General features: G+C 64.6%; 57 protein-coding genes (2 of these 57 running past the window's edge). 26 read left to right on the forward strand and 31 right to left on the reverse strand.

Annotated elements, in window-relative coordinates; all coding sequences use genetic code 11:
* The 3 genes from AC4K8G_RS08375 to AC4K8G_RS08385 form a co-directional block, all read right to left on the reverse strand.
* A protein-coding gene (locus AC4K8G_RS08375; RefSeq protein WP_491733694.1) for a hypothetical protein crosses the window boundary here: on the reverse strand, positions 1–456 show its 5' portion. Its footprint begins 84 nt before the window's first position; 456 of the gene's 540 nt are visible here — the first part of the coding sequence; the start codon lies at positions 454–456; its stop codon lies beyond the left edge, outside the window.
* Between the two features lie 87 nt (positions 457–543).
* On the reverse strand, positions 544–1785 hold the full coding sequence (locus tag AC4K8G_RS08380; protein WP_491733695.1) for an ammonium transporter: 1242 nt from the start codon (positions 1783–1785) through the stop codon (positions 544–546).
* 63 nt (positions 1786–1848) lie between these two features.
* Positions 1849–3018, reverse strand: coding sequence for a M48 family metallopeptidase (locus tag AC4K8G_RS08385; protein ID WP_491733696.1), 1170 nt, complete (start codon positions 3016–3018; stop codon positions 1849–1851).
* Positions 3019–3112: 94 nt separating this feature from the next.
* Here AC4K8G_RS08385 and AC4K8G_RS08390 point away from each other — a divergent pair, with 94 nt between their 5' ends.
* Genes AC4K8G_RS08390 through AC4K8G_RS08400 form a run of 3 tightly spaced genes read left to right on the forward strand, consistent with a single transcriptional unit; the run spans position 3113 to position 5078 of the window.
* Entirely contained in the window at positions 3113–4138 is a 1026-nt protein-coding gene (locus tag AC4K8G_RS08390; protein WP_491733697.1) for an ATP-dependent DNA ligase, read from the forward strand.
* Positions 4135–4728, forward strand: a complete 594-nt coding sequence (locus AC4K8G_RS08395; protein ID WP_491733698.1) for an alpha-ketoglutarate-dependent dioxygenase AlkB — start codon at positions 4135–4137, stop codon at positions 4726–4728. The genes AC4K8G_RS08390 and AC4K8G_RS08395 overlap by 4 nt, the downstream gene beginning before the upstream one ends.
* 14 nt (positions 4729–4742) lie before the next feature.
* Positions 4743–5078, forward strand: a complete 336-nt coding sequence (locus AC4K8G_RS08400) for a hypothetical protein (RefSeq protein WP_491733699.1) — start codon at positions 4743–4745, stop codon at positions 5076–5078.
* Here AC4K8G_RS08400 and AC4K8G_RS08405 read toward each other — a convergent pair.
* Complete coding sequence (locus AC4K8G_RS08405) at positions 5075–5956, reverse strand: arginase family protein (RefSeq protein ID WP_491733700.1); 882 nt, start codon at positions 5954–5956, stop codon at positions 5075–5077. The two genes, AC4K8G_RS08400 and AC4K8G_RS08405, sit on opposite strands and share 4 nt — an antisense overlap.
* Before the next feature lie 40 nt (positions 5957–5996).
* Here AC4K8G_RS08405 and hutI point away from each other — a divergent pair, with 40 nt between their 5' ends.
* The 3 genes from hutI to hutH are packed head-to-tail and all read left to right on the forward strand — an operon-like array spanning position 5997 to position 10376.
* Positions 5997–7211, forward strand: a complete 1215-nt coding sequence (gene hutI / locus AC4K8G_RS08410) for an imidazolonepropionase (protein ID WP_491733701.1) — start codon at positions 5997–5999, stop codon at positions 7209–7211.
* A complete protein-coding gene (gene hutU / locus AC4K8G_RS08415) occupies positions 7192–8868 on the forward strand; it encodes a urocanate hydratase (RefSeq protein WP_491733702.1) in 1677 nt (558 codons plus the stop codon). The genes hutI and hutU overlap by 20 nt, the downstream gene beginning before the upstream one ends.
* Complete coding sequence (gene hutH, locus AC4K8G_RS08420; RefSeq protein WP_491733703.1) at positions 8865–10376, forward strand: histidine ammonia-lyase; 1512 nt, start codon at positions 8865–8867, stop codon at positions 10374–10376. The genes hutU and hutH overlap by 4 nt, the downstream gene beginning before the upstream one ends.
* Here hutH and AC4K8G_RS08425 read toward each other — a convergent pair.
* From AC4K8G_RS08425 to serS, 7 genes are all read right to left on the reverse strand, one after another.
* Entirely contained in the window at positions 10369–10776 is a 408-nt protein-coding gene (locus AC4K8G_RS08425) for a DUF2147 domain-containing protein (protein WP_491733704.1), read from the reverse strand. The two genes, hutH and AC4K8G_RS08425, sit on opposite strands and share 8 nt — an antisense overlap.
* A 70-nt stretch (positions 10777–10846) precedes the next feature.
* Entirely contained in the window at positions 10847–11248 is a 402-nt protein-coding gene (locus tag AC4K8G_RS08430) for a DUF2147 domain-containing protein (protein ID WP_491733705.1), read from the reverse strand.
* Positions 11249–11257: 9 nt separating this feature from the next.
* On the reverse strand, positions 11258–14551 hold the full coding sequence (locus AC4K8G_RS08435) for an error-prone DNA polymerase (protein ID WP_491733706.1): 3294 nt from the start codon (positions 14549–14551) through the stop codon (positions 11258–11260).
* A complete protein-coding gene (locus AC4K8G_RS08440; protein WP_491733707.1) occupies positions 14551–16071 on the reverse strand; it encodes a Y-family DNA polymerase in 1521 nt (506 codons plus the stop codon). The genes AC4K8G_RS08435 and AC4K8G_RS08440 overlap by 1 nt, the downstream gene beginning before the upstream one ends.
* Entirely contained in the window at positions 15986–16690 is a 705-nt protein-coding gene (locus AC4K8G_RS08445; RefSeq protein WP_491733708.1) for an ImuA family protein, read from the reverse strand. Before AC4K8G_RS08445 ends, AC4K8G_RS08440 begins: the two co-directional genes overlap by 86 nt.
* Before the next feature lie 70 nt (positions 16691–16760).
* Positions 16761–17399, reverse strand: a complete 639-nt coding sequence (locus AC4K8G_RS08450) for an alpha/beta fold hydrolase (RefSeq protein ID WP_491733709.1) — start codon at positions 17397–17399, stop codon at positions 16761–16763.
* Between the two features lie 76 nt (positions 17400–17475).
* On the reverse strand, positions 17476–18768 hold the full coding sequence (serS, locus tag AC4K8G_RS08455) for a serine--tRNA ligase (RefSeq protein WP_491733710.1): 1293 nt from the start codon (positions 18766–18768) through the stop codon (positions 17476–17478).
* 65 nt (positions 18769–18833) lie between these two features.
* Between serS and AC4K8G_RS08460 the strand changes: the two genes are divergently transcribed.
* Positions 18834–19790 (forward strand): DUF808 domain-containing protein, encoded by a 957-nt coding sequence (locus AC4K8G_RS08460; protein WP_491733711.1) that lies wholly within the window; start codon positions 18834–18836, stop codon positions 19788–19790.
* Here the strand turns inward: AC4K8G_RS08460 and AC4K8G_RS08465 are convergent.
* The 4 genes from AC4K8G_RS08465 to AC4K8G_RS08480 all read right to left on the reverse strand — a co-directional run bounded on the left by AC4K8G_RS08465 (position 19787) and on the right by AC4K8G_RS08480 (position 21773).
* Entirely contained in the window at positions 19787–20299 is a 513-nt protein-coding gene (locus AC4K8G_RS08465; RefSeq protein ID WP_491733712.1) for a flavin reductase family protein, read from the reverse strand. The two genes, AC4K8G_RS08460 and AC4K8G_RS08465, sit on opposite strands and share 4 nt — an antisense overlap.
* Positions 20300–20306: 7 nt before the next feature.
* Entirely contained in the window at positions 20307–21077 is a 771-nt protein-coding gene (locus tag AC4K8G_RS08470; protein WP_491733713.1) for a phenylalanine 4-monooxygenase, read from the reverse strand.
* A 193-nt stretch (positions 21078–21270) separates the two neighbouring features.
* Positions 21271–21429, reverse strand: a complete 159-nt coding sequence (locus AC4K8G_RS08475) for a Flp family type IVb pilin (RefSeq protein ID WP_491733714.1) — start codon at positions 21427–21429, stop codon at positions 21271–21273.
* A gap of 92 nt (positions 21430–21521) precedes the next feature.
* On the reverse strand, positions 21522–21773 hold the full coding sequence (locus AC4K8G_RS08480; RefSeq protein ID WP_491733715.1) for a 4a-hydroxytetrahydrobiopterin dehydratase: 252 nt from the start codon (positions 21771–21773) through the stop codon (positions 21522–21524).
* Positions 21774–21831: 58 nt separating this feature from the next.
* On the opposite strand from AC4K8G_RS08480, the gene hppD reads away from it, so the two are divergent.
* From hppD to AC4K8G_RS08500, 4 genes are read left to right on the forward strand one after another with little or no spacing between them, the layout of a single operon-like run.
* Positions 21832–22935: a 4-hydroxyphenylpyruvate dioxygenase gene (hppD, locus tag AC4K8G_RS08485; RefSeq protein ID WP_491733716.1), complete on the forward strand. Its 1104-nt coding sequence runs from the start codon at positions 21832–21834 to the stop codon at positions 22933–22935.
* 6 nt (positions 22936–22941) lie between these two features.
* Entirely contained in the window at positions 22942–24144 is a 1203-nt protein-coding gene (gene pcaF, locus AC4K8G_RS08490) for a 3-oxoadipyl-CoA thiolase (protein ID WP_491733717.1), read from the forward strand.
* A 9-nt stretch (positions 24145–24153) separates the two neighbouring features.
* On the forward strand, positions 24154–24618 hold the full coding sequence (gene paaD / locus AC4K8G_RS08495) for a 1,2-phenylacetyl-CoA epoxidase subunit PaaD (protein ID WP_491733718.1): 465 nt from the start codon (positions 24154–24156) through the stop codon (positions 24616–24618).
* A gap of 12 nt (positions 24619–24630) precedes the next feature.
* Positions 24631–24942 (forward strand): DUF1272 domain-containing protein, encoded by a 312-nt coding sequence (locus tag AC4K8G_RS08500; protein WP_491733719.1) that lies wholly within the window; start codon positions 24631–24633, stop codon positions 24940–24942.
* 1 nt (position 24943) lies between these two features.
* Here AC4K8G_RS08500 and dgoD read toward each other — a convergent pair whose 3' ends face one another.
* The 3 genes from dgoD to AC4K8G_RS08515 are packed head-to-tail and all read right to left on the reverse strand — an operon-like array spanning position 24944 to position 28338.
* The gene (gene dgoD, locus AC4K8G_RS08505) at positions 24944–26095 is read right to left on the reverse strand and encodes a galactonate dehydratase (protein ID WP_491733720.1); all 1152 of its coding nucleotides are present in this window, start codon (positions 26093–26095) and stop codon (positions 24944–24946) included.
* Entirely contained in the window at positions 26092–27423 is a 1332-nt protein-coding gene (locus AC4K8G_RS08510) for a family 1 glycosylhydrolase (RefSeq protein ID WP_491733721.1), read from the reverse strand. The genes dgoD and AC4K8G_RS08510 overlap by 4 nt, the downstream gene beginning before the upstream one ends.
* A gap of 42 nt (positions 27424–27465) precedes the next feature.
* A complete protein-coding gene (locus AC4K8G_RS08515) occupies positions 27466–28338 on the reverse strand; it encodes an SMP-30/gluconolactonase/LRE family protein (RefSeq protein ID WP_491733722.1) in 873 nt (290 codons plus the stop codon).
* A gap of 62 nt (positions 28339–28400) precedes the next feature.
* Here AC4K8G_RS08515 and AC4K8G_RS08520 point away from each other — a divergent pair, with 62 nt between their 5' ends.
* The 4 genes from AC4K8G_RS08520 (at position 28401) to AC4K8G_RS08535 (ending at position 31687) form a co-directional block, all read left to right on the forward strand.
* Positions 28401–29297 carry a 2-dehydro-3-deoxygalactonokinase gene (locus tag AC4K8G_RS08520; RefSeq protein WP_491733723.1) on the forward strand — a complete coding sequence of 299 codons (897 nt, stop codon included), beginning with the start codon at positions 28401–28403 and terminating at the stop codon, positions 29295–29297.
* Positions 29294–29923 (forward strand): 2-dehydro-3-deoxy-6-phosphogalactonate aldolase, encoded by a 630-nt coding sequence (locus AC4K8G_RS08525; RefSeq protein ID WP_491733724.1) that lies wholly within the window; start codon positions 29294–29296, stop codon positions 29921–29923. Before AC4K8G_RS08520 ends, AC4K8G_RS08525 begins: the two co-directional genes overlap by 4 nt.
* Positions 29920–30849: a Gfo/Idh/MocA family protein gene (locus AC4K8G_RS08530; protein WP_491733725.1), complete on the forward strand. Its 930-nt coding sequence runs from the start codon at positions 29920–29922 to the stop codon at positions 30847–30849. Before AC4K8G_RS08525 ends, AC4K8G_RS08530 begins: the two co-directional genes overlap by 4 nt.
* 85 nt (positions 30850–30934) lie before the next feature.
* Entirely contained in the window at positions 30935–31687 is a 753-nt protein-coding gene (locus tag AC4K8G_RS08535) for a Crp/Fnr family transcriptional regulator (RefSeq protein ID WP_491733726.1), read from the forward strand.
* Here AC4K8G_RS08535 and pyrC read toward each other — a convergent pair.
* Positions 31684–32706, reverse strand: coding sequence for a dihydroorotase (pyrC, locus tag AC4K8G_RS08540; protein ID WP_491733727.1), 1023 nt, complete (start codon positions 32704–32706; stop codon positions 31684–31686). The genes AC4K8G_RS08535 and pyrC overlap by 4 nt on opposite strands.
* 22 nt (positions 32707–32728) lie before the next feature.
* Between pyrC and ygfZ the strand changes: the two genes are divergently transcribed.
* Positions 32729–33433: a CAF17-like 4Fe-4S cluster assembly/insertion protein YgfZ gene (gene ygfZ, locus AC4K8G_RS08545; protein ID WP_491733728.1), complete on the forward strand. Its 705-nt coding sequence runs from the start codon at positions 32729–32731 to the stop codon at positions 33431–33433.
* Here the strand turns inward: ygfZ and AC4K8G_RS08550 are convergent.
* From AC4K8G_RS08550 to corA, 4 genes are all read right to left on the reverse strand, one after another.
* Positions 33415–34089: a cyclase family protein gene (locus tag AC4K8G_RS08550; protein ID WP_491733729.1), complete on the reverse strand. Its 675-nt coding sequence runs from the start codon at positions 34087–34089 to the stop codon at positions 33415–33417. The genes ygfZ and AC4K8G_RS08550 overlap by 19 nt on opposite strands.
* Positions 34053–34316, reverse strand: a complete 264-nt coding sequence (locus AC4K8G_RS08555; protein WP_491733730.1) for a CBU_0592 family membrane protein — start codon at positions 34314–34316, stop codon at positions 34053–34055. Before AC4K8G_RS08555 ends, AC4K8G_RS08550 begins: the two co-directional genes overlap by 37 nt.
* A complete protein-coding gene (gene acnA / locus AC4K8G_RS08560; protein ID WP_491733731.1) occupies positions 34313–36994 on the reverse strand; it encodes an aconitate hydratase AcnA in 2682 nt (893 codons plus the stop codon). Before acnA ends, AC4K8G_RS08555 begins: the two co-directional genes overlap by 4 nt.
* Positions 36995–37092: 98 nt before the next feature.
* Positions 37093–38070 carry a magnesium/cobalt transporter CorA gene (gene corA / locus AC4K8G_RS08565; RefSeq protein ID WP_491733732.1) on the reverse strand — a complete coding sequence of 326 codons (978 nt, stop codon included), beginning with the start codon at positions 38068–38070 and terminating at the stop codon, positions 37093–37095.
* 64 nt (positions 38071–38134) lie between these two features.
* Between corA and AC4K8G_RS08570 the strand changes: the two genes are divergently transcribed.
* Both AC4K8G_RS08570 and AC4K8G_RS08575 read left to right on the forward strand, forming a co-directional pair.
* Positions 38135–38698, forward strand: a complete 564-nt coding sequence (locus tag AC4K8G_RS08570) for a DUF2585 family protein (protein WP_491733733.1) — start codon at positions 38135–38137, stop codon at positions 38696–38698.
* Positions 38699–38724: 26 nt separating this feature from the next.
* Positions 38725–39234, forward strand: a complete 510-nt coding sequence (locus AC4K8G_RS08575) for an acyloxyacyl hydrolase (protein WP_491733734.1) — start codon at positions 38725–38727, stop codon at positions 39232–39234.
* On the opposite strand, the gene fumC is transcribed toward AC4K8G_RS08575, so the two are convergent.
* From fumC to AC4K8G_RS08590, 3 genes are read right to left on the reverse strand one after another with little or no spacing between them, the layout of a single operon-like run.
* A complete protein-coding gene (gene fumC, locus AC4K8G_RS08580) occupies positions 39231–40625 on the reverse strand; it encodes a class II fumarate hydratase (protein WP_491733735.1) in 1395 nt (464 codons plus the stop codon). The genes AC4K8G_RS08575 and fumC overlap by 4 nt on opposite strands.
* Positions 40626–40658: 33 nt before the next feature.
* Positions 40659–41150 carry an SspB family protein gene (locus tag AC4K8G_RS08585; protein WP_491733736.1) on the reverse strand — a complete coding sequence of 164 codons (492 nt, stop codon included), beginning with the start codon at positions 41148–41150 and terminating at the stop codon, positions 40659–40661.
* Between the two features lie 55 nt (positions 41151–41205).
* Positions 41206–41928 carry a LytTR family DNA-binding domain-containing protein gene (locus AC4K8G_RS08590; RefSeq protein ID WP_491733737.1) on the reverse strand — a complete coding sequence of 241 codons (723 nt, stop codon included), beginning with the start codon at positions 41926–41928 and terminating at the stop codon, positions 41206–41208.
* Between the two features lie 76 nt (positions 41929–42004).
* Between AC4K8G_RS08590 and AC4K8G_RS08595 the strand changes: the two genes are divergently transcribed.
* Entirely contained in the window at positions 42005–42382 is a 378-nt protein-coding gene (locus AC4K8G_RS08595; RefSeq protein ID WP_491733738.1) for a histidine triad nucleotide-binding protein, read from the forward strand.
* Between the two features lie 77 nt (positions 42383–42459).
* Positions 42460–44052 (forward strand): amino acid permease, encoded by a 1593-nt coding sequence (locus tag AC4K8G_RS08600; RefSeq protein ID WP_491733739.1) that lies wholly within the window; start codon positions 42460–42462, stop codon positions 44050–44052.
* On the opposite strand, the gene AC4K8G_RS08605 is transcribed toward AC4K8G_RS08600, so the two are convergent.
* Positions 44049–45044 (reverse strand): adenosine kinase, encoded by a 996-nt coding sequence (locus AC4K8G_RS08605; RefSeq protein WP_491733740.1) that lies wholly within the window; start codon positions 45042–45044, stop codon positions 44049–44051. The two genes, AC4K8G_RS08600 and AC4K8G_RS08605, sit on opposite strands and share 4 nt — an antisense overlap.
* Before the next feature lie 99 nt (positions 45045–45143).
* On the opposite strand from AC4K8G_RS08605, the gene AC4K8G_RS08610 reads away from it, so the two are divergent.
* Complete coding sequence (locus tag AC4K8G_RS08610) at positions 45144–45482, forward strand: hypothetical protein (RefSeq protein ID WP_491733741.1); 339 nt, start codon at positions 45144–45146, stop codon at positions 45480–45482.
* Here the strand turns inward: AC4K8G_RS08610 and queG are convergent.
* Positions 45452–46525 (reverse strand): tRNA epoxyqueuosine(34) reductase QueG, encoded by a 1074-nt coding sequence (queG, locus tag AC4K8G_RS08615; RefSeq protein WP_491733742.1) that lies wholly within the window; start codon positions 46523–46525, stop codon positions 45452–45454. The two genes, AC4K8G_RS08610 and queG, sit on opposite strands and share 31 nt — an antisense overlap.
* A gap of 44 nt (positions 46526–46569) precedes the next feature.
* Between queG and AC4K8G_RS08620 the strand changes: the two genes are divergently transcribed.
* On the forward strand, positions 46570–47529 hold the full coding sequence (locus AC4K8G_RS08620; RefSeq protein WP_491733743.1) for an ABC transporter ATP-binding protein: 960 nt from the start codon (positions 46570–46572) through the stop codon (positions 47527–47529).
* A complete protein-coding gene (locus AC4K8G_RS08625) occupies positions 47526–48725 on the forward strand; it encodes an ABC transporter permease (RefSeq protein WP_491733744.1) in 1200 nt (399 codons plus the stop codon). Before AC4K8G_RS08620 ends, AC4K8G_RS08625 begins: the two co-directional genes overlap by 4 nt.
* Here AC4K8G_RS08625 and AC4K8G_RS08630 read toward each other — a convergent pair.
* The 3 genes from AC4K8G_RS08630 to AC4K8G_RS08640 all read right to left on the reverse strand — a co-directional run bounded on the left by AC4K8G_RS08630 (position 48722) and on the right by AC4K8G_RS08640 (position 51947).
* Positions 48722–49474: an isocitrate lyase/PEP mutase family protein gene (locus tag AC4K8G_RS08630; protein ID WP_491733745.1), complete on the reverse strand. Its 753-nt coding sequence runs from the start codon at positions 49472–49474 to the stop codon at positions 48722–48724. The genes AC4K8G_RS08625 and AC4K8G_RS08630 overlap by 4 nt on opposite strands.
* A gap of 80 nt (positions 49475–49554) precedes the next feature.
* Positions 49555–50298 carry an isocitrate lyase/PEP mutase family protein gene (locus tag AC4K8G_RS08635; RefSeq protein WP_491733746.1) on the reverse strand — a complete coding sequence of 248 codons (744 nt, stop codon included), beginning with the start codon at positions 50296–50298 and terminating at the stop codon, positions 49555–49557.
* Complete coding sequence (locus tag AC4K8G_RS08640; RefSeq protein ID WP_491733747.1) at positions 50298–51947, reverse strand: DUF8614 domain-containing protein; 1650 nt, start codon at positions 51945–51947, stop codon at positions 50298–50300. Before AC4K8G_RS08640 ends, AC4K8G_RS08635 begins: the two co-directional genes overlap by 1 nt.
* Positions 51948–52104: 157 nt before the next feature.
* On the opposite strand from AC4K8G_RS08640, the gene AC4K8G_RS08645 reads away from it, so the two are divergent.
* The 3 genes in view from AC4K8G_RS08645 to pstA are tightly spaced (at most 18 nt apart) and all read left to right on the forward strand, a layout consistent with a single transcriptional unit that may run on beyond the window.
* The gene (locus AC4K8G_RS08645) at positions 52105–53136 is read left to right on the forward strand and encodes a substrate-binding domain-containing protein (RefSeq protein WP_491734440.1); all 1032 of its coding nucleotides are present in this window, start codon (positions 52105–52107) and stop codon (positions 53134–53136) included.
* 18 nt (positions 53137–53154) lie between these two features.
* Positions 53155–54534 (forward strand): phosphate ABC transporter permease subunit PstC, encoded by a 1380-nt coding sequence (gene pstC, locus AC4K8G_RS08650; protein ID WP_491733748.1) that lies wholly within the window; start codon positions 53155–53157, stop codon positions 54532–54534.
* Positions 54527–54910: the beginning of a phosphate ABC transporter permease PstA gene (pstA, locus tag AC4K8G_RS08655; RefSeq protein WP_491733749.1), read on the forward strand. 891 nt of this gene lie beyond the right edge of the window; the window shows 384 of its 1275 coding nt (coding positions 1–384); its start codon is at positions 54527–54529; its stop codon lies off the right edge, out of view. Before pstC ends, pstA begins: the two co-directional genes overlap by 8 nt.

Raw genomic sequence — 54910 nt, forward strand, 5'->3', positions numbered from 1 at the left:
GTCGGTCGACTGTTCGCCGAACTGGCGGACAGAACCGTCGGCGTTGGGGGTGTAGGTAATCCGCACCAGCGGCCCAGCCCACTCGCCCTGGATCACCATCTCCTTGCCCTTGAGGCCGCCGACAAAGGTTGCGCGGGTACCGCCGGAATCGATCCAGAATTGCTCCCAATGCTTGGCGCTCGGCACGTAGATGTTGAGGCTCCCACCGCCGCCCCCCTGGAACGGCATCCAGTTCTCGCGGATCCCGCAGCCGTAGACCTTCTCGATCAGGCTGTTCGCGACTTGCTTGCCCTTGGGGCCGTAGACGTCCCACTGGCCGGCCCAGAAATCGAACTGATGGAACTCGGCGCCGGCGCAGGGGTCGGCGGGAGCCTGCGCGGGCGTGGCCGTCTGGGCGAGCGCAGGCCCGGCGGAGAGCAGCCAGAGCGCTGCGACAGTTGAGCGAAAGCTAAGCATTGGCGGGTCTCCCATTGGTTGGCCCCACCATCCCCAAGCCGCGCCCCGATGGAATGGCCAGTTTGGCCTTCGCCAATGGGGCCAGTTTCAGTAATTATAGGCTCGCTCGCCATGGTCGCTGATGTCGAGCCCTTCGCGCTCGGCGTCGCGCGCGTGGCGCAGCGGAAGCAACCGTTTCACCACGCCGAAGCACAGGGCCGAGCCCGCCGCTGACCAAGCGATTGCCACTGCGACCGCGGCAAGCTGCGCGAGCAATTGGTGGCCGAGCGCATAGGTTTCGCCGCCATGCCCGCCGAGCGCAGGCAGCGCGACGAACGCGGTCCCGATTGAGCCGGCAATCCCGCCGAGACCATGAATCCCGAAGACGTCGAGGCTGTCATCGAGCCGCAAGCGGTTCTTCAATGAGCCAACGAAGCCGTAGCAGACCAGGCTCGCCAGAACGCCGAGGATCATGGCACCAACCGGGCCGCTGGCGCCCGCCGCCGGCGTGACCGCAACCAGGCCCGCGACCGCGCCCGAGGCGCCGCCGAGCATCGACGGCTTGCCCGAGACCAGCCGCTCCAGCGCCATCCATCCGAGAAGGCCGGCGGACGGCGCGATCATCGTGTTGACCATTGCGACCCCGGCGAGGCCGTTCGCCTCGAGCGCTGAGCCGGCATTGAAGCCAAACCAGCCGACCCACAACAGGCCCGCGCCGACCATCGTCAGCGCCAGTGAATGCGGCGGCATCGCCTCCTTCAGGTGGCCGATGCGCGGCCCGGCGAAAGCCAGCCCGACGAGCCCGGCTACGCCGGCATTGATGTGCACCACGGTGCCGCCGGCGAAGTCGATTGCACCAAGCTTGAACAGCAACCCTTCCGGCGACCAGACCATGTGCGCGATCGGCGCGTAGACGATCGTTAGCCAAAGCGCTGCGAAGGCCATGATCGCGGAGAAGCGAACGCGCTCGACGAGTGCGCCGATGACGAGTGCGCCGGTGATCGCCGAGAAGCTCATCTGGAACGCGGCGAAGACCAGCTCGGGGATCGCGGCACCCGCTGCACCGACCGGCCATAGGGTTTCTGCCTCGATGCCGGCGAAGCCTGCCTTCCCGAGGCCGCCCAGAAAGGCGCTCCCTGTTCCAAACGCCAGGCTGTAGTTCCACAGCACCCAGGTCAGGATCGCGATCGCACTTATGCCTAGCACCTGGCTCATGACCGAGAGCAGGTTCTTCGCCCGGACCAGCCCACCGTAGAAGAGCGCGAGGCCGGGCAGGATCATCAGCATCACCAAGGTGGTCGCGACCAGCATCCACGCCGTGTCGCCGGTATCGATGGTTAACTGCTGCACATCCGCCCCCTCTGCCTCATCAAGCTAGTGCGAGAGGAAGAGGGGGCTATGTGAAAGCTTCACCTAGGTCGTCGGCGGCTCCGGATGCGCGGCCTTCCACTCCATTGCGACGCGCACGCGCCGCTCGACCGATGGATGATCGTAGAACAGGAATTCCTCGATCGCCCCTGGTCGTGGGTAACGATACTCCGCGGTTTTCACGAGCGCGGTTGATAGCGCGTCGGGCCGGTTCTCGGTCTTGAGCGAGTACATGTCCGCCTGGCTTTCGAGCGTCCGCCCAAAAGTGTTGGCGATTGGCAGCACCAAGAGGCTGAGCAAGGCGACAATGAATCCCAGCACGGGAATGCCGCGCGGCTCGGCAATCGCCGCACTCGAGCCGAACAGCCGGGCGAACCGGGGGAAGAGAAGGTCGGCGAGCCAGAACCAGACCACCGCTGCCACGGCCGCGAACAGGATACCCCACCAGGTGTGTTTCAGCACATAATGACCGATCTCATGGCCGGTCACTGCACGCACTTCGTCGAGCGAGGCGCCCTTTAGCGCGACATCGGAGATCGCGACCCGCGCGGTGCTTCCGATTCCGCCCGCATTGGCGGTGAAATTGTTCGATTGGCGCGAGCCATTGTACATGAAGACGCGTTCGGGCGGCACGCCGGCTCGGCCCGCCATCTCAACCACCGCATCGCGAACCTTGCCCGCGGGTACAGGCTCATATTTGTTGAATAGGGGCTCGATCAGGATCGGCGACAGTAGGATGAGGAGGGAGGTCACTGCGGCGACCAGCCCGCCGGACCACAGCCACCAGCTTTTGCCGGTGCGCCGAATGAGCCAGTAGACCCCCACAAGCAGGAGAGCCGTAATCAGGGTGCTGATGGCGTTCGCCAAGAGTGTCTGGCCGATCCAGTCGCCGAACGGCTGGCTCGTGCGGCCGTAGCTCTTCTCGCGCCACCAGCTGGCGTAGATCGTCCAAGGCAGGGTGAGGACGAAAGATATGATCAGGAAGACGAGGCCGACCACGAACGCGCTCAAATTCTTTCGCCGGTCCGCGAGGCGCGCCTGAAGCTTGTCGAGCACGCCGGAGCGGACGATCAGCCAGGTCACGAGCGCAGTAACCAGGAAGCCCCACAGCAGCATCCATTCCTTGCCGACCGTATAATCGTGCGCCTTCTGCAGCGCGGCCGGGCCAAGGCTGTCGATGTAGCGCGCCGTCGCCGCGTTCGGGTCGAATGCCATGTTCAAATCCCCTCAAGATCAATGGGAGCGAGCCTAACGGTGGTTCGGCATTGCGCAACGGGAACGACTGCGAGCGGCCGGCGATTGTCTGCGAGTGGCGAAACGCGCAACCGAACTTGCCCCGATGGAGGCCTTGCTTGCGGCCGAGCTGCCCGACGGTGACGGCTGGCAGTATGAGCCCAAGTGGGATGGCTTCCGCTGCCTTGCGCGGCGCAACGGCGATGAAGTGACCCTCACGTCCAAGTCCGGGAAGCCGCTCGCCCGCTACTTCCCGGAGGTCGTGGCCATGATGGGCAGTCTCAAGGAGAAACAGTTCCTGCTCGACGGCGAACTCATCATCTCGGTCGATGACGTGCTGTCATTCGACGCACTGCAGCTTCGGCTGCACCCCGCCGAGAGCCGCGTCCGCAAGCTGTCGCTCGAGACGCCGGCCGAGCTGGTGCTGTTCGACCTGCTCGAGCTCGGCGGCAAATCCCTGGCCGGGCGGCCGCTTCGCGAGCGTCGCACGGCGCTTGAGAAATTCTTCGCGAGGAACGCCGTCGCGGCGCTTCAGCTGTCGCCAGTGACGCTCGATCGCAAAACTGCCCTCGGATGGCTCCAGCGCAGCGGCGGGGCGCTCGACGGCGTGATCGCCAAGCGCGCCGACCTTGAATATCGCTCGGGCGAGCGGGCCATGATCAAGGTCAAACAGCAGCGCACCGCCGACTGCGTTGTCGGCGGCTTTCGCTACGCCGAGAAAAAGAAGGAAGTCGGTTCGCTATTGCTCGGCCTCTACAATGACGAAGGCCTGCTCGATCATGTCGGATTTACGTCCGCGATTCCCGCCAGGGATCGTCCGGCGCTGACCGAAAAGCTCGAGGAGCTGATCAAGCCACCGGGCTTCACCGGCAACGCGCCCGGCGGGCCTAGCCGCTGGAACACAGAGCGGACCACGCAGTGGCAGCCGCTCAAGCCGGTGCTGGTCGTCGAGGTGCGCTACGACCAGGTCACCTCGCGCCGCTTCCGGCACGGGACGGGGTTCCTTCGCTGGCGCCCGGACAAGGCGCCGAAGCAATGCACGTTCGAGCAACTGGCCCCCGAGCTCAGGCCATCAGAGCTGGCAGAGCTGTTCGAGATATGAGCAGCCTTTTCGATGCGCCGCTCATCGCCGGGCTAGACTATCGCGATGACATCATCGGCGTCGCCGAAGAGGCGCAGTTGATCGAGCGGCTCAGCGCGCTCGATCTCGCGCCATTCCGGTTCCAGGGATGGCTCGGCAACCGCAAGACCCAAAGCTTCGGCTGGCGCTACGATTTCGACGACGCCAGCTTTACCCGCACCGAGCCCATTCCTGATTGGCTGGAGCCAGTACGCCAGAAAGCCGCCGCCTTCGCGGGTCTCGAACCGTCCGAGTTCGTCCATGTCCTGCTCGCCCGCTACGATCCCGGCGCCGGCATTGGCTGGCACCGCGACCGCGATGTGTTCGAGCAGGTTGTCGGCCTCTCGCTTGGCACGCCCGAAGTCCTTCGCTTCCGCCAGCGCGCCGCAAAGGGCTTCAGGCGCGCGAGCCTCGAGGTCGCGCCGCGCTCGGCTTATTTGCTGTCCGGCGAATCCCGCTGGGATTGGGAGCATCGCATCACGCCCGGCGACCGCCTGCGCTTTTCGATCACCTTTCGGACCCTGTCAGCCAAGGGCCGAAGCATCGCCGAACGGAACGAGCCGACCCCCTGAAGGGTTTTCGGCCTATGCGCCGTCTGCTCATCTTGTTCGTTGCCCTTGCCGGATGTTCGCAGGGTCCCGCGGACCTCGCCTATATCTCCCAGGCCCGTTCGCTGGCCGCCGAATGGGCGCTCATCAACGAGCAGGCTTCGGCCGGCCGCCTCGCGGGCCCCTATGCCAACGTTATGCGCCAAAGCATCCGCAAGCAGTTGAAGGCCACCAGCAAGTCCCTGGTCGTGCCGGGCAGCCGTTACGCGCAGGAGATTGATGCGTTGCTCGCCCAGCCTGCCGACAGCGACCCGAACGACCTTCGCGCCTACGCCGACCGGCTCGCGGACATGCAGGACAAGCTTCGCGCCTAGCGCGTCTCAAACCCCGCCAGGCACTCGGCGACCCAGCGTGCCGCCGTCAAGGCGCTAAGGTCGGTCGTATCGAGCGACGGATCCCATTCGGTAAGATCGATCACCCGCACCTTCGGCTCGGTTGCCAGTCGCCGCACCGCGCGGAAGAAATCCTGAACCGCCATGCCGCCGGGTCGGGCACCTGGCGCCGCCGGGAATTGCGAGCGGTCGATCACGTCGATGTCGCAATCGACGACGACCGCGTCGCAGTGGGCGACATGGTCGAGCGCGCCCTTGATCGCCTGGTCGATGCCGTTCGAGCGGACCTCGCCGATCGTGACGACGAGATTGCCGGCCGCGGTCGCATCGTCATGCATCGCCTTCGAATTGGCGAACGAGGCGAGGCCGACCTGCGCAATATTGTTGCCGGGCATTCCGTCGTCGATCAGCGCCCGGACGGGATTGCCGTTGCTCAGGCCCTGGTCGAGGTCGCGCATGTCGAAGTGCGCGTCGAGGGTGATCAGGCCGACCTTGTCGAGCGGCAGTCCGAGCCCGAGGACACCCGGCCGAGTCACCGCATTGTTTCCGCCGACCAGCAGGGTGAGCTGATGGGAACGCGCGCTTTCCGCGACTGCTTCGCGAATGACTGGTGTCGCCTGCGCGATGCCGAGGCCATCGATCGCCGCGTCGCCGTGATCGAGTACCCGCGTGGCGATCTCGCGGCAGGTCTCGACATCGTAGCGCCCAATGCGCCGCAGGGTTTTGCGCAATAGCCCGGGCGCGAGATCGCACCGGCCGGGTGTGACCGATCCGGCGCCGAGCGGCGCGCCGACCAGCCCGACGGGCGCCCCGTCGTTCGCGCTCGAAACCAGCTCTGCAATGTTGGGCCACCCCGCCATGCTTTGACCGTAGCAACTCCCCTCGCCTAAGGCGACGGACATGTGGGACCGGCTGCTTGTCGACTGCAATATCGCGACGTTCGAGGAGCGTCCGGGCAATCCGCTCGGCCTTATTGAGAACGGCGCGATCGCAATCGAGGACGGGCGCATCCTGCGCGTGGGCAAGCGCACCGAGCTGGCGGGTTTCCGCGCGAAGGACGTCACGGCGCTCGGCGGCGCATTTGTCACCCCGGGCCTGATCGACTGCCACACACACTTGGTCTTTGGCGGTACGCGCGCGGACGAGCATGCGATGCGCCGCGCCGGCGCCAGCTATGAGGAAATCGCCAAGGCCGGCGGGGGCATCGCCTCGACGGTCAAGCGAACCGCGGCGGCGAGCGACGACGAGCTGCTCGCCCAGAGCCGTTACCGCCTCCACGCGCTGATGGCCGGCGGTTGCACGACGGTCGAGATCAAGACCGGCTATGGCCTGAGCCCCGCCGCCGAGATGCGCCTGCTGAAGCTCGCCAAGCAGCTGGGCGAAGGCGAGGCGGTGCGCATCGTCGCGACTCTGCTCGCGCTTCATGCGATCCCAGCCGACCAGAAGGACCGGCGCGCGCATTTCGTCGGCGAAATCGTCGACAAGCTGATTCCCGAAGCCGCCAAGTCCAAACTCGCGACCAGCGTCGATGCATTCTGCGATACTATCGCGTTCACGCCCGACGAGGTCGAGCGGCTGTTCAAGGCAGCCGCGCACCACGGTCTGCGCGTGCGCCTCCACGCCGAGCAATTATCCAACCAGAAGGGCGCGGCGCTTGCCGCCCAGTATCGGGCTTTGTCGGCCGATCATCTCGAGCACCTCGATGAGGCCGGGGCGAAGGCCATGGCCTCGGCCGGAACCGTTGCGGTGCTTCTGCCCGGCGCGTTCTACGCGCTTCAGGAAACCCGCAAGCCGCCGGTCGCTATGCTGCGCAAGCACAAGGTACCGATGGCGGTTGCGACGGACTGCAACCCCGGCACGTCGCCGATGCTGTCGCCAACCCTGGCGATCAACATGGCCTGCACCCTGTTCGGCCTGACGCCCGAAGAAGCGGTGGCGGGGATGACCATCAACGCCGCACGCGCGCTCGGCCTTGCGCACGAGACCGGCAGCATTGCCACCGGGAAAGCCGCCGACCTTTGCGTCTGGCGGATCGAATCCTTGGCCGAGCTCGGCTATTGGGTCGGCCTTCCGGGCCCGGAGCGGCGCATCTTCCATGGAGCGGACACTGAATAACGAGAGACGCGATAACAGCCGGCATATCCGCGCCCGCCGGGGCAGCGAGATCAAGGCCAGGAGCTGGACCACCGAAGCCGCGGTCCGGATGCTGATGAACAATCTCGACGACGAGGTTGCCGAGGATCCGCAGAGCCTGGTCGTTTACGGCGGGATCGGCCGCGCCGCGCGCAACTGGGCATCTTACGACAAGATCGTCGAGACGCTCGAACGGCTCGAGGAAGACCAGACCCTGCTTGTCCAGTCGGGCAAGCCGGTCGGCGTGTTCCGCACCCACAAGGATGCACCGCGCGTGCTCATCGCCAACTCCAACATCGTGCCCAAATGGGCCAATTGGGAAGTGTTCAACGAGCTCGATCGCAAGGGGCTCATGATGTACGGTCAGATGACCGCCGGCAGTTGGATCTACATCGGCAGCCAAGGCATCGTCCAAGGCACCTACGAAACCTTCGTCGAGATGGGCCGCCAGCATTATGGCGGCGACCTCAAGGACAAGTGGATCCTGACCGCGGGGCTTGGCGGAATGGGCGGTGCCCAGCCCCTCGCGGCGGTGATGGCCGGCGCTCACTGCATCGCCATCGAGGTCCAGGAAAGCCGCATCGAGAAGCGCATCGAGACCCGCTACGTCGATAAGCGCGCGACCAGCATAGATCAGGCGCTGGAGATCATCCGCAACGCGACCGAGCCGACCAGCGTCGGCCTGCTTGGCAATGCGGCCGAGATCCTCCCCGAGATGCTGAAGCGCGGGATCAAACCCGATGCGCTGACCGACCAGACCTCGGCCCACGACCCCGCCAACGGCTATTGCCCGGCCGGCTGGAGCGTCGCCAAGTGGCAGGAGATGCGCGAGCGCGATCCCGGCGCTGTGGCCGAGGCTGCCCGGCACTCGATGGCGCGCCACGTCGAGGCCATGCTCGCGTTCAAGGACATGGGCGTTCCGACCTTCGATTACGGCAACAACATCCGCCAGGAGGCCTTTGACGACGGCGTTACCCACGCCTTCGACTTCCCCGGCTTCGTCCCGGCCTATGTCCGCCCGCTCTTTTGCCGGGGCATTGGGCCTTTCCGTTGGGCAGCGCTCAGCGGCGATCCGGAGGATATCTACCGCACCGACCAGAGGGTGAAGGAGCTCATTCCCAACGATCCGCACCTCCATCGCTGGCTCGACATGGCGCGCGAGCGCATCGCCTTCCAGGGCTTGCCGGCGCGCATCTGCTGGGTCGGCCTCGGTCAACGCCACCGCCTCGGCCTCGCGTTCAACGAGATGGTGCGGAACGGCGAAGTCTCCGCGCCGATCGTGATCGGCCGCGACCATCTCGACAGCGGTAGCGTCTCCTCGCCCAACCGCGAGACCGAAAGCATGAAGGACGGCAGCGACGTCGTCAGCGACTGGCCCTTGCTCAACGCCCTGCTCAACACCGCGAGCGGCGCGACCTGGGTCTCGCTCCACCATGGCGGCGGGGTCGGCATGGGCTATTCGCAGCATGCCGGCATGGTGATCGTCGCCGACGGCACCGACGATGCCGCGCGCCGGCTCGAGCGCGTGCTGTGGAACGATCCCGGTACGGGGGTCATGCGCCACGCCGACGCGGGCTACGACATCGCCATCGACTGCGCGCGTGAACAGGGCCTCGACCTGCCGATGGTGGGCGCATGAAGCTCGATCCGACCAAGGTCGACCTCTCCACGCTGCGCAAGCTGTGGCAGGGCGAAGCCGCGTCGCTCGACGACGCGTCCATGGAGCGGGTTGCCGCTGCCGCCGCTTCGGTCGATCGCATCGTCGCCGGCGGGGAGACCGTCTATGGGGTCAACACCGGCTTCGGCCTGCTGGCCAACACGCGCATCCCCGACGATCGCCTCGCCGAGCTCCAGACCAATTTGATCCTTTCGCACAGCGCCGGTCTCGGCGACCCGCTGCCGCGCCATGTGACCCGGCTGATGATCGTCCTCAAGCTGCTCGGCCTCGGCCGCGGCTATTCGGGCGTCCGGCCGCTGGTCATCGAAGCGCTGCAGACGCTGCTCGACAAGGACGCAATGCCGCTCATTCCGGCGCAGGGCAGCGTCGGCGCGTCCGGCGACCTCGCACCCTTGGCGCATTTGATCGCCGCACTGATGGGCCATGGCGAGATTGATGTTGCCGGCGAGGTCATGCCGGCAGACGCCGCGCTTCAGAAGCTCGGCATGGAGCCGCTAGCCCTCGGTCCCAAAGAAGGCCTTGCGCTGATCAACGGCACCCAGGCATCGACCGCGATCGCGCTCGATGCGCTGTTTGCCGGCGAGCGGGTGTTCGGCGCGGCCATTGCGGCTGGCGCTCTCTCGGTCGAGGCGCTCAAGGGCTCGGCCAAGCCGTTCGACCCCCGCATCTCAGACGTGCGCGGCCAGCCAGGGCAGATCCGCGTCGCCGCCGCGATCCGAGGCTTGCTCGAGGGGAGCGAGATTCTCGCCAGCCATGCCGGCGCATGCGGCAAGGTGCAGGACCCCTACAGCTTCCGCTGCCAGCCGCAGGTGATGGGCGCTGCGCTCGACCTCCTCACCAACGCGGCACGGACCCTGACGATCGAGGCCGGCGCCGTGACCGACAACCCAATCGTGTTCCCGGATGAGGATATCGCCATCTCCGGCGGCAACTTCCACGCGCAGCCGGTCGCCTTTGCCGCCGACATGATCTCGATGGCGCTGTGCGAGGTGGGGTCGCTGAGCGAGCGGCGCGTGGCGGTGCTGATCGATCCCAAGATGAGCGGCCTTCCGCCGTTCCTGACCGAGGATTCGGGCGCCAATTCGGGCCTCATGATCCCGCAGGTGACCGCGGCCGCCCTGGTCAGCGAGAACAAGAGCCTCGCCTTTCCTGCCAGCGTCGATTCGATTCCGACGTCGGCGGGACAGGAAGATCATGTGTCGATGGCCCCGATCGCCGCGCGCAAGGCGTGCCAGATCGCGCGAAATGCCGCCGGCGTGGTCGCGGTCGAGTTGATCGCGGCGGCTCAGGCGGTGGATTATCATGCACCGCTGAAGACCAGCGCCAGGCTGCAATCAGTACATGCGGCGGTGCGGGAGATCAGTCCGCACTTCACCACCGATCATTATTGGGCGCCCGATATGGCCGCGCTTCAGGCGGCGGTGTTGGAAGGCGTGATCCCCGCGGGGGACGAGGTCGCTTTTAGCTGACGCGCGTCCAGCGCTGCTCCTTGCAGATAATCCCGCTGATCAAGCAACCGCGAATGACCAGGGTCGACCCGCCGAGCAGGCGGATGGTCGCGGGCGCACGGATGTTGCGCTTGGGATCGAACGCCTGGCCCTTGAAGGTGCCGTCGCCGGCCGGCTTCATGCCCGAAAGGATGCGCGTGCCGACCAGGTTGGGGGTGCCGCCCTTCTTGGAAGTCGCCTTGGCCTTGTCAGACGCCTGGACCACGGTCCCGCAATAAGCATCGCCGCACGCCGCGACGCGCACGACGACGCTGCCCTTGGGGTTCTTCCAATGGCCCTCGAGACTGGTCTGGGCGGATGCCGCGGCGGGCATCGCCGCAGCGGCGGCAATCAACGCGAACTTGGCGAGAATCTGCTTCATGGCGGCTGCTATACTTTTGATTTGCGGCAAGAATCGAGCGCTCAGCTTGCTTGCCGATGAACGGCATAGGCTAGTCGGATGCGGGCAAAGGCTCGGTCGACCGGGTCCATAATGTGGATTTGCACAGCGCACGTCCGGCGGCGCAGCCCGAGACCTTCAGCTGTTGGTCGCCGACCAGCTGAAGCTTGGCGGTCACCCGCATATTCTTGTCGGGAACGAACAATTTGCCGTGCCAGCGCCCCTTGTTGTCCTGAGTGAGGCCAGTGAGCAATTGGGTGCCGACCAGCTGATCGGTCGCCTTGCGCGAATCCTGCTTGGCCTTGGCGCTGGCCCAGGCGACCGTTCCGCACCGGCTTGGGCCGCAGGGCGCGATCTCGATGATGCTATTGCCGCCAGGACTTTTCCAGAGTCCGTCGATCGAGGGGGGCGCGGCGGCTTGGGCTGCCAGCGCTAGGATGAGTGCGATCGGCATTCCGCCTTCTTAATGGAAATCGCGGCTTTTGGGGATGATTTCGACGTCGCGTGGGTGGCGGCCGGGTGGCGGGCGCCCAAGGGATCCTTGCGCCCCTGCACCGTCGCCCTGGTTTAGGGTGGAGGGCATCATCTCTTCGCTGAGGTGGCGCAGCATGTGCGTGTGATCCTCCAGCCGCCGAGCGACAACGTGGATCACATTGCTGTCCGGGTCGCGCTGGATGAGGCCGTGGACCGCAATCAGCCGCGCGCCCATCACGATCTTTCGCTGCTTCTTGAACACGTCGGGCCAGACGACGAGGTTGGCGACGCCGGTTTCATCTTCCAGCGTGATGAACACCACGCCCTTAGCGCTTCCCGGCCGCTGGCGGATCAGGACCAGCCCGGCAATCGACAGCCGTCGACCTTCCTTGACCTGATTCAACCGTTCGGCAGTGACAAACTTTTGCGCAGCGTAACGATCGCGCAGGAAGCCCATCGGGTGCGCTTTCAGGCTGAGGCGGATGGTCTGGTAGTCGTTCACGACATGCTCGGCGAGCGGCATCGCCGGCAGCCTGGCGGGTTCGGCGTCGCTACCTTCGTCTTGAGCTTCCGCATGAAGGAACAGGGGCAGGTCGGGAGCCTGCTTGAGCGCGCGCGAATCCCATAAGGCGGCCCGCCGGTCGAGACCGATCGACCGGAATGCATCGGCCGCGGCGAGCCGCTGGATGGCGTGGACCGGCACCCGCCCCCTGCTGCGCAATTCCTCGACCGATCCATAGGGTCGTCGCGCTACCAATTGATCCGCCGCCTCGCGGTGCAATCCGTCGACCTGGCGCAGGCCGAGGCGCATCGCGCCATCCTCCAGGGTGCAATTCCAGTCGCTGTGGTTCACGTCGACCTCGCGCACCGCGACGCCATGCTCGCGCGCATCGCGGACGATCTGCGCCGGCGCGTAAAAACCCATCGGCTGCGAGTTCAAAAGCGCGGCCGCGAACGCCGCCGGATATTTCCATTTGAGCCAGCTCGACACGTAAACGAGGTGCGCGAAGCTCGCCGCGTGGCTCTCAGGGAAGCCATATTCGCCGAAGCCCTTGATCTGGTCGAAGCAGCGCTGCGCGAATTCGGGGTCGTAGCCGCGTTCCACCATCCGCCCGACCATTTTCTCCTGCAAAAGCTCGATGTTCCCGCGGCTGCGGAAGGTCGCCATTGCCTTCCGCAGCTGGTTCGCTTCGGCCGCGGTGAAGCGTGCCGCCTCGATCGCGATCTTCATCGCCTGTTCCTGGAAGATCGGCACGCCGAGGGTGCGGCCGAGAATTTTTTCGAGCTCGTCGGGCGGTCCGTGCACCGGGTCGGGGCAGGGGAAGAGGACGCTTTCCTTGCCGCCCCGACGCTTCAAATAGGGGTGAACCATGTCGCCCTGGATCGGGCCAGGGCGAACGATCGCGACTTCGATGACGAGGTCGTAGAAGCAGCGCGGCCTCAGGCGCGGCAGCATGTTCATCTGCGCCCGGCTTTCGACCTGAAACACGCCGAGCGAATCCCCTTCGCACAGCATGTCGTAGACTTCCGGTACCTCCTGCGGGACGGTCGCCAGCTGCCACCGCTCGCCATGGTGCCGCGCGATCAAGTCGAAGCATTTGCGGATGCAGGTCAGCATGCCGAGCGCGAGCACGTCGATCTTCAAAATGCCAAGCTCGTCGATGTCGTCCTTGTCCCATTCGATGAAGGTGCGGTCTTCCATCGCGCCATTGCCGATCGGCACCGTCTCGGTCAGCGGACGCTCGGTCAGGATGAAGCCGCCGACATGCTGGCTGAGGTGGCGCGGCATGCCGATCAACTGCTCGGCGAGTTTCATCGTGCGCCTGAGATGCGGGTCGCTAAGGTCGAGCCCGGCGTCGTTGGCGCGATCTTCTTCGAGTTCGGGGTCCATACTGCCCCACACGGTCGAGGCGAGCGCGGCAGTGACGTCTTCGGATAGCCCCATCACCTTGCCAACCTCGCGGATCGCCGAGCGCGGCCGGTAATGGATCACGGTCGCGGCGATCCCGGCACGCTCGCGCCCATATTTCTCGTAAATGTGTTGGATCACTTCCTCGCGCCGCTCATGCTCGAAATCGACATCGATGTCGGGTGGCTCGCGCCGCTCTTCGGAAATGAAGCGTTCGAACAGCAGGTCGCTGGTCGACGGGTCGACCGCGGTGATGCCGAGGCAGAAGCAGACCGCACTGTTCGCCGCGCTGCCGCGCCCCTGGCACAGGATCGGGGGCGAGAGGCTTCGAGCAAACGCGACGATGTCGTGGACGGTCAGGAAATAACGGGCGAAGTCGAGCCGTTCGATCAGCGCCAGCTCATGATTGAGCTGCGTCAGCACCTTGTACGGGATCTTCTCGCTCCAGCGCTCGCGCGCACCTTCCCAGGTCAGATGTTCGAGATGCTGCTGCGGCGTCCGTCCCTCGGGCACCGTCTCGCGCGGATATTCATAGCGCAGCTCGTCGAGGCTGAAGTGGAGTGAGTCGGCGAACGCCCGCGTCGCCGAAATCGCGTGCGGCCAGCGCGCGAACAGCTGCACCATCTCGTCCGGTGTCTTCAAATGCCGTTCGGCATTGGGATTGAGCAGATAGCCTGCAGCGGTGATCGTCACTTTTTCGCGGATGCAGGTGACCACGTCCTGTAGCGGGCGGCGCGCGGGCGCGTGATAATGGACGTCGTTGGTCGCGAGGATCGAGCAGTCGTGCGTCCGCGCAATCCGGTCGAGCCGCTCGATCCGCTGGCTGTCGTCGCCGCGATAGAGCCAGCTCGCCGCGACATGGCGAAGTGACGTCAAAGCGTCACGCAACCGCTTGAGCTCGGCCTCAAAGGCGTCGAGATCGTCTTGAGGCCAGGCGATGAAGGCAATGCCGTCACCATGCGCTGCGACGTCGGCCAGGGTCAGCAGGCATTCGCCCTTGTCGGCCCGCATCTTGCCCAGGCTCAACAGCCGCGACAGCCGACCATAGCCGTCGCGGTGGACGGGGTAGGCGAGCAGCGACGGCGCATCGGTCAAGTCGAGGCGGCAACCGATCAGCGGCTTCAGCCCCGCGCCGGTGCAGGCGCTGTGCATCCGGACCACGCCGGCCAGCGTGTTGCGATCGGCGATGCCGATGGCGTCATAGCCTTGGCCGAGCGCGGTCAGCGCCAGCTCGATCGCGTCCGACGCGCCGCGCAGGAAAGAGAAAGGCGAGGCGACGCCAAGCTCGACATAGGGCGACGGCGTCGTCGGCGGTGGCGGCGTATCTTCCGTCCGCACCAGCCGCACCCGCGAAAAGCCTTCCTTTGCCGGCATCAGCCGAAAAGTCCGTGGATGAACCAGCCGGGTGCACCGCCGCGGCCGTCGCCAAACAGGCCTTCACGGAAGATCCAGTAACGGCGGCCGGACACGTCCTCGACCTGGTAATAATCGCGCAGGCGTGCCGATGATGGCTGGCGCCACCACTCGGGCGCGATCCGCTCGGGCCCGGCCACGCGCGCGATGTCATGGACCGCACGCCGCCACACGAACCGGCGCGGCATGCCTTCAGGCGTGGCATAAATGACGTCGATCGCCTCGGGGCGGTCGAGCAGGCGCTGCGGGCGGTTGGCAACGCTTTCGACTGGCTCGGCCTTGGCCAGGGCGCTGACCCAGCCGCTCGCCCGCTCGGGAAGATGACTTTCCCGTGCCTGCGGGCGTCGCACGCGCCTGGGGCCGAGCTTGACGGCCAGCCGGTCGATCAGCCGGGCAACGTCCCGCTTGCCCGACGGCTCTTCGACCAAACTTTCCTGCGCCGCCCCCAGTGACTCGGCCCAATCGGCGGTCAGCGCGAAAGCGTCGAAACCGAACTCCGGGTCGAGCGTCCCCGCCCCAGACTCGATGACTCCCGCAAGCAGCCGCGCGAGATGCTTCGGGTCGCGGCTCGCGATCGATGTCGCGACGCTCGCCTGGCCGACGCTGCCGTCGACGCGATAGCCGATGAGGCTCAACCGTCGCGCGCCAAGGTGACGCTGCTGCAGCCGGCGGACAAGATCGGGGATCAGCCGCTCTAATGCCTGCGCTGCCGCTTCCGGAAGGGTCGCCGGCTCTTCGAGGCGCAGCATCGCGCGTGGCGGTGGATCGGCCGGCGCTGCAGTCAGCGGTTCGGGCCGCCGGCCAAGTGCGCGGTCCAACGCATCGACCGGATTGTCGGTTTCGCGGAAACGCCGCGCCAGCGCACGCCGCTCGATCCCGGCCAGCGCTTCGATCGTCTTCAAGCCAAGCCGCTCCAATGTCCGTACCGCATCCGGCGGAAGGCGAAGCGCCGCGACCGGCAGCGGCGCGAGGCGCGATCCGGTTTCCCCTCCCTTGCAAATGCACGGGTCGTAGCGGGCCAGCGCCCATGCCGCAGCCGCGGTCGGCGCGATCGATACCCGGCTGGTCAGCCCCGCCGCATCGAAGCGCGCGGCGATATCCGCGATCATTCGCCGCTCGCCGCCGAACAGATGCGCGACTCCACTGACGTCGAGCCGCAGGCCATCGCCGCCATCGACTTCGACCAGAGGCGACCAGCGTCCGGCCCAGCGGGAAAGCCGGGTGAGCAGCGCGGCATCGCCGTCGGGATCGGCGGGCAGCGGGACCAGCGCCGGGTCGAGCGCGCGCGCATCGGTCAGCCGCGCGCCGGCCCTTGCGCCACGTTCGGCCGCCGCCGCGGTCACCGCGTGGATGATCGGCCCGTGCGTGCCCTCGACGGTGAGGACGACCGGCGCGTCAGGCGGTAAGTCGCTGCCCTTCGCCCAGCGCTCGATCGGAAGCGCCGGCAACCAGATGGAAAGCACCCGCTTCGGCTGGGTCATGGGCGATGCTCCACCGGCCGGGCGGCATGGCCCGCGCCCGGAACAGCTCGGCATCCCACGCCGCGACGCCAGGCGCCCGCAAGTCGAGCGGGTTGTCGAACGACGGCGCCGACCCGATCCGCCAGCGCATCCGCGCCCCGCTCAGGTTCGCGCTGCCGCCAAGCCGCGCCAGCCAGCAGGGCACCAGGCTCCGTTCCGCCGCAATCGCGAGCCGCCGCGTCGCGGTGAAATCGAGCACCGCCGGATCGCCCCAGATCTCGCCGATCACACAGGACAGGCCGGCGCATCTTAGGCCCTCCTCCATCGCCCACAGCGCGTCACGCGCGTCGCGCGCCTCGACATGGATGAGCTCGGGGATGCGGAGCCCGGGCGGATGGATTCGCCCGCTTTCGAGGATCGCCATCCGCTCCTGGACCCACAGCACCGGCTTTGCCGGATCGAGCTGAGCCAACAGGAACCCCGACCAACCCGCGTCGCGCGGATGGGTCGCGAATAGTTCGCTAAGAGTCGGCGAAGACGGCTTGGGCAGCAGCCATCGCTCGCCCGCTCCGCTCGGGAGCGCAGGCGGTCGGGCCGGGCCGGAGCGCGCAAAGACGGCTCCGCCGGCGACCAGGGACAAGCCTCCTGCCACACGACTCACAACGTTTTTGTTCTAGTTTTGTTCTTATCTCTTGAGTCGGCTCAAGGAGTCAATCGCGCGACTCGCCTTGTTCGATTTCATCAAGGAAAAGAACGATTTGCGCGACCACATCGAGCGCCGCCCGTCTCGAAATACCGAACGCCATGTGCGTGCAGCTAAGCTCCACGGCCTTGTCGCGCTCATCATCGAGGCCGCGCGCCGAGCGGGGCGCGATCAGCCCGTCTTTTCGCGACCACAGGGCAAGGCTCGGCACCGGCGGCTTCGCCGTGATTCGCGGGATCGGCGGGTCGTCCACCTTATGGCGAGCAACCTGCTCATAGATTCGCCAGACATTGTTCTGCTTCGGGTCGCCGGAAAAGGGTGAGCCTAGGGTCACCACCGCCCGGACGCGCTCCGGACAGGCACGGGCAAGTTCTCGAGCGAACAGGCCGCCGAGGCTCCAACCGACGACCAGCACCTTGTCGTCTTTCGAAATCGCCTCGAGCCGCCGCTTGAGCCGTTCGACCGTGTCGGCGCGGGCGCCCCAGTTGATGCCCATTTCCCAGCCGTGGACACGCCATCCCTCGGCGGCCAGCGTCCGGCGGAGCGCCAGGGTTGCGCGGTCGTGGGCAACAAAGCCGGGAATAACCAGCACGGGCGGGCCTTCCATCGGGCCAATCGGCCGGGTCGACCCGAACAGTCGCCACATGCGAGGCAGGATCCAGGCCGCTTCGCCGAGCCGCAGCCGAAGCCGCGGCGGCCGGTCATCGCCTTCCCACCGTGGCTTAGAGATATTCGCTTCCCATCAGTTCCTGAAGCGCCTTGGGCAGCCTCACCCGCCCGTCCGCCGTCTGATGGTTCTCGAGCAGCGGCACGAGGATGCGGGGAGAAGCGAGGGCGGTGTTGTTGAGCGTGTGCGCGAACCGCACCTTCCCGTCGCTGCCGCGGTAACGAATGTTGGCGCGCCGTGCCTGCCAGTCGTGCAGGGTCGAGCAGCTGTGCGTCTCGCGATACTTGTTGAGGCTCGGGACCCAGCTTTCAATGTCGTTCATGCGATATTTGCCGAGGCCCATGTCGCCGGTCGACGTTTCGATCACCTGGTAGGGGATCTCCATCGCCTGGAGCAGCTCTTCGGCCAGGCGTAGCAGGGTCGCGTGCCATTCGGCCGACTGGCCGTCGTCGGCCTCGCACACGACATATTGCTCGACCTTCACGAATTGGTGGACGCGGAGCAGCCCGCGCACGTCCTTGCCCGCGCTCCCGGCCTCGCGGCGGAAGCAGGGCGAGAAGCCGGCATAGAGGATCGGCAGCTTGTCCGCTTCGATGATCTCGCCCGCGTGGAGCGACGTAAGCACGACCTCGGCGGTCCCGGCCAGCCACAAATCGTCGTTGGGCAGCTGGTAGGTCTCTTCCTTGTGACCGGGGAACTGGCCCTGGTTGAGGAAGGCCTGCTCGCGCGCGATCGCGGGCACCGTAATCGGCGTGAAGTTCGCGTTCGCGATCCGCTCCAGCGCCCAGCCCATCAGCTTGGTCTCGAGCAGGGCGAGGCGCCCCTTCAGGCAATAGGTGCGGCTGCCCGAAACCTGCGTGACCCGGCTTAAATCCGCCCAGTCGTTTTTCTCGATGAGCGCCACATGGTCGAGCGGTTCGAAATCGAACTTGGGGGGAGTTCCTTCGGTGCGGATGACTTTGTTGAAGCTTTCGTCGGGACCGACCGGCGCGTCTTCATAGGGGATGCCGGGAAGTTTAAGCAGAAGGTTTTCAATTTGCTCTTCGTAGAACCTTACATCATGTTCTTTCGTAGCAAGATCGTCTTTCAGATCCCTCGCCCACTCGGTTAGGCTGCTAATCTCGCTTGAGAGGTAGTCGTCTTCGCCGGGACCGGCATTCTTTAGCTTATTTCGATACTCGGCTTGTTTGTTCGCGAGCTTTTTCTTTTCCGCTTGGAGCTCCTCTAATTCTATTTTCGCTTTTCGGGACAACCGATCGAGCTTCAGAACCTCGTCGAGGTCTACAGGCACGAATTTTTTTGCGATTGCGTCGCGAACAGTCGCCTCGTTCTCGCGTATAAATTTCATCGTAAACATGGCTGCGCAAGTGCGCGAATTGCGCCGCAAGGGCAAGTTCGCCTAGGTCCGGGGCCATGCCATCCGGCCTGATTGCCCTCCTCGACGACGTCGCCACCATCGCCAAGCTCGCCGCTTCGTCGCTGGACGATGTCGCAGGCGCGGCCGGAAAGGCCAGCACGAAGGCCGCGGGCGTGGTCATCGACGATACGGCGGTCACGCCTCGCTACGTGGTTGGTCTGGCGCCCGAGCGGGAGCTGCCGATCATCGGCAAGATCGCCTGGGGCAGCATCAAGAACAAGGTGCTGTTCCTGCTCCCGGCAGCGCTCCTGCTGACCGCCTTCGCGCCCTTCCTGATCACGCCACTGCTGATGCTCGGCGGCGCCTATCTCGCCTTCGAAGCGACCGAGAAGATCGTCGAGAAAATCCGCCACGATCACCAGCATGAGGACGAGCTGGTCGATGCGATGGACGACCCGAAGGAGCTCGAACGGCTTCAGGTTAAGGGCGCGATTCGGACGGATTTCATCCTCTCGGCCGAAATCATGGCGATCGCGCTCGCCAGCTTAGGGCACCTCGATCTCGCCACCACTGCTGTCGCGCTGCTGGTCGTGGCGTTGGCGATTACCGGGGGTGTCTATGGCGTAGTCGCGCTGATCGTGAAGCTCGACGATATCGGGCTGCACATGGCCGAGCGGCGCAACGCCAGCACTCGTGCGATGGGCAATGCCTTGGTCCATATCGTGCCGAAGCTGCTTACCGCGCTGTCGGGAATTGGCACCGCGGCGATGCTGTGGGTTGGCGGGGGCATCCTGCTGCACGGCATCGAAGAGATGCACCTGATCGATCCGCTAAGCCACGCGATCGAGGCCTTCGCGGAGCACGCTGCGGCTGCATCGGGCAGCCTATCCGGCCTCGTCGATTGGCTGATTCATGCGCTAGCCGGTGCTGTCGCCGGGCTCGTCATCGGCGGCGTCATCGTCATCATCGTCCGCCGCTTCCATAAGCACCCGGAAGAGCTGATCGTCGATTAATCGAAATGCAGCCGTCGGTAGCTGCCGCGAAAATAGAGCAGGGGGTCGAGGCTTGCATCGAAGCTCGCCTTCACGACCTGCCCGACGAGGATGTGGTGGTCACCGCCGTCATAGACCGCGTAATTCTCGCATTCGAACACGCCCATCGAGTCCTTGAGGATCGGCGCGCCATTCTCCCCGCATGACCAGGGCATCTGGCCGAATCGGTCCTCGACGCGGGTCGAAAAGGTGATCGAGGCCGGCTGCTGGCCGGTCTGCAGCACGTTGACCGCGAAATGCGACGCGCTGACGAGTGATGTCGCGCTCGCCGCCTTCTTGTGCAGGCAGACGAGCAGCAATGGCGGATCGAGCGACACCGAGGTGAAGCTGTTGACGGTGACTCCGGCCGGTTCGCCGTCGCACACGCAGGTGACGACCGTGACCCCGGTCGCAAAGCAGCCAAGCGCGTCGCGCAGAGTCCGCGGGTCGTGCCCGCTCCGATATTCGCCTTTCGTCTGCTCGTCGGCCATTGAAGGCCTATAGCGCGAGCAGGCGCTCCGGAGTCAAAGCAAGCACGTCCTTGATCGTTTGCTCGAGCGACGAGGATACGAGATAGCGCGGCTGGAACGCGTCATGCTTGTAGGGGGTGTTGACCGCGCGCTCGACCGAGAAGGTAAGCCGCTCAACCTTGTCGCTCTCCAAGCTGAAGTGCGATTCACCGAAGCTGGAGGCGAGCCCCGCGCCGAGGATCTTCAATTCGCCATGCTCCCGCGCGAGGCCGAACTCGACGCTGTGCCAGTATAGCCGCGCCGCCTTGTGCCCATCGCCGCCAGCAATCGCCGCGAGGCCAAGCTCACCGACGTGGCGAGTCATCTCGGCATAATCGTGATGCGCGAGCATCGGGATATGGCCGAACATGTCGTGGAAACAGTCAGGGGCTTCGAGATAATCGAGCTGCTCGCGCTTGCGGATGAAGTTCCCGACCGGGAACACGCGTTCACTCAGCATCGCGAAGAAGACGGCATCGGGAACCAGCCCGGGAACAGCGACGGTCTTCCATCCTGTGCGCGGCTCCAGGATCGCGTTCAGGCCCTCGACGTCGGGGACGCCCGGGTGCGACAGGCGCAGAAGGTCGATCCCGTCGAGGAACGGCGAGATGACCCGGCTGCCGAGCAGTTCTACCTGGCGTGCGAACAGCAGGTCCCACACCGCATGGTCGTCGGCCGTGAACGCTTCCCAGCATTGCGGGACGACATAATCTTCCCAACGCTCGCTGGGGCCGTCCTTGGCAATCGTCTCCTGCAACATCGTCTTCCTTTCTCGGCGCAACAAAAAACCCGCCGCGGAGGCCGGGCGGGTGGAGGTTGGTTCTTCTGACTTAGGCGCGCGTCAGCCGGTCCCAACCTCGTCGGGATAATAATAAGTGGCGCTGATCGTGCGGCGGTTCATTTCCAGGTCCTTATGACGCTTCAACGCTGAACGATCAATGTCGCTCCCGATTTCACAATTTGTTCGAGACGTTGCCGTACATGGTGTCGATCGAGGTGCCGAGCGCCTGGAAGGCAGTGATGGCGGCGATGGAGATCAGCGAAGCGACTAGCGCATATTCGATGGCGTTGGCGCCTTTCTCGCAGCGGAAAATTCGCATTAACCGGATCATGGCCAACTCCGTGGTTAACAACTGCGCGGCTGGAGTCGCCGAGCGCAGCCATTCTCCACTCTGTGAAGCTGCCGAAACCTTGCGGATCATGGTTAACCGGCGATGCGGTTGATAACCTCCGCGAGGGCGATATCGCGGTCGGTGACGCCGCCCGTATCATGACTGGTCAGGCGGAAGTCGACCCGGTTCCACACGCTGGTGAATTCGGGGTGATGATCGACCTTCTCGGCGTGGAGCGCGACGCGGGTGAGGAAGCCAAAAGCCTCGCTGAAATCCTCGAACTTGAAGGTGCGGGTCAGCGCCTTGCCGCCGTCTTCGAGCGTCCATCCGTCTGGCGTGTTCACCGCTCGCTCCTTGAAATGGCTGCGCTGCAGGAGCAGTTGGGCCGCAAAGGAGTCAAGCATGGCCACGCAAGTTCTCGACGAGACCACGGCAACCGGGTTCGCCAACCCGATGGGGACCGACGGGTTCGAGTTCGTCGAATACACCGCCCCGGACATCGAGCTGTTGCGCTCGTTGTTCACGAAAATGGGTTTCCCCGAGGTCGCCCGGCACAAGTCGAAGAACGTCACGCTGCACAAGCAGGGCGACTGCAACTTCATCATCAACGCCGAACCGGGCTCTTACGCTGAGCAATATGCCAAGGACCATGGTCCGAGCGCCTGCGCCATGGCGTTCCGGGTGAAGGATGCCAAAGCCGCGCATGAGCGCGCGCTCGGCCTCGGCGCGACCAACGTCCAGGTGAGCAAAGGCGATGGCGAGCTCGACATCCCGGCCATCGAAGGAATCGGGGGCTCGCGCCTGTTCTTCGTCGACCGCTATGGCCCCGGCGCTGACGTCGCCGGCTCGATTTACGAGGTCGATTTCGACTTCCATCCCGACTGGCAGCAGCGGATGGCGGATGCCGATTCCAAGCTTACCTACATCGACCATTTGACCCACAATGTGAATCGCGGCCGGATGTCGGTCTGGGCCGATTTTTACGAGCGGCTCTTCAACTTCCGCGAGATTCGCTACTTCGACATTGAGGGCAAGCAGACCGGCCTCTTCTCCAAGGCGATGACGTCGCCTTGCGGCAAAATCCGCATCCCCTTGAATGAGAGCCAGGACGACAAGAGCCAGATCGAGGAGTTCCTCCGCGAATATAAGGGCGAGGGCATCCAGCACATCGCGCTCGGCACCTCGGACATTTACAAGGCGGTCGATGTGATCGCCGCCCGGGGCATCCCCTTCCAGGATACGCCCGACACTTATTACGAGCTGCTTCCCGAGCGCATCAAAGGCCATGAGGAAAACATCCCCGAACTGGAGAAGCGCCGCATCCTGATGGACGGTGCGCCGACCGAAGGGCAGGGCCTCCTTCTCCAGATCTTTACCCAGAATGTGATCGGCCCGATCTTCTTCGAGATCATCCAGCGCAAGGGCAACGAAGGCTTCGGCGAGGGCAATTTCAAGGCGCTGTTCGAGAGCATCGAGCTCGACCAGATGCGCCGCGGGGTTCTGTAACTCCGCATGCCCGATGCTTTCATTTGCGATTACGTCCGAACGCCAATCGGACGCTATGCCGGCGCACTGAGCTCAGTCCGGGCGGACGATCTCGCCGCGATCCCGATCAAGGCGCTGATCGATCGCAACCCCAATGTCGACTGGTCGGACCTCGACGACGTGATCCTCGGCTGCGCCAACCAGGCGGGCGAGGACAACCGCAACCTTGCGCGCATGGCCGGCCTGCTCGCCGGGCTCCCCGATAGCTCGGGCGGCGTGACACTGAACCGGCTCTGCGGCTCGGGCCTCGACGCTGTCGCCATGGCGGCGCGGGCGATCCGCGGCGGCGAGGATGAGCTGATCATCGCCGGCGGTTCGGAGAGCATGAGTCGCGCGCCTTTTGTCATGGCCAAGGCCACCTCCGCGTTCGACCGCAATGCTGAGATGTACGACACGACCATCGGCTGGCGCTTCGTCAACCCGAAGATGAAGGCGGCCTATGGCGACGACACGATGCCCAGCACCGGCGAGAATGTCGCGCAGGAGTTCCAGGTCTCACGAGAGGATCAGGACGCCTTCGCCCTGCGCAGCCAGGAAAAGGCGGCGGCTGCGCAGGCCAATGGCCGCCTCGCCGCCGAGATCGTCGCGGTGGAGATACCGCAGCGCAAAGGCGAGGCCCTCATCGTCGACAAGGACGAGCATCCGCGTGCGACCACCCCGGAGGCCTTGGGCAAGCTGAAGCCAATCGTTCGCGCCGATGGCACGGTAACCGCGGGTAATGCGTCGGGGGTCAATGACGGCGCCGCGGCGATCGTCATCACTTCGGAAGAGGCGGCGAAGCGCAACGGCCTCACCCCGAAGGCGCGCGTCCTCGGCGCGGCGGTCGCGGGCGTCCCGCCCCGCATCATGGGCATCGGGCCTGCGCCCGCGAGCGAAAAGTTGATGAAGCGCCTCGGGCTGAAGCTCGCCGATTTCGACGTGATCGAACTGAACGAAGCGTTCGCGGCGCAGGGCCTCGCCGTCCTGCGGCAGCTGGGAATTGCCGACGACGATCCGCGCGTGAACCCTAATGGCGGCGCAATCGCGCTCGGCCATCCGCTCGGCATGTCCGGCGCGCGGCTCGCGCTCACCGCTACCGAGGAGCTTCAGCGGACCGGCGGCAAGCTAGCGCTGGCGACCATGTGCATCGGCGTCGGCCAGGGAATCGCGCTGGCGCTCGAACGGGTGTAATCTCTCCCGATGGCCGGGGTGACGAGCAAGATCGACGAGGCGGCAGTAATGGCCGCCATTGCCGACGTTCCCGACCCGGAAATCCCCGTCCTGACGATCACCGACCTCGGCATCGTGCGCGGGTTTGTGCCCGACCCGCCACGGGTTCGGGTGAGTCCGACCTACACCGGCTGTCCGGCAACCGTGGCGATCGAAATGGCGATCCGCGAAGCGCTCGACCGCGCAGGTCTAGAGGAAGTGCATATCGAGCGTGTCCTGTTTCCGCCCTGGACGACCGATTGGATCACCGAGCGCGGGCATGAGCGACTCAAAGCCTATGGAATCGCCCCGCCGACCCCGTCAACGACCGCCGAATGCCCGCAATGCGGCTCGGCGGACACGGTCGAGGTTAGCCGCTTCGGCGCGACGCCCTGCAAGGCCCAGTGGCGGTGCAATGCGTGCCTGGAGCCGTTTGAACGCTTCAAGTGCCACTGATAACGAAGGCCCATGGCACTCTCGCTCCGACCCAATTGCGAATATTGCGACAAGGATCTCCCGCCCGACAGCAAGGAAGCGATGATCTGCACTTATGAGTGCACGTTCTGCGCGGGCTGCGTTGAAAATCACTTGAGCAACGTCTGCCCCAATTGTGGCGGCGGCTTTGCGCCGCGGCCGATCCGGCCGGCAGAGGATCGCCGTGCCGGACTGGGCCTCGCGTCGCGGCCGGCCTCAACCGAGCGCGTGCACCTCAGTTACTCGAAAGAAGAAGTCGCGGCGTTCGCGGCGCAGCTCCGCGAAATCCCGCCGGAGCAGCGCTAGCTCACCACTCGGCAAAACTGCCGTCTTTTGTCCTGAAAATCGGGTTGCGCCAGCGGTGGCGATCCTTGTCCGCCTCGCGCACCGCGGCCTCGTCGATATCGATGCCCAGCCCCGGCCCTTCCGGCACCGGCAGATAGCCATCGATAGGCGTCAACGCCTCCTTGTTGGTACAGAAGTTCAGGAGGTCGTGGCCGCCGGTATTGTAGTGAATGCCGAGGCTGATCTCCTGGATCGCGTGGTTGGGCGTGCAAGCCGCGATCTGAAGGCACGCGCCGAGCGCCAGCGGTCCCAGCGGGCAGTGCGGCGCGACGGCGACATCATAGGCCTCGGCCATGGCCGCGATTTTCCTGACTTCCAGAATGCCGCCCGCGTGGCTGAGGTCGGGCTGAATGATGTCGACGGCGCCCGCTTCGAACACCGGCTTGAAATCCCACCGGCTGAACAGCCGCTCGCCGAGCGCGATAGGGGTCGAGACCAGGGTGGCGAGGTCCTGCAACCCCTCGAGGTTCTCGGACAGCAGAGGCTCCTCGATGAACAGGAGGCCGAGCGGCTCCAGCGCCTTCGCAAGTTGCTTCGCCATGGGCCGATGGACCCGGCCGTGGAAGTCGAGGCCGACATCCATGCCCAGCGCCTGCGCTGCCTCGACGCGCTTCACCACTTCGTCGAAGATCTTGGGGGTACCGATCCAGTCGAGCTCCGCAGTCGCGTTCATCTTGACCGCGGTGAAGCCTTGTTTCTTGCGGACCTCGGCGGCTTCGGCGATCTCGTGCGGCCGGTCGCCGCCGATCCAGGCGTAGGAGCGGACCTTGTCCCGCACCTTCCCGCCAAGCATCTGCCAGGCCGGAAGGCCGAGGGCGCGGCCCTTGAGGTCCCATAAGGCCTGCTCGAGGCCCGCGAGCGCCGACATCAGCACCGGCCCGCCGCGGTAGAAACCGCCGCGGTAGCCGACCTGCCAGATGTCCTCGATGTTGAAGGGGTCCGCGCCGATAAAACGATCGCGGAACGCCTCGAAAACACCGTCTATCGCTTCCGCCCAGCCTTCGAGGCTGGCTTCGCCCCAGCCGACGGCGCCATCCTCGCTCTCGACCCGCACGAACAGCCAGCGCGGCGGCGCGAAGAACGTCTCGATCCGACCGATCTTGCGGTTGGTCACCGTTGCGCCTCATTGCCCACCCCGGCGTCACTGCCGTCGTCAGCTTCGTTGGCGTTGTTGGCGTCCTTGGCCTGGGTGCCGCTTCCGTCCATGTGGCGGCCCGCCGCATCATCGTTGTCCCGGTAATCGCCGATCTTCTTGATCGGCACGATCAGGCACACGCTTTGCGCCGGGAGCACGTTGCGCCAGTCGGCGATCAGCTGCTTGTACGCCCTGCCGACGTTGCGGATCTTGCGGTCGAGGTCGAATAGGCCAAGCGGATTGACGTTGCCGTTCTGCTCGCGAAGCGCCGTGTCCCAGTCGACCTGGTCGGTCAGGCTGTACCAGGTGAAACCGACGGTCGGGATGCCGACGTTGCGCAGGCGAAGGACGTTGGCCCATTCTTTCCACAGCCATTTGACTGCTTCGTCGCCGTGCGCGCCCTCCCACAAATTGGTTTCGGTGTGCATCACCGGAAGGCGGTAGCGGTTATAATACTGGCGGGTGATCTCGGCGTAGCCGAAGGTCTCCCCCGCCGCGACAGTGTGGCCGTCAGCGAACACGCGGTGCTCGTTCAACTGGTAATAATCGTTGCCGAAGATGCAGTGTTGCTTGAGCCGATGCTCGAGGAACCACTCATACTCCTCGCGGCTCATGCCGTGGTCCATCAGGAACTGATACATTCCGCTGTCGACCCGGCGGCCGTAATTGAGGTCCAGGCTGAGGAAGCGCATTTGGTTGAGCACTTCGGCGCGGCCGATCGCACCGGGGGAGTCAGCGTGATAATATTCCGATGATTCCGACTGGATGAAGATCGCGTCGTGTCGACGCTTGAGGATCTCGATCATCCCCATGACGTTGGCTTTGACGATATGCTTGAGCGCCGTGATGAACGAGCGATCGTCCTTCTTCTGCTCGTTCCACCAGCCATATTTTGCGGAGAAGACCGCGCAGATGAACATCTCGTTGATCGGCGTGTAGAGCTGCACCCAGGGGAAGCGCTCGGCGAAGGCGCCGGCATAATCGGCGAACAGGCGCGGGAAGTCCGGGTTCTGGAAATTGCCGATCCAGTCCGGCACGCCGAAATGGCACAGGTCGACGATCGGCGTGATGTCGCGCCGCTTCAGCTCCGCAAAGGTCTGGTCAGCAAACTCCCAGTCGAACCGGTTGGGCGCGAGATAGGTCTTGTGGATCGGAGGCCCGTAGCGAAGGAAATTGATCCCGATTTCCTGGACGCAGTCGAAATCCTCGCGCCAGCGATCATAGTGGCCGCAGACCTCCATCTCGTCGATGCGGGTCTTGCCATGGTCGATGGTCGGGATGCTGTTTTCGATCCCGGTCGCGAACATGAAGTTGGCGATGACTCAGCCTCCGTAGTCGTTCGTCACTTGTCAGCCCGCAAAGGGGACATCGGCTACCCCACGCACCCCCGGTGTGACCATAAACAACCCCCCGGCATTTGGTTGCATTCTTACCGCAGTTTCATCGAGGCCGATGCTTGCTGATGTCACGTAGAGCCGGTCGAGCTCGGGCCCCCCGAAGGCGCAGCTGGTCGGCCGCGAAACCGGCATGTCGAGCTTCTGGAGCATGTCGCCCGCCGGGGAGAAGCGCCGGAGACACCATCCATCCCAAAAGGCGATCCATAGGCAAGCTTCTGCGTCGACGGTCATTCCGTCCGGGTAGCCCTCGCCCTCGCCGAATTCGCGGAAGACGCGGCGGTTGGTGGCGTTACCCTGCTCATCGAGGTCGAACACGTAGGTCAGCTGCCGCGCGCTGTCGTTGTGATACATCCGGCGGCCGTCGGGGCTGAATGCGGGCCCGTTGGTGACCTTGTAGCCCGAATCGACCGTATCGACGCTGAGGCCGGCGCCAAAACGGTACAGGCTTCCCGTCGCCTCGCGTTCGCTATCGTCCATCGTTCCCGCCCAGAAGCGGGAGGCCCGATCGACCTTGCCGTCGTTGAACCGGTTGCCAGGAAGCGCCTTCTCGGGATTGAAGAGCAGCTTCAGTTGTCCGCTGGAAAGGTCGACCTCCGCGATGCCCTGCTCGGTCCCGGCGATGAACCCGCCGCCGGCGCGCGGCGCGATCGATCCCACGCGGAAGGGCGTCGGCCACTGGCTGAGCTCGCCGTCTTCGCCGAGCCGGAAGATCTTCCGCCCCTTGATGTCGACCCAGTAAAGCGCTGCCTCTTGAGGCACCCACACCGGCCCTTCTCCAAGGACCGCGTGCACATCGGCAATACAATGGACGAAGGAGTCGGTCATATCAGCGCGGATAGAAAACACAGGTCGCGGAGCGAAGTTGCGCCGGCGCGGTTTTAGAGGCCATGCAGGAACGGATGCGCTGGGCGGACGGCTATATCGCGGTTGATTGGGGAACGACCAACCGCCGCGCCTATCGGATCGACTCTTCCGGCGCCTGTGCCGACGAGTTCGAGGACGGTATGGGCGCGCTGTCCGTGCCGAAGGGCGAATTCCCTGCGGCAGCGGCGGAGATCCGGGATCGTCTTGGCGATCTGCCTTTGCTCATGGCCGGCATGGCGGGCTCCAACCGGGGCTGGATGGACGCTCCGTACGTGCCCTGCCCGAGCGGCATCGACGACCTTGCCTGCAACGTGGTGTGGGCGGGTGATCGCGAGGCGATTATTCCCGGTCTCTCCTTTCGCGAGGCAGAGCGGGCCGACGTCATGCGGGGCGAGGAGGTCCAGCTGTTGGGCGCGATCGCTGACGGGACGGTGCCGCCAGACGCCCTCGTCTGCCACCCGGGCACGCACAACAAATGGGTTGTCGTAGAAGGCGGGCGGGTCGCCCGCTTCCGCACCGTCATGACCGGCGAGCTGTTCAACCTCATGAAGAAGCACAGCATCATCGGGGACCTGCTGCAGGGCGAGGTCGCGCCGGACGACGCGTTTCGGCGCGGCGTTGAGCATGGGTTTCAGCAATGCGACTTGCCGTCCGAACTGTTCGCGATCCGCGCGCGCTGGCTGCTCGATAAGGCCGACCCGGACGCCTGCGCATCCTACGCGAGCGGCTTGCTGATCGGCTCAGACGTGAAGATCGGGCTCGGCGACCATCAGGGAGAGGTCATCGTCATGGGTCGACCGGAGCTCACCGCGCTCTATGCAGCCGCAATCGCGCAGGCGGGCGGATCGGCGCGCGAGCTGGACGGCGAGCACTGTTTTCTCGCCGGCATCAAACAAATCGCCGAAAGGATAGGCAATTGAACGCGCTCGACCAGCTTCGCCGGTACCTCGACGAATGCCCGTTGGTGGCGATCATTCGCGGCGTAACGCCCGGCGACGCCGAAGCAATCGGCCACGCCGTGTTCGACGCCGGCATTCGGATCATCGAGGTGCCCCTGAATTCGCCCGACCCGCTGAAGAGCATCGAAGTCCTTGCGGCGAAATTCGGGAACCGCGCGCTCGTCGGCGGCGGCACGGTACTGAAGGTGGGCGATGTCGCGAACGTCCGAGCGGCGGGTGGACGGCTGATAGTGTCGCCCAACACCAATACCGACGTGATCGCCGCAACGGCGTCCGAAGGTCTCGTTTCGATGCCCGGCTTCTTCACGCCATCAGAGGCATTCGCTGCGATTCACGCCGGCGCCACCGCGCTAAAGTTGTTCCCCGCGGAGGGTGCCAGCCCCGCGATGCTCAAAGCCCAGCTCGCCGTGATCCCGCGCGAAGTGCCGATTTTCGTCGTCGGAGGTGTCAGCCCTGACAACATGCGACCGTGGAAGGATGCCGGCGTGTCAGGCTTCGGCCTCGGCTCCGGGCTCTACAAACCGGGTCAATCCGCCGAAGAGACCGCCAAGAAGGCGCGCGCCTATGTGGCCGGGCTCAAGCAATGAAGCCGATCAGGATCGCCATCATCGGGTACGGCAAAATCGCAGAGGATCAGCACGTGCCGTCGATTGCAGGCAATCCGCGGTTCGAGCTCATCGCGACGTCAAGCCGCTCCGGACAGGGGGTCGCGCAGCCCTTCACCGACTGGCGCGAGCTGATCCGCTCGGTTGAGGGCCTCGAAGCCGTCGCGATCACCACGCCCCCGGGGCCCCGCTACGAAATCGCCCGCGAATGCGTCGAGCGGGGGCTCCACTGCCTGCTTGAAAAGCCCCCGACGGCCGGGCTGGCCGAGATCGCCGACCTCGCGTGCCTGGCCGACGCGCGGCAAGTCAGCCTCTTCACCACGTGGCACGCCCAGCACCATTCGACCGTCGACGCAGCGGCGCAGGCGCTCGCGGGCAAGCGCATAACTTCGCTCGCGATCCACTGGCACGAGGACGTCCACAAATGGCACCCAGGCCAACAGTGGATCTGGGATGCGGGCGGCTATGGCGTGTTCGACCCAGGCATCAACGCCTTCTCGATCGCGACCAGGATTTTCCCCGGCTCCTTGTTCGTGAAGTCTGCCTGCCTTGCCTTTCCCGCCAATGCGCAGACCCCGATCGCCGCCGATGTGACCTTCTCGAGTCCCGAGGCCGACGGGCCGCTGAGCGCCAGCCTCGACTGGCGCCGGACCGAGGGAGAAGAATGGACCATTACGGTCGCGACCGCGGATGGCGTGAGCCTGCGGCTTGAAGAGGGGGGCGCGAAGCTCCTGCTTGGCGACCAACTGACGGCTGACGACGGGCCCGGCGAATATCCCGACATTTACCGAACCTTCGTCGACCTGATCGACCAGCGCGCGAGCTTGGTCGACGTCGCGCCCTTGCGCCTGGTCGCCGATTGCCTGCTCAACGGAACCCGGACCACGGTCGATCCCGTCGCCATGTGATGGAGCAAGTTGGACCGTCGCGCATTGTCTCGCAGGCGGCCGAGGCGTGTGCGTAACGAACAACGGCTACTTTGGGACAATCAACGTGGCAGAGACCATCATCGACGAACTGAATCGCGCCGACGAGGCATTTGCCGGCAATCGGCTTCTATCCACCTTTGACGCCGAAGCGCGGGGCCTGATCGAACCCTTCGGCGAGATCGTCGAGCTCACCGCTGGCGACACCGTCCTGAACCGCGGTGACCAGGTTGCGGCCAGCCTGTTCCCGGTTGGCGAAACCATGATCTCGATGGGCGTTGAGCTCATGGGCGGCCGCTCGGTCGAAGTCGCGTCGGTCGGCCGCGAGGGCGCGGTCGGCGGGATTGTCAGCTGCGGACACGCGCCAGCCTTCGCGAGCGCCCACGTGCTAATCGGCGGCCCCGCGTTCAAAGTGCCAATGCGCGCGCTGGAAGCGGCAAAGCAGCAGTCGTCGTTCGTATCGAACCTGTTCTGCCGCTTCTCGGATTATTTGCTGAGCCAGGTCATGCAATCGGCAGCGTGCAACACCTTCCACTCGATCCCAGAGCGCGCCGCGCGCTGGCTGCTTCACGCCCAGGACCGGGCGGGCGACCGCATCGAACTGACCCAGGAAGCATTTGCTGGCTTGCTCGGCGTTCAGCGGACCACCGTGAACGCCGTGATCCAGTCATTGCAGCAGGAAGGACTGATCGCGACCGGGCGCGGCGTGGTTCGAGTGACCGACCGCGCAGGCCTCAAGCGCCGCTCGTGCGAATGCTACCAGCGGCTTGAAGAGCATTTCGGCGCGGTGATCGGTACCGGCGGACGCGGTAACGCCTAGCCGGCGAACTTCCAGCGCAAGGTCTCGCCTGCATGGAACGGCACGAGGCCGTGAATCTCATCGGGCACCTTGGCCTCTTGCCGCTGAAGAGTGATCGTGCCCTCGTTCAGCGGTAGCCCGTAGAAGCGGGGGCCATGTTCGCTGGCAAACGCCTCGAAATTGTCGAGGGCTCCCTCCTCATCGAATACCGCGGCGTAGCTTTCGAGCGCGGCTGGCGCGTTGAAGATGCCCGCACAGCCGCAGCCTGATTCCTTCGCTTCTCGGCCGTGGGGCGCGCTGTCGGTGCCCAGGAAGAATTTGGGTGAGCCCGAAGTCGCAGCTTTACGCACGGCAAGCCTGTGCCGCTCACGCTTAGCGACGGGCAGGCAGTAAGCATGGGGCCTCAGCCCGCCAGCGAAGATCGCGTTACGATTGATGATCAAATGCTGCGGGGTCACGGTCGCGGCGATTGTCGCGCCGGCATCCCCTACGAAATCCACCGCGTCCGCGGTGGTCACATGCTCGAGCACGATCTTGAGCTCTGGGAAGTCGGTGACGATCCGCCACAACACGCGTTCGATGAACACCGCCTCCCGGTCGAACACGTCGACCGCCGGGTCGGTCACCTCGCCATGAAGGCAGAGGACCATGCCAATCTTCTCCATCCGCTCGAGCACGGGGTAGATCCGGCCGATGTCGGTGACGCCAGACGCGCTGTTGGTGGTCGCGCCCGCCGGATAGAGCTTGGCTGCGATCCAGACGTCCTCCTCAAACCCGCGCGCAATTTCATCCGGGCTGATGTCGTCGGTCAGGTAAGCCGTCATCAGCGGCGTGAAGCCCGCGCCTGCTGCGGCAATGATGCGATCGCGATAGGCCACGGCCGCGTCCACGGTCGTGATCGGCGGGACCAGGTTGGGCATGATAATCGCACGCGCGAACTGCCGCGCGGTATAAGGCGCGACGGTCTTGAGCATGTCGCCGTCGCGCAAATGCACGTGCCAATCGTCGGGCCGGCGGATGGTCAGCGTTTGATTTGCCACGCAGGCTCCTTAGCTAAGGGGCATGTCCGCGACCACCCTGGCTGACCGTTCCGTCCTCCGTTTGTCGGGCGAGGACGTGCGCGGGTTCGTCCAAGGACTGGTGACGAGCGATGTTACTGGTGCGTTGCCGGTATGGGCTGGACTGCTGACGCCGCAGGGCAAATGCCTGTTCGATTTCATCGTTTGGCCGGATGGCGACGACCTCCTGCTCGACTGTGAGGCTGACGCGGCGGATGACCTTATCAAACGCCTGTCGATCTATCGTCTCCGCCGCCCGATCACGATTGCGCGCGATCCGGCGCTAGCCGTTCACTGGTCGAAGGATGGCGGCGATGATCCGCGCCTGCCGGAGTTGGGAAAGCGATGGCTTGGGCCGCCAGGTGATCCGGCAAGCGGCTGGCTCGAACACCGGCTCAATCTCGGTGTGACCGAGGGGCGGGCGGAGCTTGGTGATCTGCTCTGGCTCGAATGCAATGCGGTCGAGCTCAACGGCGTCAGCTTTTCCAAGGGCTGCTTTGTCGGGCAGGAGAATACCGCGCGGATGAACTGGCGGCAGAAGGTCAACCGGCGCTTGTTCGTAACCGTGGGTGGCGGAGGAGAGCGGTCACGTATCGAATATCAGGAGGTCGATCGGTCGGTCGTTCAAGCCCGCATCGACGCGATCCCCGACAATGCAATCATGCCCGATTGGCTCAAAAGCGCGCTCCATCAGCCCAGCACGGCGTAGGCGCGGACCGGGAAGGTCCCCATGCCGCGCACTTTGGGCGGGGCCGCAGAGAAGTGGAAGCCGTCGTCGGGCAGCGCGCCAAGCCCAGTCATATGTTCGCAGATCGGAATTCCGGCGCCAAGCAACGCGGTGTGGACCGGGCGTGTTCGCACCCGCGTATCGTCGATGTTGTGGCTGTCGATGCCGACTAGCGCGGCACCCTGGCCAACCAGCCATTCAGCCGCCTCGACGGTGACGAAGCTATGGTCGTGATAGTAAGCTTCGCTCCCCCAATGCCGGTCCCAGCCGGTGGCGACGAGCACCGCCTTGCCTCGAACGTCGAGCCCCTCGAAAGCGGCCAAGTCGACGCCGAGACCATTCTCGAACGCCTGGCGCACGACAAGCGCCGGCAAGTGGGCAAACGCTTCTACCTCGACCTCGCTCAAATCCTTGCCGTCGGCGAAGCGGTGGGAGGGCACGTCGACATAGGTGCCGGTGTTGGCGACCATGTCGATCTTGCCGATATGGAAGGTCTCGCCGCCATCGTAGTTGGCCGCGGACTGCTCGCGGGAAATGAAATCGCAAATGTGTGGGCCGGGCAGTCCCTTATAGGTCACCATGCCCTCGGTAATCACATGGCTCAGGTCGACGATTTTCGCTTTGTCCAGATCCGCCATAAGGCTACCAATCCGATCCCCATCCAAATCACGTTTAGCGCCGCAGACGGCAGCGCGCGATGCCACCAGCCGTTTATAGTGAAACCGGCGGCCCCCACCACGTTCATCCACTGGAACAGCCTCGACTGCCCCGTGACCTTGCCGGCTGTAACCAGCACATAAGCACCGAGGATCAGGACTGCGCCGGTCCAGCCCGCCGCTTCGACCGCGATCTCGACCGGTGTCACGCGACCGCGAGCCTCCGCAGCACGTACTGCAGGATGCCGCCCGAACGGAAATATTCGAGCTCGTTGTAGGTATCGATGCGGCAGCGGGCGGTAATCGTCATGCTGCTGCCGTCGGCGCGCTTGACCTGCACTTCGACATCCTGCCGCGGCTCGATGCCCGCGACATTGTGGATGCTGAAGGTCTCGTTACCGGTGAGGCCCAGGCTCTCCGCATTCTCGCCGTCGCGGAACTGAAGGGGGAGCACGCCCATGCCGACCAGGTTGGAGCGGTGGATGCGCTCGAAGCTTTCGGCGATGACTGCGCGAACGCCAAGCAGGATCGTGCCCTTGGCTGCCCAGTCGCGCGAGCTTCCGGTGCCATATTCCTTGCCCGCGAGGATGATCAGCGGCGTGCCGTCACGCTCATAGGCCATGGCCGCGTCATAAATCGGCAGGGTCTCTTGCGTCGGCGCGTAGCGGGTGAAGCCGCCTTCGACATTGTCGAGCATGCGATTGCGGATGCGGATGTTGGCGAAGGTGCCGCGCATCATCACTTCATGGTTGCCGCGCCGAGCGCCGTAGCTGTTGAATTCGGCGCGTGTCACCTGATGCTCGAGCAGGTAGCGGCCGGCCGGGCTGTCGGGCTTGATCGCGCCGGCGGGCGAAATGTGGTCGGTGGTGATCGAATCGCCGAACACCGCCAGCGCCCGCGCTCCCTCGATATCTGCGAGTGGAGTCGGGGTCATGGTCATGCCGGTGAAGTAAGGCGGGTTCTGGATATAGGTTGAACCCGCGGGCCAGGCGTAAGTGTCGCTGCCCGTGACCTGGATCGAACGCCAGCGATCATCGCCGCGATAGACGTCGGCATAGCGCTTGGTGAACATCGCCGAATGGACGTGGGCGTCGACAAGAGCGCGAACTTCGTCGTTGGTCGGCCAAATGTCCTTCAGGAACACCGGCTGGCCGCTGCTGCCCGTACCGATCGGCTCATTGATCATGTCCGACCGGACCGTACCCTTCAGTGCATAGGCCACAACGAGCGGCGGCGACGCGAGGTAATTGGCACGGCAGTCGGGCGAAACGCGCCCTTCGAAATTGCGGTTGCCCGAAAGCACGCTGACCGCGACCAGGTCTTTATCGTTGATCGCTTTACTGATCGGCTCGGCGAGCGGGCCGGAATTGCCGATGCAGGTCGTGCATCCGTAGCCGACGAGGTCGAACCCGAGCGCGTTTAGGTCTTCGCTGAGCCCGCTTTCATTGAGGTAGTCGGTTACGACCTGGCTTCCGGGCGCAAGGCTGGTCTTGACCCATGGCTTGCTTTCCAGGCCAAGCGCGCGCGCCTTTCGCGCGACCAGCCCGGCGGCGACAAGGACCGACGGGTTCGACGTGTTGGTGCAGCTCGTGATCGCGGCAATTGCAACGTCGCCATTACCGAAGTCGAAGCTTTCACCCTCAACCGGCACGCGTGGATCATTGTGCTTGGCATAGGTGTGCTCAAGCTCGTGATTGAACTGGTCGTCCACCTCGCTGACCAGCACCCGATCCTGCGGGCGCTTGGGCCCGGCGAGCGAAGGCTCGACGCTGCTCATGTCGAGCTCCAGCGTGTCGGTATAGACCGGTTCGGGGCTTGAAGCGTCGCGCCACAGACCCTGCGCCTGGGCGTAAGCCTTGACCAGCGCGATCCGGTCAGCGTCGCGCCCGGTGAGCTCGAGGTAATCGAGCGTCCGCTGGTCAATCGGGAAGAACCCGCAGGTCGCGCCATACTCGGGCGCCATGTTGGCGATCGTCGCGCGGTCGGCGACGGTCATATTGTCGAGGCCAGGTCCGTAGAATTCGACGAAGCGACCAACGACGCCCTTCTGCCGAAGCATCTGGGTGACCGTAAGCACCAGGTCGGTGGCGGTGATCCCCTCCTTCATCTCGCCGTCGAGGCGGAAGCCGACGACCTCGGGGATCAGCATGCTGACCGGCTGGCCAAGCATCGCCGCCTCGGCCTCGATACCGCCGACGCCCCAGCCGAGCACGCCCAGGCCATTGACCATCGTCGTGTGGCTGTCGGTGCCGACCAGTGTGTCGGGATAGGCCAGGGTGTCGCCATTGGTGTCCTGGTCGGTCCACACGCACTGCGCGATATGCTCGAGATTCACCTGGTGACAGATTCCGGTGCCGGGCGGCACGACCTGGAAATTGTCGAACGCCTGGGTTGCCCACTTGAGGAACTGGTAGCGCTCGCCGTTGCGTGCATATTCGAGCTCAACGTTGCGGCCGAACGCCTGCGGGTTGCCGAACTCGTCCACCATGACGCTGTGGTCGATGACCAGGTGCACGGGCACCAGCGGATTGATCTTCTGGGCATCGCCGCCGAGCGACTTCATCGCATCGCGCATAGCGGCGAGATCGACGACCGCGGGGACGCCGGTGAAGTCCTGCATCAGCACGCGCGCCGGGCGATACTGGATCTCGCGCGAGATTTTGCGCTCCTTCTGCCAGTCGACCATGGCCTGGAGGTCGTCGCGCGTGACGGTCTTGCCGTCCTCGAATCGGAGCAGGTTCTCGAGCAGCACCTTCATTGAGAAAGGCAGCCGCGAAACGTCCCCCAGCGTCTCGGCCGCTTTGCTTAGCGAGTAATAAGCATAGCTCTTGCCTCCGGCTTCGAGGGTCGAGCGGGTATTGAGGCTATCCTGGCCGGTGGGGATCATTGCTGTCCTTCGTGGGCGTTCGCGGGCTCCGCTGGCGCCAATGATGTGGGGGTGGCTGCGCCCTTAGCAATCACGCCGACGGGCCGCAAACCAGCGGTTTAAATCCAGCCGCGCCTCTTGAAGTAGAGATAAGGCCCGACTGCGGAGACGAACATCAATGCAAGCGCGGCGGGATAGCCCCACTTCCAGTCGAGTTCGGGCATGTAATGGAAATTCATGCCGAAGATGCCTGCGATGAGTGTCGGCGGCAGGAAGATGATCGCCGCCCATGAAAAAAGCTTCATCGCCGCATTCTGTTCGATGCTGATCAACCCCAGCGACGCGTCGAGCAGGAAGGTGAGGTTGTCGCTGAGGAAGCTCGCATGCTCGCTCAATGAAATGACGTCGGTGGTCAGGCTTGCGACGTGGTTCCGCATGTCCTCATGCGTCGCCTGATGAAGGCGCTTGGAACCTGCGAGGAAATTCAGCAGCCGCGAGGTGCTGACACCGGTGTACCGGATTTTGGTGACCAGAGTCTGGGCGCGACCGATGGAGGTCAGCAGCCGTGTTAGCTTGTCGGCCGGGATGCGCCGGTCCTCCAGCTCCTTCTGGAAGATCTCGGACGAGAGATGCTCAATCTCGGCGGCTACCGTCTCAAGCTCGTCGGCGAGGCGATCGATGATCGCATCGAGAAGTCGTACCAGCACGGTAGGAGCATCCCGCGCCAACTCCGGGTCGCGGCGAACATGCTCGTAGAAAGCGCGGACCGGTTTGGGTGTCGCATAGCGGACGGTGACCAACCGGTCGGGCGTCAGCACGAAGCTGATCGGCGTGCTGGAGGGCTTTCCGTCTTCGACGCCGTAGAGGACGCTGACCGTCATATAGAGCGTGCCGTTGTGCTCGTAGAGGCGGCTGGACGGCTCGATCTCGGACATCTCGTCCTGGGTCGGGACGTCAACGGTGATGCAGCGCTCGACGAGCTCCTCCTCCGCTTCCGTCGGCTCCTCGAGGTCGATCCAGGTCGCGCCGTCCGGAATCTTGTCGAGTTTCGCTTCGACGATGCTTCCGTCGCAGCCGGGTCCATAAGCGCGCAGCATGGCGGCTCTGTCGAATGAACGGCGCGGCTTTGCAAGTGACTAAGGCCTGCTAAGCCTTCGGTTCATGACCCGCCGAACCGCGCTCATCGCCCTTGCCATTCTCGCCGCAGCGGCCGCGATCCTGCTGGCGATGGGCCGCAATCCGATCTGCACCTGCGGCACGATCGGCTTGTGGGTCGGCGAACGGGACAGCCCGCACACCAGCCAGATGCTGGCTGACTGGTACAGCCTCAGCCACATCGTCCACGGCCTGCTGTTTTACGCGATCCTGTGGGCTGTCGCGCGCCGCTGGCCGGCCGAATGGCGCTTCCTCGTCGCCCTGCTGGTCGAAGCGAGCTGGGAAGTGATCGAGAACACCCCGATGGTTATCGACCGCTACCGCGAGACGACCGCTGCGCTGGGCTACACCGGGGACAGCATCATTAACTCGCTGTCCGATATATTGATGATGTGCCTAGGTTTCCTGGTCGCCCGAAAGCTTCCCGTCTGGGCTGCGATCGCCTTGCTGATCGTGCTCGAAATCATCCCGTTGTTCGTCATCAGGGACAACCTGGCGCTCAATATTTGGAACCTGCTTGCGCCGAATGCGGCGGTCGCGGCCTGGCAATCGGGTGGCTGGCGGCACTAAGGCCACGCTCAAGCATTGTCGCCGGGATGTCGAAGTATTGGATCGCCGCGGCTGCCGCGCTCATGGCCGCCGCTCCCGCCCACGCCGGCGAGTTGTTCGGCGGCCTTTACGTCCATGATGTGAAGACGCCGCTCGACAAGGCTGGCATTGAAAGCGGGATGGACATCCAGCTCGGCTATCGTGGCGGAAACATCGGTCACACGCCGATCCAGCCCTACGTGTTCGGCGCGCTGAATAGTGCAGGCAATACCAGCTACGCTGCCGTTGGCCTTCCGGCTAAATTCGGCGACCGAATCTACATTCGGCCCGGGATCGGCCTTGCGATCCATAACGGCTCAGCCGCCGAATATTATCGAACCGATAAGATCGCCTTCGGCAGCCGCGTCCTGTTCGAGCCGGAGCTGGGTATCGGCGCGCGGGTCAACGACCGGCTCAGCATCGAGGCAAGCTGGGTCCACATGAGCCACGCGACCCTGTTCAGCCATGAGAACCCAGGGATCGACAATCTCGGCGTGCGGCTGAACCTGAAGCTCTAGCGCCCGATCATCTTTTCGGGCTTCACGACGCGATCGAAGGTAACCTCGTCGATCAGGCCGAGTTCGAGGCCCGCTTCCTTCAACGTCAGCTTCTTCTTGTGCGCATGCTTGGCGATGGCCGCGGCGTTATCGTAGCCGATCTCCGGCGCGAGCGCGGTGACCAGCATCAGCGACCGGTTCATCAGCTCGGCGATCCGATGCTCGTCGGGCTCGGCCCCATCCAGCATCCGAAGCGTAAAGCTCTCCATGCCGGTCGCGAGCAGGTTGATCGAGCGGATGACGTTGGCGCCGATCAGCGGCTTGAACACGTTGAGCTCGAGATGGCCCTGCAGCCCGCCGACCGTCACCGCGACATGATTGCCCATCACCTGGGCTGCAACCATGGTCAGCATTTCGGCCTGGGTCGGATTGACCTTGCCCGGCATGATCGAGCTGCCCGGTTCATTCTCGGGCAGCTTGAGCTCACCGAGACCACAGCGCGGGCCCGATCCGAGCAGCCGCACGTCATTGGCGATCTTGCTAAGCGCGACCGCGATCACATTGAGCACGCCGTGCAGCTCCACCATTGTGTCGTGGGCGGCAAGCTCAGCGAACTTGTTCGGGGCGGAAGTGAACGGTAGCTGCGTTAGCTTGGAGATTTCCTTCGCGAACTCGTCGGCAAAGCCCTTGGGGGCGTTGAGCCCGGTCCCAACGGCGGTCCCACCCTGGGCCAGCATCATCACGCGCGGCAACACGCCCTCGACCCGCTCAATGCACGCCTGAATTTGCGCGGCGTAGCCCGAGAACTCCTGGCCGAGAGTCAGGGGGGTCGCATCCTGCAAGTGAGTGCGGCCGATCTTGACGATCGAATCCCAGCGCTTGGCCTGATCGGCAACGCGCGCGTGGATCAGCTTCAAAGCCGGGAGCAGGCGCATGTGGACCGAACGCGCCGCCGCGACATGCATCGCGGTCGGGAAGCTGTCGTTCGAGGACTGCCCCTTGTTGACGTGATCGTTGGGGTGGACTGGCTCCTTGCCGCCCCGCTTGCCGGTTAGGATCTCGTTCGCGCGCCCGGCAATGACCTCGTTCGCATTCATGTTCGATTGGGTACCCGAGCCCGTCTGCCAGACGACCAACGGGAACTGGCTGTCGAGGTCCCCTCGGGCTACCTCGCCCGCGGCCTGCTGGATGACTTCGGCCAGCTTGGGGTCGAGGCCCGCGATGCGCGCATTCACCCGCGCCGCGGCCTGCTTGATGAAGCCTAGTGCGTGGACGATCTCCAGCGGCATCTGCTCGCGCGGGCCGAACGGGAAATTCTCGATCGAGCGCTCGGTCTGCGCCCCCCAGTAAGCATCAGCGGGGACTTCGATTGGGCCGAAGCTGTCAGTCTCGGTGCGGCTGTTGGTGGGCATGAGTCCTCTTCACATCAGGTGAAGCGGCTCCTGTTATTTTTTGCGCGTAAAGTCCACGCTGACGACGTTCGATCCATCCTCGCGCTTCTCATCTGCATCGGCATCTGGCGCGTCGTTCTCGGCTTCCTCATGCTCCTCATGAGCCCCTTCGGCGGCATTGGCCTGGAAGGTCAGCGCGAACTCGACGGCCGGGTCGTGGAATTGAGTAACGGCCGCGAACGGGACTCGAAGCGTCGCCGGCACGCCGCCAAACGACAGGCCGACGGTGAACACATCTTCTTCGACCTTCAGGTCCCAGAAGCGATTCTGGATGACGATCGTCATTTCGTCCGGAAACCGTTCGGATAGGTGCTTCGGGATGGAAACGCCCGGCGAGCGTGTGTTGAAGGTGATGTAGAAGTGGTGCTCGCCAGGAAGCCCTCCGGATTGCTCGACCTCGCCCAGTACGCGGCCAACGACGGCCCGAAGCGCGTCCTGCACGATCTCGTCGTACGGAATCAGGCTCTCGGGGGTGTCTTCGCTCATCGGCTGCAACCCGTAACGCTGGCCGGTTGGCGGTCAAGCAGCGAGTGTGGGCAAGCTAACGAAGGTTGCTGGCGAATGCTGTGCCGATCGGAAGCTCATGCCCGCTTTGCAGGCGAACCGTCTTGTCCTCGACCTTGGCGATCCGATCCTTGTTGATGAGGAAGCGGCGATGGATTCGCACGAAGCCATGACGGCGAAGCACATTGTCAGCCCTCGCCATCGTCATGCGCCGAAGCTCGACCCGGCCATTGGCGTGAATCTCGACATAATTGTCCGCCGCGGCGACCCAGTCGATCGCGCCGGCAATCTCCGACAGCGGGATGGCGGCAGGGTCCGGCGGCTGGCGAAGTACCGCCTTTCGAGTAAGCGCGACGAGCAGCACCGTCACGCCGATGGCGGGGAGGCGACGCATCACTAGAAGGCCCAAATGATCGGTCATGTCGCCGATGCAAAAATTGACGAAATATTCGAGCGCAATGGACATGGCTGCGATCCCGAGGACTAGCGCTACCAAAAGCGCTGGGCGCCGCATCGCATCCGCGCCCTGCCGCTGCTTGGACCATTCGAACAAAGCGAACCAGGGCACGACGGCTACCGCGGACCAGATGAAGCTGCCCGACCAGGGTCCGATATCTTCGGTGCCGAGCAGCAGTTGGTAGCCGTGGCAATAGGTCGCGCCGACCAGCCACACGAGAATCCCGGTGCCGATAAGGGGCAGGCCGGTCAATGGCTCGAACAGCCAGCGGATTAGACTCGGTCGCGGTGCCAGGCTCGCCATGCGCGCAAAATATCGACGGCTGGATGAATGCACAATTGCGCTTGACGGACCGCCCGACGAGGCGTGAGTCGCAACGATGCCTATCGACGCGACGCAGCCCTACGACGACAGCAACATTTTCGCGCGCATCCTTCGCGGCGAGATTCCTTCGAGCAAGGTGTTCGAGGACGAGCACGTCCTGGCGTTCAACGACATCAATCCACTATCGCCGACGCACATCCTGGTCATCCCCAAGGGCCCCTACGTGTCTTGGGACGACTTTTCAGCCAAAGCGTCGGACGCGGAGATCGCCGCATTCGTCCGCGCGGTCGGCAGGATCGCGCGCGAGGCCGGGTTGGTCGGGGAAGGCTACCGGTTGCTGGCCAACACCGGAGGCAACGCCGGTCAGGAGGTGCCGCACCTCCACGTCCACATCTTTGCGGGTCGCGGGCTCGGGCCGATGCTCGCGGCCTAACTATCGCCCGTAGAAGGGGGATTGCCCTCGCAGGCTGAGCCGCTACGTTCCGCAAAACCGCTTCTAGGGGAGAACTGATGGCGAGTGCCGCTCCAAGCCGGGGGATTCTCGGCCGAATGATGCTGCGTAAGAGCGTGGCCCAAGTTCAGGAAGAAACCCGGACCAGTGAGCTCAAGCGATCGCTTGGACCCTGGAACCTTGTATTCCTCGGTATCGGCTGCATCATCGGCGCCGGCATCTTCGTCCGTACTGGCAACGCGGCGGCGCTCCACGCCGGGCCTGCGGTGCTCATCTCCTACTTGATCGCGGGCACGGTCTGCGCCTTTGCAGGGCTTTGCTACGCGGAGCTTGCCTCGACCCTCCCGGTTTCAGGTTCGGCCTACACCTACAGCTATACCACCATCGGCGAGTTTGCCGCCTGGGTCATGGGTGCGCTTCTGCTCCTCGAATATGGTCTTGCGGCGTCGGTCGTCGCGGTCGGCTGGTCGGGCTATATGGTCAGCCTTCTCGGCGACATCGGGATACACATACCCGCGGCGCTGACTGGGCCAATGGGCCACCACCTCCAGAAGGACGGTGTCGACGTGCTCGTGAATGGCGCACCGGTCGTTTACGCGTTCAACCTGCCGGCCTTCCTGGTGTGCATGGCGCTCGCCACCCTGCTGGTCATCGGCGTGTCTGAATCGGCCAAGTTCAACAACGCGATCGTTGCGATCAAGGTGACGGTTCTTACCGCCTTCATCCTCGTCGGCGGCTTCATCCTGCTCAAGAACCTCCCGACCTACATCCCGAACTGGCAACCGTTCATTCCGGAACCGACCGGCGCAAAGGGTGAATTCGGATGGAGCGGAATTCTCCGCGCGGCGTCGATCGTCTTCTTCGCCTATATCGGCTTCGAAGCGGTTTCGACGGCCGGCCAGGAAGCCAAGAACCCCGGCAAGGACATGCCGTTCGGGATCATCGGCTCGCTGCTCGCCTGCACGGTGATCTACATCCTCGTGTCGATCGTCCTCACACTGATCGTCAACTACAAGTCGCTGAACGTGCCCGATCCGGTGGCGGTCGCCGTTGACGCGTTCGGCCCGCAATGGGGCTGGTTCGCAAAGACCATTAAGGTCGGCGCGATCATTGGCCTGACCTCGGTCGTTCTCGTGCTGATGTATGCGCAGACCCGCATTTTCTACACAATGGCGCGCGACGGCCTGCTGCCCAAGGTCTTCTCCACCGTGCACGAGAAGTTCCGGACCCCGTGGATCAACACGATCCTGGTCGGCCTGATCACCGCCTGCGCCGCTGGTTTCTTCGACATCAACACGCTCGGCGACATGACGTCGGTCGGCACGCTCGCGGCCTTCGCGATCGTTTGCCTCACTGTCATTTGGCTGCGGCGCACCCATCCGGAAATCCCGCGCGGCTATCGCGTCCCGCTTTATCCGGCGCTTCCGGCTCTGGGAATCGTCAGCTGCGTCGCGCTCATATTCACGGTGGAAACGCGCGTGCTGATCTTCTTCGCCTGGTACACCGCCATCATGGTGGTGCTCTATTTCCTATACGGAATGCACCATAGCGAGCTCGGCAAGGGCCACGTGGTCATTGGCGACGGCGAACCGCCGGTATTCCCCGAAGATGCGCCCAAAAACGCGCGGGGCAAAGCCAAAATCAAGCCCTAGGCCAGCAGGTCTCCGGCGAGCGCCCTGAGGTCCGCCTCGGGGCGCGCGCCGTAATGCTGGATCACTTCGGCGGCGCAGATCGCGCCGAGCTTCAGCGATTGCTCGAGGCCTCGGCCACGCGCCTCCCCGGCGAGGAAGCCTGCCGCGAAAAGGTCGCCGGCGCCCGTCGTGTCGACCAATGCTTTGATAGGCTCGGCCGGGACTTGCGCCCGCTCGCTTCCGCGCACGGCAAGCGCGCCATGCTCGTGCCGAGTGACGACAAGGGTCTCGACCTTGGCCGCCAGCGCTTTGACTGCGCTGTCGACGTCGCCCGTCTGCGCCAACGCTTCGGCCTCGACCTGATTGGCGAACAAAATGTCGATCCGGCGCTCGTGGAGCAGGCGGTTGAGATCGTCGCGGTGACGGTCGACGACGAAGCCGTCCGACAAGGTGAAGGCGACCTTGGTTCCCGCGGCCCGCGCCGCGTCCATCGCCTTGTACATCGCCGCGCGCGGATCGGCCGGGTCCCACAAATAGCCTTCGAGATAGAGGATCTTCGCGGCCGCGACCTCGGCCGGATCGACGGCGTCGGGCCCAAGCATCTGCGCCGCGCCGAGGAAGGTGTTCATGGTCCGTTGGGCGTCGGGTGTGACGATGATGAGGCAACGCGCGGTGGCGCCGACGCCGCCCTTCGGAGCAGTCGTGAATTCCACTCCCAGGCTGCGGATGTCGTGCGTGAAAATCTGCCCGAGCTGGTCGTCGGCGAGCTGACCGATGAACCCGGCTCGAAGCCCGAGCGATGCCAGGCCTGCAACGGTGTTGGCGGCAGAACCGCCGCTCGCTTCGCGCGCCGGTCCCATCGCCTCGTACAGGCGCGCAGCCTCATCCTCGTCGATCAGCCGCATCGCGCCCTTGTGCATGCCTTCGGCGGCAAGGAAGGCGTCGTCGGCATTGGCGATGACGTCGACGATGGCATTGCCGATGGCGAGCACGTCGAGGCGGCGGTCGGTCATGAAATCTCCAGGCCTTGTCGGGGGAAGCGCGCCGCCTAGCCGTCCGTTCAGTCGCTCGCAACCTTGCGCCCACGACAAGGCCACGCCATCGTCATGCCCATGCGCCGCCTAATCCTCCTCACCGCCATGCTGATCGTCGCGGGTTGCGCGGCCCGCCAACAACCGCGGGCGGAAACGCCGCCAGTCCAGAGCCCGACCACACGCGAACCGGTCGGGGTCGTCGGCCTGACGCCGCAGGAGCTGGTCGCCCATTTCGGCAATCCCGCGCTGCAGGTCAGGGAAGGGACCAGCCTGAAACTCCAGTTTCGTGGCCGCAGCTGCGTGCTCGACGCCTATTTGTATCCGCAGAACAATGTGCTCCGCGTGACCCATGTCGATACGCGCACGCTTGCGGGTTACGACAGCGATCAGGCCGCCTGCATCGCCTCGCTCGAATAGCCAAGGCGTTTCAACGCCCAGTTCGCCGCTTCGGCAATCGTGGCGTCCTCGCTCCCAATGTGGGGCCTGATCGAGGCGATCAGCTCAGCATCGCCGCTGTTGCCCGCGGCAATTAGGCAGTTGCGGATCATTCGCTTCACCCCGATCCGCTTGATGGGAGACCCTAAGAACAATTCGCGGAATCCGGCGTCGTCGAGCGCCAGCAGGTCCGAAAGCTTCGGCGCCGCGAGCTCTGCCCGAGGCAGGAAAGCTCTGTTCGCCGCGGCCGCGTCGGCGAAGCGGTTCCATGGACACACTGCCAGGCAGTCGTCGCAGCCATAGATGCGGTTGCCCAGCGCTTCGCGAAACTCGTCGGGGATCGGCCCGTCATGCTCGATCGTCAGGTAGGAAATGCAGCGCCGCGCGTCGATGCGGTGGGCGCCAACGAACGCGTTGGTCGGACAGGCGTCGAGGCAGCGCGAGCATGACCCGCAATGCTGTCCGGCGACGGCGGGCGTATCGGGCTCGAGGTCGAGGCTGGTCAGGATCACGCCGAGGAACATCCAGCTGCCGTGCTCGCGCGACACGAGGTTGGTGTGCTTGCCCTGCCAGCCGATCCCCGCTGCCTGGGCCAGCGGCTTTTCCATCACCGGCGCGGTGTCGACGAACACCTTCAATTCCGACGGCGCGCGGTCGACGATAAATCGCGCCAGCGCCTTCAGCGCCTTCTTGACCGTCTCGTGATAATCGCCGCCCTGCGCATAGACCGAGATGCGCGCGAGCTCTGGCCGTTCGGCCAGCAGCAGCGGATCGACCGCCGGCGCATAGCTCATGCCCAGCGCGATCGCGGACCTGGCTTCCGGCCACAGCGCGAGCGGCGACACCCGGTGGTGCGCCCGCCCCTCCATCCAGCCCATCGTTCCGTGATGGCCGGCATCGAGCCAGCGCTTGAGTTCGAGGCCGGCGGCATCGGCCGCGTTGGCAGGCGCAAAGCCGCATGCGGAAAAGCCGAGCCGCTCCGCTTCCGCTCTTATTGCTTCCTCAAGGCTTTGCCCGTTATTCACGCCGCGCCTGTACACCGGCGGTGCAACTTTTCGTAGGAATTTCAGTGCTTCGACACGCCCAGCCCGAACCGTCGAACGAGCGCGTGGCGGTTGAAGCGGTCGATCTCGTCAAGGACTTCAATGAGACCCGGGCGGTCGATGGCGTCAGCCTCGTCGTCCCGACGGGCTCGATCTATGGCCTGCTCGGGCCGAACGGCGCCGGCAAGACCACGACCTTGCGCATGTTGCTAGGCATTATCGATCCATCGAGCGGCCGAAGGATGGTGCTTGGGCGCGAACGCCCGCTCGAGGCCGCGGCCGAGATCGGCTATCTGCCGGAGGAGCGCGGCCTTTATCCCGCCATGCATGCGCGCGACGCCATCGCCTTCATGGGTGCGCTTCGCGGCCTGCCGCTGGCTGAGGCGCGCCGGCGCGGCGATGCATTGCTCGACGAGCATGGCCTCGGCGACTGGGGCCGAAAGTCGATCCGTAGCCTGTCCAAGGGCATGGCCCAGCTCGTCCAGCTCTTGGGCACGATCATCCACAAGCCGCGGCTGATCGTCCTCGATGAGCCCTTCGCGGGCCTCGATGCGATCAACCAGGGGAAGCTCGAGGAACTGATCAGGCGTGAGGCAAGCGCTGGCGTCACCATCATCTTCTCGACCCACGTCATCGCTCACGCCGAGCGGCTGTGCGAGGAAATCGCGATCATCGCCAAGGGTAAGGTCGTGTTCGACGGCCGCGTGGACGAGGCCCGCGCCCGGCTCCGTTCGATCGTCCGCCTACGTACGCGCGAAAGCGACGGGCCGTGGCGCGCCGCCATTCCCGAAAATTCCCGTCGCGTGGGCAGCGAATGGGTATTCGAGCTGCCCGAGGGCGGCCCCGAGCCCTTGCTCAAAGCGCTGATCGAAGGCGGCGCCGGTATCGAGACCCTGGCGATCGAGCGGCCCGGCCTCCACGACGCATTCGTCGCGATCGCCGGCAACGCCGCGGCCAAAGCGATGAGCGAGGAGAAGCCGCAATGATGCGCTTCGTTCGTTCGGCGTTCGTCATCGCGCGGCGGGATTTCGGGGCAACCGTCCTGTCGAAGGCTTTCATCTTCTTCCTGCTGGGCCCGCTGTTCCCGCTGCTTCTGGGTGGGGTGTTCGGAAGCATCGGCTCTCGTGTCGCGACCCGCACCGAGCGGCCGGTCATTGCCGTGATTGCACCCAAGGCGCAGTTCGACCGGCTGCTGGCCGCGCGAAACACCATGGCCGACGGCGTCGATGAGGCGAGCGTCATCAAGCTGGTTGGCTACGCACCTGAGAGCGATCTCGCCGCCCAGGAGCAGAAGCTCCTGACGCTCCGCGACCCGCCGGTTCGCGCCGTGCTCAGTCAATTGGATGGCGAGCCCCACCTCACAGGGTCGGTGGCGAGCGACACGCGCACCGTGAGCCAACTAAAGCTGCTCATTGCCAATGCCCGACAGCCGCAATCCTCCACCGAGCCGCAGCTTTCCGTGACCAGCGTCCGGGCATCGACAGGCGCACTGGTCAACGACCGGGCGATTACGGCGCAGATCGGCCAGATGCTCATCTTCTTCCTGACCTTGTTCCTGGCCGGCATGGTGATGTCGCAGCTGATCGAGGAGAAATCGAACAAGATTATCGAGATCATCGCCGCGGCGATTCCGATCGACGCAATGTTCGTCGGGAAGCTGTTCGCGATGCTCGCCGCCTCGGTCATCGGACTCGCCGTGTGGACCACCGCGGGCGCCTTGTTTGTCGAGATGGTCAAGAATGGGGGCGTCGCGTCATTGCCGTCGCCAGCAATCGGCTGGCCGGGCTTCCTCGCTTTGGCGACTGTATATTTCGCCATGAATTACTTGCTCATCGGTGCGGTGATGCTGACTATCGGCGCTCAGGCATCCTCGGCGCGCGAGGTGCAGGTCCTCGCCATGCCCGCGACCTTCGGGCAGTTCCTCCTGTTCGGCCTCGCCACCACAGCCATTGGCTCGCCCAATTCCCCAACCGCGCTTGCTGCCGCGATCTTCCCCTTGTCCTCGCCAATGGTGATGCTTGCCCGGGCCGCGCAAGAGCCTGAGTGGTGGCCGCATCTTGCCGCCCTTCTGTGGCAAGCCTTGTGGGTCGCACTCATTCTGCGCGGCGCCGCGATGCTGTTCCGGCGGACTGTTCTGAAGTCAGGCCCCCGCCGCCCGTGGTGGAAGTTCGGCCGGGCTTAGTCCAGCGCCGCTTTCGCCTGCCCGGTCAGCCACTCCTGCATGGCCATATAAGGGAATGGACCGTGGCTGACGCGGGCAATGCCGGCGTCCGCCCACTGCGCCCGCGTCGGACCGTTCGGCAGGTGCATCGCGTTCACGGGCAGGTTGACCGCCTTCGTGATCCGCTCGACCAGTGAAAGGTCGGCGAGACCGGGGATGAAATAGCCGTTCACGCCGGCGCTGGCATAAGCGCGGCCGCGTTCGATCGCCTGGTCGGTTAGCGCCGAATCATGGTCCTCGGGCTTTGCTTTCAGGAACAGGTCGGTGCGCAGGTTGATGAAGAAGTCACGGCCGACGCCGTCGCGGAGCGAACTTATACGGGCGACCTGTTCGGCGATTTCATACAAGCGGTCGGTGCCGACGACCTGGTCTTCGAAGTTGCAGCCGATGGCGCCGGTCTCGGCGAGCCGCCGCCCATTCGCCGTGATGGCGTCGCCTTCGGTCGCGTAACCACCTTCGAAATCTACCGTCACGGGAAGCTCGACCGACGCAGCAATCCGTTCGGCATTGGCCAGAGCCCAATCGAGCGGCACTTCCTGCCCGTCGCCGAATCCGTTCGCCATCGACACCGAAGCGCTTCCGGTGGCGATCGCCTTGGCGCCGGATTTCGCCACCGCCTGCGCGCTGCCCGCGTCCCATGCATTGAATAACACCAGCGGCTCGCCGGGAACGTGCAGGCTTACAAAATCGTCGAACTTGCTCATGGACATTCAGGCTCCTGTCGGGGAACCGTTCCTTAGGCGCAACGAGGCCGCGAAGACCTCCAGAATCTTGCGTTCATCCCCAAAGCTCAGCTTATCGCCGCGATCGCCATTTCCGTGAGCTTGGCCATCAGTGCGCGGTGCGGGAAGGGGCCGTGGCTGATCCGCGCGACACCGGCATCGGCCCAGACCTTCTTGTCGGGCGCGCCCGGGAAGGCGATGACGTTGAGCGGTAGCGGGACGTCGCGGACCACGCGCTCGATCTGCTTGGGGTCCGACAGGCGCGGCACGAAGAATCCGCTCGCGCCGGCGTTGGCGAACGCCTTCCCCCGCTCGATGACCTGGTCGACCAGCGCGTCATCATACGTCTGCGTCTTCAGGAACAGGTCGGTCCGCGCGTTGATGTAAAACTTGTCGCCCACCGCGCGGCGGATCGCAGCGATCCGCTTCGACTGGAGATCGAGCGGATGAAGGCCTTCACCGCCGATCACCTGATCTTCGAAGTTGCACCCCACCGCGCCGGTTTCGGCAAGCTTGCGGACATTCGCGCCGCCTTCTTCCGGATCGGCGGAATAAGCGCCCTCGAAGTCGACCGTGAGCGGGACCTCAACCGCGTCCGTGATCCGCCGCGCATTGGCGAACGCGAAATCCATCGGCACCTTCTGCCCATCCGCCCAGCCATTGGCGTCGGCGACCGGATGACTCCCCGTCGCCAGCGCCTTCGCGCCCGCCGCGACCACGGCCAGCGCACTACCAACGTCCCAGATGTTGTATAGGACAACCGGATCGCCCGGCACATGCAGCGCCGCGAAGGTTTCGAATGACCCCGCCATCAGATCTGGTCCGAGTAGATCGGGTGGATGTCGACCGGGATGTGGCCCATCTCGCCGGTGATTTGCTTGGCCTCGGCATCCATCACAGCCCATTTGGCGAGAAATGCCTTGGTCCCGTTGTAATCGCCGTTGGCCTGCAGGTGAACGATGCCGCCAACGAGATCACGAATAGCTGCATCGAGCTTGGCCGGGTCGATGCGGAAGCGCTTGGCGTTCGCGTCCCACACGATCCCGCCCTTGTCGCGGATGTAGCGATACTGCATCGCGGCGCCGCGCCCGTGGGCGTCGGTGTCGCCGAAGCGCATCGCCCGGAACAGGCCGGCGACGTAGGCCGCGCGGATCTGCGGCTTGTCGGCGGGGGGCAATACGCCCTTATCCATCATGAAGAGGACGTTGTAGGCGCCCATCACATCGGCCTTGGCTTCCTCAAAGCCGCTGCCGACGTCCTTCAATGCCTTGTCGACCGTCGTCGCCTGGCCTTTCACCGTGATCGATCCGGGCCCAAGGCTGTGGCTCAGCTCATGGAACAGCGTTTCCATATACATGTAGCGGCTGTTCACGTTGGCCGCGTCCTCGGGCACCAGAACCAGTCCCGCCATCGGCTTCAGGATGCGGTCGTACTTGGCCGCGATCAAGTTGCGCAGGATGACCTTCTTCGCACCCTTCGCCTCGCGCACGCGCTCGTCGTTGGGCAGGTTGAAGGCGATCGTCTGGATGCCGTGGTTGGCATCTCCGCCGCCGCGAATCTGGTCACCGACCGAAATCGGCGATTCGAACCCGCGCTTGAAGTTTTTGTACTGCTCTTCGACCGGCAGGTTGGCTTCCATTTCGCGCAGGTGGCTCTTGTAAACGTCGAGCGCCTGGCTCTCCTTAGGATCCTTCAGGACGACGAAGGACTCGAACGCCGTCTTCGCGCCGTAGAGCGTGTCGGTGTAGGTTTCATATGGGCCGATCACGATCTCGATCGGCGTGTCCTTCAAGTCCATCCACGCGAGCTCAGATTCGTAATAATCATCGGTGCGAAAGGCCTTGGCGCGAAGCGTCAGGAACTTCTTGAGGCTCGGGTTAGTGGTAATCGCCGCCGCTTCCTCGAGCTTCTTCGCCGCGGGCTCCAGCCATTCCTTATATTCCTGGCTGTAGGGAACGGCGACTAGCTTGTCCCCCTCACGCTTCACGACCGTATAGGGGCTGGTTAGCGCGTCCTTTTGGTCGGGATGCTTGGCGAGGTAATCGTCGAACTGCTCCTTGGTCAGGCCCGCGGGGTAGAAGCCGGCGCCGACCGGGCGGCCGGCGTTGCCATAAAACGGCTTGTCCTCATCGACCTCGTCCCACGGCCCCATGAACGTATCGAAGCGCTCGAGCGCGGCCTTGTCGCCTGACTTCGCGATCTCGTCGCGAATCCGCGGGTTGTCGGTGGAAACCTGACGCAGATAGATCGGGTTCATCAGGTCGGCGGCCTGCATCAGCAGGTTTGCGACCTTGCGATCCTCATCGGTCAGATAGCTGGTGTTGACCTTCATATCGACGCGGGCGAGCCTGTCGGCGCCCTGCTCGGCGGTGGCTCCTTCCTGCTGCTGGTTGGACGTGCCGGCCTGGCAGGCGGCGAGCGAAAGCGCGGCAGCGGCCGCGATCCAGCGGATCTTTGTCATGGCCCGCGCTGTAGCAGTCGTCTCGCGCGCGTAGCAATCGGCCGCTCCGCCAAGCGCTGTCATAAAAGTGCAACGATACTGTCACAGGGGGGACGCTGACCCGCCGCTAGAGCGGTCGCGAAACCTGCCGAGAACTAGGAGAAAGCCTGTGAACAGGATGGTCATCGTATTGCCGCTCGCCGCGCTGCTCGTCGCTTGCGGCTCCAAGAGTGGCGGCGGTGCGAGCTCCGCGAACAACATGCACGTGGTCGGATCCTCGACTGTTTATCCGTTCACCAAGGCCGTGGCCGAGCAGTTCATGAAGGCCAACGCGGGCATCAACGTCACGGTCGAATCGACCGGCACGGGCGCCGGCATGAAGCTGTTTTGCGCTGGTGTCGGCGGTCAGAACCCGGACATCGAGGACGCTTCTCGCCAAATTAAGAAGAGCGAGTACGACACCTGCGTCAAGAATGGCGTGAAGCAGATCATCGAAGTCCCGGTCGGGATCGACGGCCTCACGATCATCGAGGCCAATAACGGCCAGGCGATGGATCTCACGCAGGCAGATATTTACAAGGCGCTCGCTGCTAATCCGTTCGGCAAGGGCCCCAACAAGGCCCAGACCTGGCACGATGTGAACTCTGCCCTTCCGCCGGTGAAGATCCGCGTGCTCGGCCCGCCACCGACCTCCGGCACCCGCGACAGCCTTGCCGATCTTTATCTGACCAAGGGTTGCGACACGGACCCGGCGATGAAGGCGCTCGCGAAGAGCAACGAAGACCAGCACAAGGACCTTTGCACCAAGATCCGTGAGGATGGTGCTTATGTCGAAGCTGGCGAGAACGACAACCTGATCGTCCAGAAGGTCTCGAGCGATCCTGGCACGCTAGGCGTTCTTGGCTACTCGTACCTCGCCGACAACGCGGATAAAATTCGGCCGGTGAAGATCGCCGGCGTGGCGCCGTCCGAAACGACGATCGCCGATCTTAGCTATCCGGGTGCCCGCAAGCTCTACATCTATTTGAAGGGCGAGCATCTCCAGGCAAAGCCGAAGATGCGCGACTTCGTGACGCAATATTCGAAAATGTGGAGCAAGGGTGGTCCACTCGAGCGGATTGGTCTCGTCCCGTTTGGCGGCAGTGACTCAACCGCGGCCTCGGATCAGGCGAATGCGCTGAAGCCCCTCGACCCGAGCGGCCTCAAGTAGAGCGGGGTTCAGCGGGAAATGAGCCTGGGGCTTGCGCTTGTCGCAATCCTAGTCGTCGCAGCAGCCGCGGGCTGGCTGGGCTTTGCCCGCGCCGCCCGCTTGCGCGCGGCGAGCCGGCTGCACTCGCTTCCCGTTTATCATGGCGCTTATGCGGCGCTGTGGGCCGCGATTCCCGCGCTGCTGATCATTGCGGCCTGGGCGCCAACCCAATCGCAGCTCGTCGACCGAGCAGTGCTCGCAAGTCCGGAAGGGCGTGCGCTGCCGGCCGAGCCGATGCAGCGCGAGTCGATCCTCTCTGAAGCAAACGACATCGCCAGCGGCGCGATCCAGCAGGGTTTCAATCCGCAATCTTCGACTCTCGCGCCGCGCATTCAGGAGGAGAATACGCGTTTCGGCCTGATCGGCGCCGCCGCGGCTATTCTTGCCGCGCTGGTTGCGGCTGGCTTGGCACTTCGCCGGAGCGCCCCGCAGTTCCGGGCGCGCACCGGCGTCGAGCGATGGGTGATGATCGTGCTGTTTGCGGCGTCGCTGATCGCGATCCTGACCACACTCGGCATCCTCCTGTCGCTGATGTTCGAGAGCCTCCGGTTCTTCCGGCTCTATCCGCTGCATTCGTTCGTCTTCGGTCTCGAATGGAGCCCGCAGACAGCGATCCGCGCCGACCAGGCGGGCTCGTCGGGCGCCTTCGGCTCGATCCCCTTGATGTGGGGCACCTTCTTCATCGGCGCGATCATCGCGATGATCGTTGCGGTACCCTTGGGCCTGATGAGCGCGATCTATTTAACCCAGTACGCGCCGGCGCGGGTACGCTCCTGGTTGAAGCCGATCCTCGAGATTCTCGCCGGCGTTCCAACCGTGGTTTACGGCTATTTTGCCGCGCTGACCGTCGCTCCGATCGTCCGCGACTTCGGCCTGTCGCTCGGGATTACCTCGGCGAGCAGCGAAAGCGCACTGGCCGCTGGATCGGTCATGGGCATCATGATCATCCCGTTCGTGAGCTCGATGGCCGACGATTCAATCGCCGCGGTCCCGCAATCGATGCGCGACGGTAGCCTGGCCATGGGCGCGACGACGTCGGAAACGATCCGCAAGGTGCTTCTTCCGGCGGCTCTGCCGGGCGTAATGGGCGGCGTTCTGCTCGCGGTCAGCCGGGCCATCGGCGAGACGATGATCGTGGTGATGGCCGCAGGCCTTGCTGCCAACCTGACGCTCAACCCGTTCGCGAGCGTGACCACGGTGACGACGCAGATCGTGTTCCTGCTGACCGGTGAGCAGGAATTCGACAGCCCCAAGACGCTCGCCGCCTTCGCGCTGGGCCTGTCGCTATTCCTGATCACGCTGCTGTTGAACCTCATCGCACTCCACATCGTGCGCCGTTACCGGGAGCAATATGAGTAGGCCGCCGAACAGTACGGGTCCCGGCGCTCCTACGCGCTGGAACGAGGAGCAGATGATGCGCCAGCTCCGCGGTCGCTACGCCGCGGAGCGCCGTTTCCGCGCGTTCGGCTTCATTGCCGTCGCTCTGTCGGTGGCGTTTCTCGCCTTCCTCCTGGTCAATATGGCTTCGAAGGGGCTTGGCGGTTTCACGCGCTATGAAGCGTCGCTTCAGATCAACTTCCCGCAAACTGACCTATTCCTTGATCCCGCGCAGCTGCACGGCCCCGACGCCGCGCAGACGATCGCGGGCGCGGACCTGTCCGGTGCGATCTCGAAAGCCGCCACGGCGGCCTACGGGGCGGACGCCGCAAACATTTTCAGCGATGCGGCGACAACG

It is taken from the genome of Sphingomonas sp. SP3, from assembly GCF_058514305.1.

What these genes read in the sequence shown, in the direction of transcription:
- AC4K8G_RS08385 (WP_491733696.1), bottom strand. Translation starts at nt 3,018, where the DNA reads ATGGCATTCGACCCGAACGCGGCGACGGCGCGCTACATCGACAGCCTT.
- AC4K8G_RS08395 (WP_491733698.1), top strand. Translation starts at nt 4,135, where the DNA reads ATGAGCAGCCTTTTCGATGCGCCGCTCATCGCCGGGCTAGACTATCGC.
- AC4K8G_RS08400 (WP_491733699.1), top strand. Translation starts at nt 4,743, where the DNA reads ATGCGCCGTCTGCTCATCTTGTTCGTTGCCCTTGCCGGATGTTCGCAG.
- AC4K8G_RS08405 (WP_491733700.1), bottom strand. Translation starts at nt 5,956, where the DNA reads ATGGCGGGGTGGCCCAACATTGCAGAGCTGGTTTCGAGCGCGAACGAC.
- hutI (WP_491733701.1), top strand. Translation starts at nt 5,997, where the DNA reads ATGTGGGACCGGCTGCTTGTCGACTGCAATATCGCGACGTTCGAGGAG.
- hutU (WP_491733702.1), top strand. Translation starts at nt 7,192, where the DNA reads ATGGAGCGGACACTGAATAACGAGAGACGCGATAACAGCCGGCATATC.
- hutH (WP_491733703.1), top strand. Translation starts at nt 8,865, where the DNA reads ATGAAGCTCGATCCGACCAAGGTCGACCTCTCCACGCTGCGCAAGCTG.
- AC4K8G_RS08425 (WP_491733704.1), bottom strand. Translation starts at nt 10,776, where the DNA reads ATGAAGCAGATTCTCGCCAAGTTCGCGTTGATTGCCGCCGCTGCGGCG.
- AC4K8G_RS08430 (WP_491733705.1), bottom strand. Translation starts at nt 11,248, where the DNA reads ATGCCGATCGCACTCATCCTAGCGCTGGCAGCCCAAGCCGCCGCGCCC.
- AC4K8G_RS08435 (WP_491733706.1), bottom strand. Translation starts at nt 14,551, where the DNA reads ATGCCGGCAAAGGAAGGCTTTTCGCGGGTGCGGCTGGTGCGGACGGAA.
- AC4K8G_RS08440 (WP_491733707.1), bottom strand. Translation starts at nt 16,071, where the DNA reads ATGACCCAGCCGAAGCGGGTGCTTTCCATCTGGTTGCCGGCGCTTCCG.
- AC4K8G_RS08450 (WP_491733709.1), bottom strand. Translation starts at nt 17,399, where the DNA reads ATGTGGCGACTGTTCGGGTCGACCCGGCCGATTGGCCCGATGGAAGGC.
- serS (WP_491733710.1), bottom strand. Translation starts at nt 18,768, where the DNA reads ATGAAATTTATACGCGAGAACGAGGCGACTGTTCGCGACGCAATCGCA.
- AC4K8G_RS08460 (WP_491733711.1), top strand. Translation starts at nt 18,834, where the DNA reads ATGCCATCCGGCCTGATTGCCCTCCTCGACGACGTCGCCACCATCGCC.
- AC4K8G_RS08465 (WP_491733712.1), bottom strand. Translation starts at nt 20,299, where the DNA reads ATGGCCGACGAGCAGACGAAAGGCGAATATCGGAGCGGGCACGACCCG.
- AC4K8G_RS08470 (WP_491733713.1), bottom strand. Translation starts at nt 21,077, where the DNA reads ATGTTGCAGGAGACGATTGCCAAGGACGGCCCCAGCGAGCGTTGGGAA.
- AC4K8G_RS08475 (WP_491733714.1), bottom strand. Translation starts at nt 21,429, where the DNA reads ATGATCCGGTTAATGCGAATTTTCCGCTGCGAGAAAGGCGCCAACGCC.
- hppD (WP_491733716.1), top strand. Translation starts at nt 21,832, where the DNA reads ATGGCCACGCAAGTTCTCGACGAGACCACGGCAACCGGGTTCGCCAAC.
- pcaF (WP_491733717.1), top strand. Translation starts at nt 22,942, where the DNA reads ATGCCCGATGCTTTCATTTGCGATTACGTCCGAACGCCAATCGGACGC.
- paaD (WP_491733718.1), top strand. Translation starts at nt 24,154, where the DNA reads ATGGCCGGGGTGACGAGCAAGATCGACGAGGCGGCAGTAATGGCCGCC.
- AC4K8G_RS08500 (WP_491733719.1), top strand. Translation starts at nt 24,631, where the DNA reads ATGGCACTCTCGCTCCGACCCAATTGCGAATATTGCGACAAGGATCTC.
- AC4K8G_RS08510 (WP_491733721.1), bottom strand. Translation starts at nt 27,423, where the DNA reads ATGTTCGCGACCGGGATCGAAAACAGCATCCCGACCATCGACCATGGC.
- AC4K8G_RS08515 (WP_491733722.1), bottom strand. Translation starts at nt 28,338, where the DNA reads ATGACCGACTCCTTCGTCCATTGTATTGCCGATGTGCACGCGGTCCTT.
- AC4K8G_RS08520 (WP_491733723.1), top strand. Translation starts at nt 28,401, where the DNA reads ATGCAGGAACGGATGCGCTGGGCGGACGGCTATATCGCGGTTGATTGG.
- AC4K8G_RS08530 (WP_491733725.1), top strand. Translation starts at nt 29,920, where the DNA reads ATGAAGCCGATCAGGATCGCCATCATCGGGTACGGCAAAATCGCAGAG.
- ygfZ (WP_491733728.1), top strand. Translation starts at nt 32,729, where the DNA reads ATGTCCGCGACCACCCTGGCTGACCGTTCCGTCCTCCGTTTGTCGGGC.
- AC4K8G_RS08550 (WP_491733729.1), bottom strand. Translation starts at nt 34,089, where the DNA reads ATGGCGGATCTGGACAAAGCGAAAATCGTCGACCTGAGCCATGTGATT.
- acnA (WP_491733731.1), bottom strand. Translation starts at nt 36,994, where the DNA reads ATGATCCCCACCGGCCAGGATAGCCTCAATACCCGCTCGACCCTCGAA.
- corA (WP_491733732.1), bottom strand. Translation starts at nt 38,070, where the DNA reads ATGCTGCGCGCTTATGGACCCGGCTGCGACGGAAGCATCGTCGAAGCG.
- AC4K8G_RS08570 (WP_491733733.1), top strand. Translation starts at nt 38,135, where the DNA reads ATGACCCGCCGAACCGCGCTCATCGCCCTTGCCATTCTCGCCGCAGCG.
- AC4K8G_RS08575 (WP_491733734.1), top strand. Translation starts at nt 38,725, where the DNA reads ATGTCGAAGTATTGGATCGCCGCGGCTGCCGCGCTCATGGCCGCCGCT.
- fumC (WP_491733735.1), bottom strand. Translation starts at nt 40,625, where the DNA reads ATGCCCACCAACAGCCGCACCGAGACTGACAGCTTCGGCCCAATCGAA.
- AC4K8G_RS08585 (WP_491733736.1), bottom strand. Translation starts at nt 41,150, where the DNA reads ATGAGCGAAGACACCCCCGAGAGCCTGATTCCGTACGACGAGATCGTG.
- AC4K8G_RS08590 (WP_491733737.1), bottom strand. Translation starts at nt 41,928, where the DNA reads ATGGCGAGCCTGGCACCGCGACCGAGTCTAATCCGCTGGCTGTTCGAG.
- AC4K8G_RS08595 (WP_491733738.1), top strand. Translation starts at nt 42,005, where the DNA reads ATGCCTATCGACGCGACGCAGCCCTACGACGACAGCAACATTTTCGCG.
- AC4K8G_RS08600 (WP_491733739.1), top strand. Translation starts at nt 42,460, where the DNA reads ATGGCGAGTGCCGCTCCAAGCCGGGGGATTCTCGGCCGAATGATGCTG.
- AC4K8G_RS08605 (WP_491733740.1), bottom strand. Translation starts at nt 45,044, where the DNA reads ATGACCGACCGCCGCCTCGACGTGCTCGCCATCGGCAATGCCATCGTC.
- AC4K8G_RS08610 (WP_491733741.1), top strand. Translation starts at nt 45,144, where the DNA reads ATGCGCCGCCTAATCCTCCTCACCGCCATGCTGATCGTCGCGGGTTGC.
- AC4K8G_RS08625 (WP_491733744.1), top strand. Translation starts at nt 47,526, where the DNA reads ATGATGCGCTTCGTTCGTTCGGCGTTCGTCATCGCGCGGCGGGATTTC.
- AC4K8G_RS08630 (WP_491733745.1), bottom strand. Translation starts at nt 49,474, where the DNA reads ATGTCCATGAGCAAGTTCGACGATTTTGTAAGCCTGCACGTTCCCGGC.
- AC4K8G_RS08635 (WP_491733746.1), bottom strand. Translation starts at nt 50,298, where the DNA reads ATGGCGGGGTCATTCGAAACCTTCGCGGCGCTGCATGTGCCGGGCGAT.
- AC4K8G_RS08640 (WP_491733747.1), bottom strand. Translation starts at nt 51,947, where the DNA reads ATGACAAAGATCCGCTGGATCGCGGCCGCTGCCGCGCTTTCGCTCGCC.
- AC4K8G_RS08645 (WP_491734440.1), top strand. Translation starts at nt 52,105, where the DNA reads ATGGTCATCGTATTGCCGCTCGCCGCGCTGCTCGTCGCTTGCGGCTCC.
- pstC (WP_491733748.1), top strand. Translation starts at nt 53,155, where the DNA reads ATGAGCCTGGGGCTTGCGCTTGTCGCAATCCTAGTCGTCGCAGCAGCC.